The 56,618-nt window shown below is 73.1% G+C and carries 46 protein-coding genes (1 of these 46 running past the window's edge); 18 read left to right on the plus strand and 28 right to left on the minus strand.

Features of this window, described 5'->3' with window-relative positions; all coding sequences use genetic code 11:
* Window positions 1-359 precede the first annotated feature (359 nt).
* Genes ACFWFZ_RS24215 through ACFWFZ_RS24235 form a run of 5 tightly spaced genes read right to left on the minus strand, consistent with a single transcriptional unit; the run spans window position 360 to window position 7,921 of the window.
* Window positions 360-1,520: an acyl-CoA dehydrogenase family protein gene (locus tag ACFWFZ_RS24215; RefSeq protein ID WP_387124925.1), complete on the minus strand. Its 1,161-nt coding sequence runs from the start codon at window positions 1,518-1,520 to the stop codon at window positions 360-362.
* The gene (locus ACFWFZ_RS24220; RefSeq protein WP_387124926.1) at window positions 1,517-3,427 is read right to left on the minus strand and encodes a biotin carboxylase N-terminal domain-containing protein; all 1,911 of its coding nucleotides are present in this window, start codon (window positions 3,425-3,427) and stop codon (window positions 1,517-1,519) included. Before ACFWFZ_RS24220 ends, ACFWFZ_RS24215 begins: the two co-directional genes overlap by 4 nt.
* An 8-nt stretch (window positions 3,428-3,435) precedes the next feature.
* On the minus strand, window positions 3,436-5,034 hold the full coding sequence (locus tag ACFWFZ_RS24225) for an acyl-CoA carboxylase subunit beta (protein ID WP_387124927.1): 1,599 nt from the start codon (window positions 5,032-5,034) through the stop codon (window positions 3,436-3,438).
* A complete protein-coding gene (locus tag ACFWFZ_RS24230) occupies window positions 5,031-7,058 on the minus strand; it encodes an acyclic terpene utilization AtuA family protein (RefSeq protein ID WP_387124928.1) in 2,028 nt (675 codons plus the stop codon). Before ACFWFZ_RS24230 ends, ACFWFZ_RS24225 begins: the two co-directional genes overlap by 4 nt.
* The gene (locus tag ACFWFZ_RS24235) at window positions 7,055-7,921 is read right to left on the minus strand and encodes a TIGR03084 family metal-binding protein (protein WP_387124929.1); all 867 of its coding nucleotides are present in this window, start codon (window positions 7,919-7,921) and stop codon (window positions 7,055-7,057) included. Before ACFWFZ_RS24235 ends, ACFWFZ_RS24230 begins: the two co-directional genes overlap by 4 nt.
* A 319-nt stretch (window positions 7,922-8,240) precedes the next feature.
* Here ACFWFZ_RS24235 and ACFWFZ_RS24240 point away from each other — a divergent pair, with 319 nt between their 5' ends.
* Entirely contained in the window at window positions 8,241-9,863 is a 1,623-nt protein-coding gene (locus ACFWFZ_RS24240) for a CocE/NonD family hydrolase (protein WP_387124930.1), read from the plus strand.
* Window positions 9,864-10,202: 339 nt separating this feature from the next.
* Here the strand turns inward: ACFWFZ_RS24240 and ACFWFZ_RS24245 are convergent, their stop codons facing one another.
* Genes ACFWFZ_RS24245 through ACFWFZ_RS24255 form a run of 3 tightly spaced genes read right to left on the minus strand, consistent with a single transcriptional unit; the run spans window position 10,203 to window position 14,395 of the window.
* Entirely contained in the window at window positions 10,203-10,559 is a 357-nt protein-coding gene (locus tag ACFWFZ_RS24245) for a DUF1801 domain-containing protein (protein WP_387124931.1), read from the minus strand.
* Window positions 10,559-11,494, minus strand: a complete 936-nt coding sequence (locus ACFWFZ_RS24250) for a DMT family transporter (protein WP_387124932.1) — start codon at window positions 11,492-11,494, stop codon at window positions 10,559-10,561. Before ACFWFZ_RS24250 ends, ACFWFZ_RS24245 begins: the two co-directional genes overlap by 1 nt.
* Before the next feature lie 57 nt (window positions 11,495-11,551).
* The gene (locus ACFWFZ_RS24255; RefSeq protein ID WP_387124934.1) at window positions 11,552-14,395 is read right to left on the minus strand and encodes an FAD-binding and (Fe-S)-binding domain-containing protein; all 2,844 of its coding nucleotides are present in this window, start codon (window positions 14,393-14,395) and stop codon (window positions 11,552-11,554) included.
* A 96-nt stretch (window positions 14,396-14,491) separates the two neighbouring features.
* Between ACFWFZ_RS24255 and serC the strand changes: the two genes are divergently transcribed.
* Both serC and ACFWFZ_RS24265 read left to right on the plus strand, forming a co-directional pair.
* A complete protein-coding gene (gene serC, locus ACFWFZ_RS24260) occupies window positions 14,492-15,610 on the plus strand; it encodes a phosphoserine transaminase (RefSeq protein WP_387124935.1) in 1,119 nt (372 codons plus the stop codon).
* 220 nt (window positions 15,611-15,830) lie between these two features.
* A complete protein-coding gene (locus tag ACFWFZ_RS24265) occupies window positions 15,831-18,959 on the plus strand; it encodes a sacsin N-terminal ATP-binding-like domain-containing protein (protein ID WP_387124936.1) in 3,129 nt (1,042 codons plus the stop codon).
* Between the two features lie 25 nt (window positions 18,960-18,984).
* Here ACFWFZ_RS24265 and ACFWFZ_RS24270 read toward each other — a convergent pair whose 3' ends face one another.
* Window positions 18,985-19,815 carry an SGNH/GDSL hydrolase family protein gene (locus tag ACFWFZ_RS24270; protein WP_387124937.1) on the minus strand — a complete coding sequence of 277 codons (831 nt, stop codon included), beginning with the start codon at window positions 19,813-19,815 and terminating at the stop codon, window positions 18,985-18,987.
* A complete protein-coding gene (locus ACFWFZ_RS24275; RefSeq protein WP_387124940.1) occupies window positions 19,799-20,377 on the minus strand; it encodes a PadR family transcriptional regulator in 579 nt (192 codons plus the stop codon). The genes ACFWFZ_RS24270 and ACFWFZ_RS24275 overlap by 17 nt, the downstream gene beginning before the upstream one ends.
* A 96-nt stretch (window positions 20,378-20,473) precedes the next feature.
* On the opposite strand from ACFWFZ_RS24275, the gene ACFWFZ_RS24280 reads away from it, so the two are divergent.
* The gene (locus ACFWFZ_RS24280; protein WP_387125104.1) at window positions 20,474-20,890 is read left to right on the plus strand and encodes a nuclear transport factor 2 family protein; all 417 of its coding nucleotides are present in this window, start codon (window positions 20,474-20,476) and stop codon (window positions 20,888-20,890) included.
* Between the two features lie 54 nt (window positions 20,891-20,944).
* On the opposite strand, the gene ACFWFZ_RS24285 is transcribed toward ACFWFZ_RS24280, so the two are convergent.
* Complete coding sequence (locus ACFWFZ_RS24285; protein WP_387124941.1) at window positions 20,945-23,407, minus strand: HAD-IC family P-type ATPase; 2,463 nt, start codon at window positions 23,405-23,407, stop codon at window positions 20,945-20,947.
* A 247-nt stretch (window positions 23,408-23,654) separates the two neighbouring features.
* The gene (locus ACFWFZ_RS24290; RefSeq protein ID WP_387124942.1) at window positions 23,655-23,942 is read right to left on the minus strand and encodes a DUF2530 domain-containing protein; all 288 of its coding nucleotides are present in this window, start codon (window positions 23,940-23,942) and stop codon (window positions 23,655-23,657) included.
* A gap of 183 nt (window positions 23,943-24,125) precedes the next feature.
* Here ACFWFZ_RS24290 and ACFWFZ_RS24295 point away from each other — a divergent pair, with 183 nt between their 5' ends.
* Window positions 24,126-25,586: an NCS2 family permease gene (locus tag ACFWFZ_RS24295; RefSeq protein WP_387124943.1), complete on the plus strand. Its 1,461-nt coding sequence runs from the start codon at window positions 24,126-24,128 to the stop codon at window positions 25,584-25,586.
* Window positions 25,587-25,599: 13 nt separating this feature from the next.
* Here the strand turns inward: ACFWFZ_RS24295 and ACFWFZ_RS24300 are convergent, their stop codons facing one another.
* Window positions 25,600-25,782 carry a ribbon-helix-helix protein, CopG family gene (locus ACFWFZ_RS24300; RefSeq protein WP_387124944.1) on the minus strand — a complete coding sequence of 61 codons (183 nt, stop codon included), beginning with the start codon at window positions 25,780-25,782 and terminating at the stop codon, window positions 25,600-25,602.
* A gap of 142 nt (window positions 25,783-25,924) precedes the next feature.
* On the opposite strand from ACFWFZ_RS24300, the gene ACFWFZ_RS24305 reads away from it, so the two are divergent.
* From ACFWFZ_RS24305 to thpR, 3 genes are all read left to right on the plus strand, one after another.
* On the plus strand, window positions 25,925-26,362 hold the full coding sequence (locus tag ACFWFZ_RS24305; protein WP_030010566.1) for a MarR family winged helix-turn-helix transcriptional regulator: 438 nt from the start codon (window positions 25,925-25,927) through the stop codon (window positions 26,360-26,362).
* 25 nt (window positions 26,363-26,387) lie between these two features.
* Window positions 26,388-27,755 carry an MFS transporter gene (locus ACFWFZ_RS24310; RefSeq protein WP_387124945.1) on the plus strand — a complete coding sequence of 456 codons (1,368 nt, stop codon included), beginning with the start codon at window positions 26,388-26,390 and terminating at the stop codon, window positions 27,753-27,755.
* A 156-nt stretch (window positions 27,756-27,911) separates the two neighbouring features.
* On the plus strand, window positions 27,912-28,466 hold the full coding sequence (gene thpR, locus ACFWFZ_RS24315) for an RNA 2',3'-cyclic phosphodiesterase (RefSeq protein WP_387124946.1): 555 nt from the start codon (window positions 27,912-27,914) through the stop codon (window positions 28,464-28,466).
* Between the two features lie 131 nt (window positions 28,467-28,597).
* Here thpR and ACFWFZ_RS24320 read toward each other — a convergent pair whose 3' ends face one another.
* The 4 genes from ACFWFZ_RS24320 to ACFWFZ_RS24335 all read right to left on the minus strand — a co-directional run bounded on the left by ACFWFZ_RS24320 (window position 28,598) and on the right by ACFWFZ_RS24335 (window position 33,328).
* On the minus strand, window positions 28,598-30,121 hold the full coding sequence (locus ACFWFZ_RS24320; protein ID WP_387124948.1) for a peptidoglycan DD-metalloendopeptidase family protein: 1,524 nt from the start codon (window positions 30,119-30,121) through the stop codon (window positions 28,598-28,600).
* Window positions 30,122-30,214: 93 nt separating this feature from the next.
* Window positions 30,215-31,648, minus strand: a complete 1,434-nt coding sequence (locus ACFWFZ_RS24325; RefSeq protein ID WP_387124949.1) for an FG-GAP-like repeat-containing protein — start codon at window positions 31,646-31,648, stop codon at window positions 30,215-30,217.
* A 190-nt stretch (window positions 31,649-31,838) separates the two neighbouring features.
* Window positions 31,839-32,012 (minus strand): hypothetical protein, encoded by a 174-nt coding sequence (locus tag ACFWFZ_RS24330; RefSeq protein WP_387124950.1) that lies wholly within the window; start codon window positions 32,010-32,012, stop codon window positions 31,839-31,841.
* Window positions 32,013-32,335: 323 nt separating this feature from the next.
* Complete coding sequence (locus ACFWFZ_RS24335) at window positions 32,336-33,328, minus strand: helix-turn-helix domain-containing protein (protein WP_387124951.1); 993 nt, start codon at window positions 33,326-33,328, stop codon at window positions 32,336-32,338.
* 138 nt (window positions 33,329-33,466) lie between these two features.
* Here ACFWFZ_RS24335 and ACFWFZ_RS24340 point away from each other — a divergent pair, with 138 nt between their 5' ends.
* Both ACFWFZ_RS24340 and ACFWFZ_RS24345 read left to right on the plus strand, forming a co-directional pair.
* Complete coding sequence (locus ACFWFZ_RS24340; protein WP_387124953.1) at window positions 33,467-33,772, plus strand: hypothetical protein; 306 nt, start codon at window positions 33,467-33,469, stop codon at window positions 33,770-33,772.
* A 238-nt stretch (window positions 33,773-34,010) separates the two neighbouring features.
* Window positions 34,011-34,154 carry a hypothetical protein gene (locus ACFWFZ_RS24345; RefSeq protein WP_387124955.1) on the plus strand — a complete coding sequence of 48 codons (144 nt, stop codon included), beginning with the start codon at window positions 34,011-34,013 and terminating at the stop codon, window positions 34,152-34,154.
* A 231-nt stretch (window positions 34,155-34,385) separates the two neighbouring features.
* Here ACFWFZ_RS24345 and ACFWFZ_RS24350 read toward each other — a convergent pair whose 3' ends face one another.
* Window positions 34,386-35,375 carry an aldo/keto reductase gene (locus ACFWFZ_RS24350; protein WP_387124956.1) on the minus strand — a complete coding sequence of 330 codons (990 nt, stop codon included), beginning with the start codon at window positions 35,373-35,375 and terminating at the stop codon, window positions 34,386-34,388.
* A gap of 59 nt (window positions 35,376-35,434) precedes the next feature.
* Window positions 35,435-36,127 (minus strand): GDSL-type esterase/lipase family protein, encoded by a 693-nt coding sequence (locus ACFWFZ_RS24355; RefSeq protein WP_387124957.1) that lies wholly within the window; start codon window positions 36,125-36,127, stop codon window positions 35,435-35,437.
* Between the two features lie 76 nt (window positions 36,128-36,203).
* On the opposite strand from ACFWFZ_RS24355, the gene ACFWFZ_RS24360 reads away from it, so the two are divergent.
* On the plus strand, window positions 36,204-37,223 hold the full coding sequence (locus ACFWFZ_RS24360; RefSeq protein ID WP_387124958.1) for a WD40 repeat domain-containing protein: 1,020 nt from the start codon (window positions 36,204-36,206) through the stop codon (window positions 37,221-37,223).
* 70 nt (window positions 37,224-37,293) lie between these two features.
* On the opposite strand, the gene ACFWFZ_RS24365 is transcribed toward ACFWFZ_RS24360, so the two are convergent.
* Window positions 37,294-38,217 carry a DUF3027 domain-containing protein gene (locus tag ACFWFZ_RS24365; protein WP_387124959.1) on the minus strand — a complete coding sequence of 308 codons (924 nt, stop codon included), beginning with the start codon at window positions 38,215-38,217 and terminating at the stop codon, window positions 37,294-37,296.
* A 328-nt stretch (window positions 38,218-38,545) separates the two neighbouring features.
* On the opposite strand from ACFWFZ_RS24365, the gene ACFWFZ_RS24370 reads away from it, so the two are divergent.
* From ACFWFZ_RS24370 to ACFWFZ_RS24385, 4 genes are all read left to right on the plus strand, one after another.
* On the plus strand, window positions 38,546-39,922 hold the full coding sequence (locus tag ACFWFZ_RS24370) for an MFS transporter (RefSeq protein WP_387124960.1): 1,377 nt from the start codon (window positions 38,546-38,548) through the stop codon (window positions 39,920-39,922).
* Between the two features lie 258 nt (window positions 39,923-40,180).
* On the plus strand, window positions 40,181-40,669 hold the full coding sequence (locus ACFWFZ_RS24375; protein ID WP_387124961.1) for a DUF2771 domain-containing protein: 489 nt from the start codon (window positions 40,181-40,183) through the stop codon (window positions 40,667-40,669).
* Window positions 40,670-40,682: 13 nt separating this feature from the next.
* On the plus strand, window positions 40,683-41,426 hold the full coding sequence (locus tag ACFWFZ_RS24380; RefSeq protein WP_387124962.1) for a futalosine hydrolase: 744 nt from the start codon (window positions 40,683-40,685) through the stop codon (window positions 41,424-41,426).
* Window positions 41,401-42,264 carry a 1,4-dihydroxy-6-naphthoate synthase gene (locus tag ACFWFZ_RS24385; RefSeq protein ID WP_387124963.1) on the plus strand — a complete coding sequence of 288 codons (864 nt, stop codon included), beginning with the start codon at window positions 41,401-41,403 and terminating at the stop codon, window positions 42,262-42,264. Before ACFWFZ_RS24380 ends, ACFWFZ_RS24385 begins: the two co-directional genes overlap by 26 nt.
* A gap of 72 nt (window positions 42,265-42,336) precedes the next feature.
* Here the strand turns inward: ACFWFZ_RS24385 and ACFWFZ_RS24390 are convergent, their stop codons facing one another.
* A complete protein-coding gene (locus tag ACFWFZ_RS24390) occupies window positions 42,337-42,720 on the minus strand; it encodes a cold-shock protein (RefSeq protein WP_030012939.1) in 384 nt (127 codons plus the stop codon).
* Between the two features lie 178 nt (window positions 42,721-42,898).
* Here ACFWFZ_RS24390 and ACFWFZ_RS24395 point away from each other — a divergent pair, with 178 nt between their 5' ends.
* The gene (locus ACFWFZ_RS24395; protein WP_387124964.1) at window positions 42,899-43,153 is read left to right on the plus strand and encodes a hypothetical protein; all 255 of its coding nucleotides are present in this window, start codon (window positions 42,899-42,901) and stop codon (window positions 43,151-43,153) included.
* A gap of 180 nt (window positions 43,154-43,333) precedes the next feature.
* Here ACFWFZ_RS24395 and ACFWFZ_RS24400 read toward each other — a convergent pair whose 3' ends face one another.
* Both ACFWFZ_RS24400 and ACFWFZ_RS24405 read right to left on the minus strand, forming a co-directional pair.
* On the minus strand, window positions 43,334-43,960 hold the full coding sequence (locus ACFWFZ_RS24400; RefSeq protein WP_381786606.1) for an HAD family hydrolase: 627 nt from the start codon (window positions 43,958-43,960) through the stop codon (window positions 43,334-43,336).
* A gap of 140 nt (window positions 43,961-44,100) precedes the next feature.
* Entirely contained in the window at window positions 44,101-45,108 is a 1,008-nt protein-coding gene (locus tag ACFWFZ_RS24405; RefSeq protein ID WP_387124968.1) for a hypothetical protein, read from the minus strand.
* A 132-nt stretch (window positions 45,109-45,240) separates the two neighbouring features.
* Here ACFWFZ_RS24405 and ACFWFZ_RS24410 point away from each other — a divergent pair, with 132 nt between their 5' ends.
* Complete coding sequence (locus ACFWFZ_RS24410) at window positions 45,241-47,676, plus strand: helicase-associated domain-containing protein (protein WP_387124970.1); 2,436 nt, start codon at window positions 45,241-45,243, stop codon at window positions 47,674-47,676.
* Between the two features lie 139 nt (window positions 47,677-47,815).
* Window positions 47,816-48,406, plus strand: coding sequence for a DUF4291 domain-containing protein (locus ACFWFZ_RS24415; RefSeq protein WP_387124972.1), 591 nt, complete (start codon window positions 47,816-47,818; stop codon window positions 48,404-48,406).
* Between the two features lie 4 nt (window positions 48,407-48,410).
* Here the strand turns inward: ACFWFZ_RS24415 and ACFWFZ_RS24420 are convergent, their stop codons facing one another.
* The 5 genes from ACFWFZ_RS24420 to mpaP all read right to left on the minus strand — a co-directional run.
* Window positions 48,411-48,950, minus strand: coding sequence for a DoxX family protein (locus ACFWFZ_RS24420; RefSeq protein ID WP_387125106.1), 540 nt, complete (start codon window positions 48,948-48,950; stop codon window positions 48,411-48,413).
* A 1,029-nt stretch (window positions 48,951-49,979) separates the two neighbouring features.
* On the minus strand, window positions 49,980-50,558 hold the full coding sequence (locus ACFWFZ_RS24425; protein ID WP_387124973.1) for a LuxR C-terminal-related transcriptional regulator: 579 nt from the start codon (window positions 50,556-50,558) through the stop codon (window positions 49,980-49,982).
* A gap of 931 nt (window positions 50,559-51,489) precedes the next feature.
* Window positions 51,490-52,803 carry a YcaO-like family protein gene (locus ACFWFZ_RS24430; RefSeq protein ID WP_387124975.1) on the minus strand — a complete coding sequence of 438 codons (1,314 nt, stop codon included), beginning with the start codon at window positions 52,801-52,803 and terminating at the stop codon, window positions 51,490-51,492.
* The gene (gene lanKC / locus ACFWFZ_RS24435; protein WP_387124976.1) at window positions 52,800-55,385 is read right to left on the minus strand and encodes a class III lanthionine synthetase LanKC; all 2,586 of its coding nucleotides are present in this window, start codon (window positions 55,383-55,385) and stop codon (window positions 52,800-52,802) included. The genes ACFWFZ_RS24430 and lanKC overlap by 4 nt, the downstream gene beginning before the upstream one ends.
* Window positions 55,386-55,448: 63 nt before the next feature.
* On the minus strand, window positions 55,449-56,618 hold the 3' portion of the coding sequence (gene mpaP, locus ACFWFZ_RS24440; protein ID WP_387124977.1) for a daptide biosynthesis intramembrane metalloprotease. The gene runs 552 nt beyond the window's last position; 1,170 of the gene's 1,722 nt are visible here — the last part of the coding sequence; its start codon lies beyond the right edge, outside the window; its stop codon occupies window positions 55,449-55,451.

Below are 56,618 nucleotides of genomic sequence, written 5' to 3' on the forward strand. Positions count from 1 at the left end.
TTGGTCTCGCGCGGGTGCTTGGCGGGGTCGGGGGGTGGGGTGGTGCCCCGCACGAGGATCTCCTCGGCTCGGCGCGCGCGGGCACGTCCCGGCCGACCCGGCTTCGCCGAAACCCGCACACCGCCGAGCCGCCCGCAGGGCAACCCGCACCTTCCAGCCCCGCCGGCGCTTGAGGCGCGGGCCCGGGCAGCGCCCGGCAGCCGGCGCAAGCCAAAGCAACCCACCGCCGAGCCGCCCGCAGGGCAACCCGCACCTTCCAGCCCCGCCGGCGCTTGAGGCGCGGGTCCGGGCAGCGCCCGGCACCCGGCGCAAGCCGAGCAACCCACCGCCGAGCCGCCCGCAGGGAAACCCGCAGGGAGTCAGTAGGACTTGGGGAGGCCCAGCGTTTGGTGGGAGACGAAGTTGAGGATCATCTCGCGGCTGACCGGGGCGATGCGGGCCACGCGGGAGGCCGTGATGAGGGAGCCGAGGCCGTATTCGCGGGTGAGGCCGTTGCCGCCGAGGGTGTGGACGGACTGGTCGACCGCGCGGACGCACGCCTCCCCCGCCGCGTACTTCGCCATGTTCGCGGCCTCGCCCGCACCCATGTCGTCGCCCTCGTCGTACAGGTGGGCCGCCTTGGACATCATCAGGCGGGCCAGTTCCAGTTCGATGTGCGCCTGGGCCAGCGGGTGGGCGACGGCCTGGTGGGCGCCGATCGGCTCCTTCCAGACCTGGCGGGTCTTCGCGTACTCGACGGCCCGGGCGAGGGCGTAGCGGCCCATGCCGATGGCGAAGGCGGCGGTCATGATGCGTTCGGGGTTGAGGCCGGCGAAGAGCTGGAGCAGGCCGGCGTCCTCGTCGCCGACCAGCGCGGAGGACGGCAGGCGGACCTCGTCCAGGGTCAGTTCGAACTGCTTCTCCGCCGCCTGGAGTTCCATGTCGATGACCGAGCGGCCGAAGCCGGGGGTGTCGCGCGGGACGATGAACAGGCAGGGCTTCAGGCGCCCCGTCCGGGCGTCCTCGGTGCGGCCGACGATCAGCGTGGCGTCGGCGATGTCGACGCCGGAGATGAAGACCTTGCGGCCGGTGAGGATCCAGTCGTCGCCGTCGCGGCGGGCGGTGGTGGTGATGCGGTGGGAGTTGGAGCCGGCGTCGGGTTCGGTGATGCCGAAGGCCATGCTGCGGCTGCCGTCGGCGAGGCCGGGGAGCCAGGTCCGCTTCTGCTCGTCGGTACCGAAGCGGGCGATGACCGTCCCGCAGATGGCGGGCGAGACGACCATCATGAGCAGGGGGCAGCCGGCGGCGCCCAGTTCTTCGAGGACGATGGAGAGTTCGGTGATGCCGCCGCCTCCGCCGCCGTACTCCTCGGGGAGGTTGACGCCGAGGTAGCCGAGCTTCGCGGCGTCGGCCCACAGTTCGTCGGGGTGGCCGCCCTCTCGGGCGAGGCGGGCGACGTACTCGCGGCCGTAGCGCTGTCCGAGGGCGGCCACGGCGGTGCGCAGGGCCTTGTGTTCGGCGGATTCGATGGTGGAGCTCATGGCTGCGGTTCCTCCTGGACTACGGCGAGCAGGGCGCCGAATTCGACCTGTTGGCCGGTGACGGCGTGGAGCGCGGTGAGCGTGCCGGAGGCCGGAGCGAGGATGCGGTGCTCCATCTTCATGGCCTCCAGCCAGAGCAGGGGCTGCCCGGCGGTGACGGGGCTGCCGGGGGCGAGGCCCTCGGCGACGCGGACGACGGTGCCGGGCATGGGGGCGAGCAGGGAGCCCGGTTCGGTGCGGTCCTGGGGGTCGGGGAACCGGGGGACGGGGGTGAGGGTGTGGGCTCCGAGTGGGGAGTCGACGTAGATCTCGGTGTTGTTCGAATTTCGTTTCACGTGGAACATCCGGCGGATGCCGTCGACTTCGAGGGTGACGAGGTGCCGTTCGGCGGACAGGAGTCGAACGCCCGGGTGGTCGACGGGGCGGTACTGGACCTCGTACTCGGTGCCGGCGGAGGTGTAGCGGCGGGTCTGCGGCTGGGAGCGGAGGTTGCGCCAGCCGCCGAGGCGGGCGGCGAGGGGGGCGTCCGGGGCGGGGGCGGCCTCGGCGAGGGCTGCGGCGAGGGCGGCCGTACCGGCGTCCGGGGTGCTCTCCGTGAGGGCGGCGAGGTGGCGGTCGTAGAAGCCGGTGTCGAGCTGTGCGGCGGTGAACTCCGGGTGGCGCAGCGAGCCTACGAGCAGTTCGCGGTTGGTGGTGAGCCCGTGGATGCGGGCTCCGGCGAGGGCGTGGGCGAGGGCGCGTACGGCCTCGGCGCGGGTGGGGGCGTGGGCGACGACCTTGGCGAGCATGGGGTCGTAGTGGATGCCGACGGTGTCGCCGTCGGTGAAGCCGGTGTCGACGCGGACCCGGCCGGGGATGTCGAGGGTGTGCAGGACGCCGGTCTGGGGGCGCCAGTCCTGGGCGGGGTCCTCGGCGTAGAGGCGGGCCTCGACGGCGTGGCCGGTGGGTTCCGGGGGCGAAGGGGGCAGGGCAGCACCCTCGGCGACGCGCAGTTGGAGGGCGACGAGGTCGAGGCCGAAGACGGCTTCGGTGACCGGGTGTTCGACCTGGAGGCGGGTGTTCATCTCCAGGAAGTACGGGCGTCCGTCGGCGGTGACGAGGAACTCGACGGTGCCCGCGCCGCGGTAGGAGACGGCGCGGGCGGCGGCGACGGCGGCGGTGTGGAGGCGCTCGCGCAGGGTGTCGGGCAGGCCGGGTGCCGGGGCCTCCTCGATGACCTTCTGGTGGCGGCGCTGGAGGGAGCAGTCGCGGGTGCCGAGGGCCCAGACGGTGCCGTGGGCGTCGGCGAGGATCTGCACCTCGACGTGGCGGCCGCGTTCGACGTAGGGCTCGGCGAACACCTCGCCGTCGCCGAAGGCGGAGGCCGCCTCGGCGGACGCGGCGCGGAGGGATTCCTTGAGGGCGCCCAGGTCGCGGACCACGCGCATGCCGCGGCCGCCTCCGCCGGCGGCCGCCTTCAGTAGGAGGGGCAGGTCGGCGGGGGTGGCGGTGGCGGGGTCGACGGGGTCGAGGAGCGGGACACCGGCGGCGCGCATCAGTTCCTTGGCCCGGGTCTTGGAGGCCATGGCCTCGATGGCCTCGGGGGGCGGGCCGATCCAGGTCAGGCCGGAGTCCTGGACCTGGCGGGCGAAGTCGGCGTTCTCGGAGAGGAAGCCGTAGCCGGGGTGGACGGCGTCGGCTCCGGCGGCAAGGGCGGCTTTGATGACCAGGTCGCCGCGCAGGTAGGTGTCTGCGGGGGCCGCGCCCGGCAGCCGTACGGCCGCGTCGGCGGCTCGCACGTGCAGGGCGTCGGCGTCGGGGTCGGAGTGGACGGCGACGGTGGCCAGGCCCAGGTCGCGGGCCGTGCGGAAGATCCGTACGGCGATCTCGCCGCGGTTGGCGACGAGGAGGGAGGTCAGGTTCGTCATGTGCGGGCTCACATCCGGAAGACGCCGAAGCCGCCACGGGCGCCCTCGACGGGGGCGTTGTGGACGGCCGACAGGCACAGGCCGAGGACGGTACGGGTGTCGCGCGGGTCGATGACCCCGTCGTCGTACAGCCGCCCGGACAGGAACATGGGGAGGGACTCGGACTCGATCTGCGCCTCGACGAAGGCCCGCATGCCGGCGTCCTGCTCCTCGTCGTACGGGAGTCCCTTGGCGGCGGCGGACTGCCGGGACACGATGGAGAGGACTCCGGCGAGCTGCTGGGGGCCCATGACGGCGGACTTGGCGCTGGGCCAGGCGAAGAGGAAGCGGGGCTCGTAGGCGCGGCCGCACATGCCGTAGTGGCCGGCGCCGTAGCTGGCGCCGATCAGGACGGAGAGGTGGGGGACGCGCGAGTTGGAGACCGCGTTGATCATCATCGAGCCGTGTTTGACGATGCCGCCCTGCTCGTACTCCTTGCCGACCATGTAGCCGGTGGTGTTGTGGAGGAAGAGCAGCGGGATGTCACGCTGGTTGGCGAGCTGGATGAACTGCGCGGCCTTCTGGGACTCGGCGCTGAACAGCACGCCCTGGGCGTTGGCGAGGATGCCGACCGGGTATCCGTGGAGGGTGGCCCAGCCGGTGACGAGGCTGGTGCCGTAGAGCGGCTTGAACTCGTCGAAGTCGGAGGCGTCGACGATGCGGGCGATGACCTCGCGGGGGTCGAAGGGGGTCTTCAGGTCGGGCGGAACGATCCCGAGGAGCTCCTCCGGGTCGTAGAGGGGTTCCTCGGCCTTCGGCGGGTCCTGGTGGGGCTTGCGGTGGTTCAGGCGGGCCACGATGCGGCGGGCCTGGCGGATGGCGTCGTACTCGTCGAGGGCGTAGTGGTCGGCGAGTCCGGAGATGCGGGCGTGCATGTCGGCCCCGCCCAGGGACTCGTCGTCGCTCTCCTCGCCGGTGGCCATCTTGACCAGGGGCGGGCCTCCGAGGAACACCTTGGAGCGGTCTTTGATCATGACGGTGTGGTCGGACATGCCGGGGATGTACGCGCCTCCGGCGGTGGAGTTGCCGAAGACGACCGCGACGGTCGGGATGCCTTCGGCGGAGAGCCGAGTGAGGTCGCGGAAGATCGCGCCGCCCGGGATGAAGATCTCCTTCTGGGAGGGCAGGTCGGCGCCGCCGGACTCCACGAGGCTGATGACGGGCAGGCGGTTCTGCCGGGCGATCTCGTTGGCCCGCAGCGCCTTCTTCAGCGTCCAGGGGTTGCTGGCGCCGCCCCGGACGGTGGGGTCGTTGGCGGTGACCAGGCATTCGACGCCCTCGACCGTGCCGATGCCGGTGACCATGGACGCGCCGACGGGGTAGTCGCTGCCCCAGGCGGCGAGCGGGGACAGCTCAAGGAACGGGGTGTCGGGGTCGAGGAGCAGCTCGACACGCTCGCGCGCCAGGAGCTTGCCGCGCTTCTTGTGGCGGGCCGTGTACGTGTCCCCGCCGCCCTGCAGGGCTTTGGCGTGCTCGGCGTCGAGGGCGTCGAGGCGCTCCAGTGCGGCCGTACGGGCGCTGGTGTGCTCGGGGGCCTGGGAGTCGACGGTGGTGCGCAGGCGGGTCATGGGCCGGTCCCCTCCGGGGCGGGTGCGGGGCCCTGGGCGGGCTGCGGGGCGGATACGGGTGCGGGGCCCTGGGCGGGCTGCGAGACGGAGGCAGGTGCGGGGGCCGGGGCCGGCTGCGAGACGGAGGCAGGTGCGGGGGCCGGGGCCGGCTCGGTGCGGGCCGGTGGTGGCAGGAGGTCGACGGGGATGTCGAGGTGGCGGGCGCGCAGCCATTCGCCGAGGGCCTTGGCCTGGGGGTCGAAGCGGTGGCCGGACGCGACGCCGTCGCCGAGGATGCCGGTGACGGTGAAGTTCAGGGCGCGGAGGTGGGGCAGTTCGTGCCGCTGCACGGCGAGGTCGCGGGTCTCGGGGAGCAGGGCCCGGAACCGGTCGACGGTGAGGGTGTCGCGAAGCCAGTGCCAGGCGGGGGCGGACTCGGCCCAGACGCCGACGTTGGCGTCGCCGCCCTTGTCGCCGCTGCGGGCCCCGGCCAGCGCCCCGAGGGGGGCGCGGACGGTCGCCCGGGGCTCCGCCCCGGACCCGGCGGGTGCTGCGCCCCCGACCCCTTCGGGGGCTCCGCCCCCGTACCCCCGCGCCTCAAACGCCGGCGAGGCTGAAACAGAGGGCCCCGATGGCGGAACACAGGGTGCGGAAGCCGCCGCCGACGGGGCTGGATCAGCGGGCCCCGATGACGGGACGCGGGGTCCGGAAGCGGCCGTTGGGCGGGCTGAAACAGCGGGCTCCGTCGGCCGGGCTGGAGATGGCGGGGCGGGGATCGGGATGCGGGTGCCGTCCGGGAGGACTGCGGTGTGGGGGACCTCGGTCGCCGGGGCGGAGGTCGAGGCGAAGACGCCGTAGGGCTGGGCAGGGCCCGGTGGGGTGGTGACGTGGAAGCCCGGGCAACTGCCCAGGGCCAGTTCGACGGCCGTCGAGGTCAGGGCGCGGCCGACCCGGTCGGGGGACGGGTCGCGGACCACCAGGCGCAGCAGGGCGCTCGCCGTCTCCTCCGTGTCGGCGTCCTCGTGGTCGGTACGGGCCAGGGTCCAGGCGGCGTCGGCGACGCCCTCCAGGGTCTCGGCGAGCTGGGCGCGGACGAGGTCCGCCTTCGCCTCGATGTCCAGGCCGGTCAGGACGAAGACCACCTCGTTGCGCCAGCCGCCGATCCGGGTCACGCCCACCTTGAGGGTGGACGGCGGCTGCTCCCCGCGCACTCCCGAGATCCGCACGCGGTCGGGTCCGTCGTCGGTGAGTCGGACCGTGTCCAGGCGGGCGGTCACGTCCGGGCCCAGGTAGCGGACGCCCTGGGTCTCGTAGAGGAGCTGGGCGGTGACCGTGCCGACCGAGACCACCCCTCCCGTCCCCGGGTGCTTGGTGATGACCGCCGAGCCGTCCGAGGAGATCTCCGCGAGCGGGAAGCCGGGGCGGCGGACGTCGTGGGCCGTGAAGAAGGAGTAGTTGCCGCCGGTGGCCTGGGTGCCGCATTCCAGGACATGGCCCGCGACCACCGCTCCCGCCAGCCGGTCGAGGTCCTCCGGCGACCAGTCGAACCACCAGGCCGCCGGGCCGCTGACCAGCGCCGCGTCCGTGACCCGGCCGGTGACGACCACGTCCGCGCCGGCCCGCAGGCAGGCCGTGATACCGGCGCCGCCGAGGTAGGCGTTGGCCGTCAGGGCGCCGTCCTCGCGGGCCGTGAGGTCGTCGCCCTCGACGTGGGCCACCGAGACGGGTACGCCGACCTCGGCCGCCAGAGCCCGTACCGCGTCGGCGAGTCCGGCGGGGTGGAGACCGCCCGCGTTGGTGACGATCCGCACACCCCGCTCGTGCGCGAGCCCGAGCCCCTCCTCCAACTGGCGCAGGAAGGTCTTGGCGTAGCCGAGGTCCGGGTCCTTCAGGCGGTCCCGGCCCAGGATCAGCATGGTCAGCTCGGCCAGGTAGTCCCCGGTCAGCACGTCCAGCGGGCCGCCGGTGAGCATCTCGCGCAGGGCGCTGAACCGGTCGCCGTAGAAGCCGGACGCATTGCCGATGCGCAGCGGCCGACGGCTCATCGTCCGGCCTCCGCTTCCCGTCCGGCCTCCGACTCCCGTCCGGCCTCCGGCTCCCGCCCAGCGCCCGGCTCCCGCCCGGCGCCCGCCGGTCCGGCGAAGGCCTGGGCGATGTCCAGCCAGCGGTCCGCGTCGGGGCCGGTCGCGGTCAGGGCGAGGTCGGCCCGGTGGGCCCGCTGGGTCACCAGCAGGCAGAAGTCGAGGGCCGGGCCGGTGATCCGCTGCGGGGCCTGCGGCGGCCCGTACGCCCACACCCCCGCGCCGTCGGGCGCGGTCAGCTCCACTCGGAACTCCCCCTCGGGCGCGGGCAGTCCGCGTACGGCGTAGGCGTAGTCGCGGGCCCGTACGCCGATCCGCGCCACGTGCCGCAGCCGCGCGGTGGGAGTGCGGCGCACGCCGAGCGCGTCGGCCACGTCCTGGCCGTGCGCCCAGGTCTCCATCAGGCGGGCGCTGGCCATCGAGGCGGCCTTCATCGGCGGCCCGTACCAGGGGAAACGGGTGTCGGGCGGGGCCTCGGTGAGGGCCTGGGCGAGTGCGCCGCGCGTGTCGCGCCAGCGGGTGAGCAGCTCGGCGGGCGGCAGCGCCGCGCCCTCCCGCGCGCCGTCGTCGACGAAGGAGTCGGGGGCTTTCAGCGCCTCCTCGACCATGTGGCCGAAGCCGGCGGCGTCGGTGAGGGAGAGCAGCGAGGCCCGGTCGGTCCAGTGCAGGTGGGCGATCTGGTGGGCGATGGTCCAGCCGGGTGCGGGCGTGGGCCGGGCCCAGTCCGGGCCGGGCAACCGCTCGACGAGGGCGTCGAGTTCCCGCCCCTCCTCGCGCAGATCGGTGAACACGGCGACGGCGTCGTCGACGGCGGACGGATCGGGCACGGTGCGCTCCCCTTCTCGGCGTGAGGGGAAGACTGGCAGCACCCAGGAAAACAATCAAGCACGCTTGCATGATTTTCTCGAACGGGGAACACCTTCCCGCCACCCACACCAAACCACCGCAATCCACGGGTAGTTGATCCACACCCGCACCGGCCGCAGGTCTCGCGGCACGAACACGCCGGGGACCACGGAGGGGGATTCAGGCCGTAAGCCGGAAACCCGCGATACGTCACCGGATGTCCCGTCGATACTGAACGCTCCGCTCCGGGCCCGGGCGGGCGCCCACGTTCGTGTCACTCGACCAAGAGGATGAACTGACGTGACCCCAGCCGCCCAACCTCCCTTCTCCCTCTATCCCGAACTCGACGCGACCGCCCTCGGCGCCTTCGTCTCCGCGCTGGAGAGCGGCGACGTCACCGGCCTGCCGCCCGCCCGCGCAGCCGAGGTCGCCGAGGCGCGCACCCTCACCGTCTTCACCCGCGGCAAGGTCACCGGCGCCGACGGCGACCTCCTCGACGCGGCGCTCTGGCGGCACACCGGAGCCCAGCCGCGCCCGGTGATCGTCATGCCGTCGCCCTGGACCAGCCTGGGCTGGCTCGCGTACGCCGTCCAGGCCACCCTCTTCGCGGCCCGCGGCTACAACGTCCTCGCCTACTCCACGCGCGGCTTCGCCGGCTCCGAGGGGCAGGTCGACGTGGCCGGCCCGCTCGACGTCGCCGACGGCAGCCGCGCCCTGGACCACCTGATCGAGCGCAGCACCGGGCCCGTGACGAAGATCGGCTTCCTCGGGGACTCGTACGGCTCCGGCATCAGCCAGCTCGTCGCCGCGCACGACACCCGCGTCGACGCCGTCGTCGCGCTCAGCACCTGGGGCGACCTCGGGGAGGCCTTCCACGAGAACTCCACCCGCCACGTCGCGGCCGTGAAGGCCCTGCTCAAGGCGGCCGCGAAGGCCCGCCTGAGCCCGCAGACGCAGAGCGTCTTCGACAACGTCCTCACCGGCAGCGACGTCCGGGGCACCCTGCGCTGGGCCGAGGTCCGCTCGCCGTTCACCCACATCAAGGAGCTGAACCGCCGCCAGGTGCCCGTCTTCTTCTCGCACGCCTGGCACGAGACGCTCTTCCCCGCGAACCAGACGCTGCGGATGTTCAACGAACTGACCGGGCCCAAACGCCTCGCCCTCTCCATAGGCGACCACTCGGGCCCCGAGATGTCAGGCGTCCTCGGCCTGCCCAACCGGATCTGGACGGACGCCCACCGCTGGTTCGACCACTACCTCAAGGGCATCGACAACGGCATCGACGACGAGGGCCAGTTCATCGGCGAGGTCATGTGGAGCAGAACCCTCGAACCGCGCCCCACCTGGCCCTCCGTCACCGAACAGCTGCAACGGTTCTACCTCGCCGACGGCGGCGAACTCGGCCCGGACGCGGAGGCCGGCTGGACGGCGACCGTGCTGTGCGGAATGGACACCCCGGCGACCGTCGCCGACAAGGTCGTCGAGTCCGGGTACGCGGAGATGGCCGGCCGCCCGAAGGTCTACCTCACGCAGGACATCGACCGCACCGTCGCCGCCGTCTGGACCGCCGACCCGGCCGCGGAGACCGTCCGGCTGCGCGGCACGCCCAGGCTCCGCGTGACCTACCGGGCGGCGAACCCCGGTTCCACCTTCGTCGCGTACCTCCTCGACACGGCCCCGGACGGCACGGCGCACCTCGTCACCCACGCCCCGTACAGCGACCTGGAGTCCCCGCCGGACAGCCTGATCAGCGCGGACATCGAGCTTCAGGCCACGGCGTACGACGTACAGCGCGGCCACCGCCTGATGCTGGTGATCGACGCCCGCGACCCCTTCTACGCCGATGCCAACCTGCCCCGCGCGACGCTGGACTTCACCTCCCCGGAGGCCACCCCGTCGTACCTGGAACTCCCCCTCGGCTGATGCCGTACGCCCGCCCAGCCGGTCCCCCGCGGCCGTCCGGGCGGGCGCACGCTCCCCAGATGACGCACGCCGAACCGCTCCGGTTGCGGGTTGCGGGGACGGGTTCACGGGGCGGGGGGCGGCGGGGCGGCAGAGGACTGGGGGTTCGGGAGCCACTCGGGCGGGATCGGAGATGGTTTGGGGTTTCCCGTCAGTCCCATCGTCCCTGACCACCGCATACGCGGATCCCGCTCCCCCACAGCACCCGACGCAGGGGGTGGGCGGGCAGCCACCGGCTCGGGAAGGTGGGGCCGCGGGGGTGAAGGTGAAAGCCCCGCACGCGTTGGTACCCGTACCCCCTCAGCACACCCCGCCCGGGCCTGCCTGGGCCGTCGCGTGGAGGAGGTCGCGCAGGAGGTCGAAGTCGACCTTGGCGGGGTTGCGGAAGCGCAGGCAGGCCTTGCCCATGTCGTGGCCCGCCAGGCGGTCCGCGAAGGCGTCCCGGACGTCCGTGCGCATCAGGTAGAAGGAGATGTACTGCTTCTGGTCCGCCCAGGCGATCTCCGCTTCGGTCCCGCCCGGGCGGACGTAGACCGGCATCCCGTACGCGATGCCCTCCTCGAAGCCCGGCAGTTCCGTCACGCACAGCTCGCGCAGGCGGGCGAGGGCGGTGCGGCGGGCTTCGGGGGCGGCTTCCAGGTAGGCGGTGACGTCCATCAGGCGGGCTGCTTTCCGATCTGGGAGCGGACCGCGCCCATGCTGGCCGCGATCACGAGGGCGATGGCCGCGGCGTCCAGCGCCGACAGGGCCTGGTTCAGGACGAGGAAGCCCGCCGTGGCGGCGATGGCCGGCTCCAGGCTCATCAGGATCGCGAAGGTCGGGGCCGGCATCCGCCGCAGGGCGAGCAGTTCGAGGGTGTAGGGCAGCACGGAGGACAGTACGGCCACGCCGACGCCCAGCGCGAGGGTGCTCGGCACCAGCAGGTCCGAGCCGGCCTCGATGACACCCAGCGGCAGCGAGAGGACGGCGGCCGCGGCCATCGCCAGGGCCAGGCCGTCGGCCTGCGGGAAGCGGCGGCCGGTGCGCGCGCTGAACACGATGTACGCCGCCCACATCGCGCCCGCCCCGAGCGCGTAGGCCGCGCCCAGCGGGTCGAGGGAGCCGAAGCCGAGGCCGCCCCCGCCGTGGCCGGACAGCAGGACCACGCCGCCGAGGGCGAGCCCGGCCCACAGGAGGTTCACCAGGCGGCGGGAGACGACGACGGACAGGGCGAGCGGCCCGAGCACCTCCAGGGTGACCGCCGGGCCGAGCGGGATCCGGTCGATGGCCTGGTAGAAGAGGCCGTTCATGCCGGCCATGGCCACGCCGAACGCGACGACCGTGCCCCAGTCGGAGCGGGTGTACCCGCGCACCTTCGGCCGGCACAGGAGCAGCAGCACGATCGCGGCGGCCGCGAGGCGCAGGGTCACCACGCCGGCCGCACCCGCCCTGGGCATGATCATGACCGCGAGGGCGGCGCCGAACTGCACCGAGATGCCGGCCGAGATCACCAGTGCGACCGGCCCCAAGCGGGACCGGGCTCCCTCGGCGGAGGGTGCGGTGGCGAGTGCGGAGGCAGGGGCGGCCGTCGGGGACGCGGTAGGTGCGGGCATGCATCCAGACTAAGCCCCGGTAAGGAGTGTCGATGCCCCTCTTGCCTTACATATTCGCTACGGCTGCGTGTCGTCCGCCAACCCGTCCGCGAGGAGTTCCACGAGGTGACGGGCCCGGACGCCGCCCAGCTGGGCGATCTGGGTCCGGCAGGAGAACCCGTCGGCCTGGACCACCGCGCCGGGCGGGGCCGCGCGCAGGGACGGCAGGAGCTGTTCCTCGGCGCAGGCGACCGACACCTCGTGGTGGCCGGGCTCGAAGCCGAAGTTCCCGGCGAGGCCGCAGCAGCCTCCGGCCGGTTCCCCCACGAGTCCCGCGCGTTCGCGCAGTCGGCGGTCCGCGGCGTCGCCGAGGACGGCGTGCTGGTGGCAGTGGGTCTGGCCGACCAGGGCGCGGTCGAGGCGGGGCGGCCGCCAGGCCGGGGCGTACTCCTCCAGGGTCTCGGCGACGGTACGCACGGCAGCCGCCAGGCGGGCCGCGCGGGGGTCGTCGGGGAGCAGGGCGGGCAGGTCGGCGCGCAGGGCCGCGGCGCAGCTCGGTTCGAGGACGGTGACGGGGCCGGGGACCTCACCGAGGGTGTCCAGGGTCCGGCGCAGGACCTTGCGGGCGCGGTCGAGGCGGCCGGTGGAGAGGTAGGTCAGACCGCAGCAGACCCGGCCGCGGGTACGGGGGACGGACACGTCCAGGCCGGCCGCCCGGAGCACGCGGAGCGCGGCGTGGCCGACCTCGGGGGTGAGGTACTCCGTGAAGGTGTCGGGCCAGAGGGTGACGACGGGACCGGCAGGGACGGTCCCGCCGTCCCCGGCCACCGCCCCGGCCACCGCGCCTCCCCTGCCCGCCGGCCCACCGCCGGCCGGGGCCGGCCCCCTACCCGCCGGGCGCCCGCCCGGCCCCCGCGTGAACGGCCGCTTCGCGAGTTCCGGCAGGGACCGTTCCCGGGCCAGCCCCGGCAGGGGGACCGGCAGGAGGCGGGCGGCCGTGTTGACGGCGCCCGCCGCCCGCAGGCGGGCGATCAGGCGCAGCCATCCCGGCAGGCCGCCCAGCGTGTAGTGGGCGAGCGGCCGGATCCGCCCGGCCCAGTGGTGGTGCAGGAACTCCGACTTGTACGAGGCCATGTCCACGCCGACCGGGCAGTCGCTGAGGCAGCCCTTGCACCCCAGGCACAGGTCGAGCGCCTCGGCGACCTCCGTGGAGCGCCAGCCGTCGGTGACGACCTCCCCGGCGAGCATCTCGTGCAGCAGGCGGGCCCGGCCGCGCGTGGAGTGCTGTTCCTCGCCGGTGGCCCGGTAGGAGGGGCACATCACGCCCGAGCCGCCCGACGCGCCCGGCCCGCCCGTACGGCACTTCGCCACGCCGACGCACCGTGCGACCTCGCCGGCGAAGGGGGTGGCCGGGAGGACCGCGAAGCGGAGGTTCTCGTCCAGCCGGGCCGGCCGGACCAGCATGCCCGGGTTCATACCGCCCGCCGGGTCCCACACGTCCTTGTACGCCCCGAAGAGCCGGATCACGTCCTCGCCGTACATCCTCTGCAGGAGTTCTGCGCGCGCCTGCCCGTCGCCGTGTTCGCCCGACAGGGATCCGCCGTGGGCGACGACCAGCTCGGCGAGTTCCTCCGAGAAGGTGCGGTAGCGGGCAACGCCGGCGGCCGAGGCCAGGTCGAAGTCGATGCGTACGTGCACGCAGCCCTCGCCGAAGTGCCCGTACGGGGTGCCGTGCAGGCCGTGGGCGGCCAGCAGGGCCCGGAAGTCCCGCAGGTAGGCGCCCAGCCGGGCCGGCGGGACCGCGCAGTCCTCCCAGCCCGGCCAGGCCATCCGCCCGTCGGGGGTCCTGGTCGCGGTGCCCGCGGCGTCCTCGCGGATCCGCCACAGCGCCCGCTGCCGCACCGGGTCTGTGACGACCAGCGCGTCCGGCGCGTCGGCGCCCCGTACGACGGCCCGCGCGCCCCCCTCGTCGGGCATCTCCACGAACAGCCAGGCCCGGCCACGCGGCAGCCCCGAGGCCCCGCCGCCCCTGCCCGCCGCGCCGCCGAGCAGGTCCTCGGCCATGCCCTCGACCGTCAGCGGCCGGTACGCGAGCAGCCCGGCGGCCGCGTCCGCCGCCGCGCTCTCGTCGGCGTACCCGAGGACGGCCAGGGCGGGCGCGGGCGGCAGTTCCACGAGACGGACTTCGGCCTCGGTCACCACCCCGAGGGTTCCTTCGCTGCCGCAGAAGGCGCGCGCGAGCCGCACCCCGCGTTCGGGCAGGAGGGCGTCGAGTCCGCCGTAGCCGGAGATCCGCCGGGAGAAGCCGGGCGGCATGCCGGTGCGCAGCAGCCCGAGGTGCCCGGTGACCAGGTCCCGCAGTCCTGCGGGGGCGCCGTCCCAGCCCGTGCCGATGCGGTGCGCGCTGCCCCCGTACGCCGTCACGGCGAGCTCGGTGACGTTGTCGGCGGTGGTCCCCCAGGCCACGGAGTGGGCGCCGCACGCGTTGTTGCCGATCATGCCGCCGAGGGTGCAGCGGGAGTGGGTGGAGGGGTCGGGGCCGAAGGTGAGTCCGTACGGGCGTACGACGTCCCGGAGGCGGTCGAGGACCAGGCCGGGCTGGACGACGGCGGTGCGGGCGGCCGGGTCCACGGACAGCAGGGCGTTCATGTGCCGGGTGAGGTCGAGGACGACGCCCACGCCGGTGGCCTGCCCGGCGACGGAGGTGCCGCCGCCCCGGGGGACGACGGGAACGCCTGCCTCGGCGCACACGCGCAGTGCGGCGGCCACGTCGTCGGCGTCGCGCGGGGCGACGACGCCGAGGGGGACGCGGCGGTAGTTGGAGGCGTCCATGGTCACGAGTGCGCGTGCCGCGGCGCCGAAATCCACCTCCCCGCGCAGCTCCGCCCGCAATGTCCGCTCGACTTCACCGGGTGTCGTCACGTCGCCCAGCCTGCCACCGTCCTGCGGGCGTCGCGCCGCGTCTCATCCGGTGGACGCGCTTCCGGAGCGTGGACCCGGACCCGATACGCTCCGCTCGTGGCTGAGATCCAGATTCCCGCTGACATCAAGCCCGCCGACGGACGCTTCGGCGCGGGCCCCTCCAAGGTGCGGATCGAGGCGCTGGACGCCCTCGCCGCCACCGGTACCTCCCTGCTCGGAACCTCACACCGCCAGGCCCCGGTCAAGAACCTGGTCGGATCGGTGCGCCAGGGCCTCCGGGACCTCTTCTCCCTCCCCGAGGGCTACGAGGTGATCCTGGGCAACGGCGGCTCCACCGCCTTCTGGGACATCGCGACCGCCGGTCTGATCGAGCGGAAGTCCCAGCACCTGACCTTCGGCGAGTTCTCCTCGAAGTTCGCCAAGGCCGCGAAGCTCGCGCCGTGGCTGGACGAGCCGTCCGTGATCTCCTCCGACCCGGGCACGCACCCCGAGCCGGTGGCCGAGGCGGGCGTGGACGTGTACGCGTACACCCACAACGAGACCTCGACGGGTGTCGCGGCGCCGGTCAAGCGGGTCACGGGCGCCGACGCCGGGTCCCTCGTTCTGGTGGATGCGACCTCGGGCGCCGGCGGCCTGCCGGTGGACATCACCGAGACGGACGTCTACTACTTCGCGCCGCAGAAGTCCTTCGCCTCCGACGGCGGGCTGTGGCTGGCGGCGTTCTCCCCGGCGGCCCTGGAGCGCGCGGCCCGCGTGCACGCGTCGGGCCGGCACATCCCGGAGTTCTTCTCGCTGCCGACGGCGATCGACAACTCGCTGAAGAACCAGACGTACAACACCCCGGCGCTGTCCACCCTCTTCCTGCTGGACCAGCAGCTGGAGTGGATGAACAGCCAGGGCGGTCTGGAGTTCACCACGGGCCGTACGGCGGCCAGCGCGCGCCACCTGTACGGCTGGGCGGAGGCGTCCAAGTACGCGACGCCGTTCGTCGTGGACGCCGACAAGCGCTCCGCCGTCATCGGCACGATCGACTTCTCGGACGACATCGACGCGGCGGCCGTCGCGAAGGTGCTGCGTGCCAACGGGATCGTGGACACCGAGCCGTACCGCAAGCTCGGCCGCAACCAGCTGCGCGTCGCGATGTTCCCGGCGATCGACCCGGCGGACGTGCAGGCGCTGACGGCCTGCATCGACTACGTGATCGAGAAGCTCTAGCCGTCCTCCGTCCGACCCTTTCCGAAGCCCCCGGCGACTCGTCGTCACCGGGGGCTTCGGCCTTCGCGCGCGGGACTTCGGGCCGCAAGGCCGTTTCCGACGGGCCTGCGGGCGGCCCGCCCGGACCGACGTCGTCGTCTTCGCGCACCTCACGGGCAGGGCCTGGCCCGGCACGCGATACCTTCAGGAGTTCCGTTGGGCGATTCTTGGAGGCAGCGGCGTGAGCGTGCGAGTGACGGCGGCCCAGAGCGGCGTGGACCCCTTCGGCACGGCCCGGCTGCGGCGCGGCGTGCTCGATGCCTGGGGTGCCGGCCCGGCCCGGTTCCGCGAGGACGCCAACGCCGAGGAGGACCTCGCCCTCGGCGGCTACCGGGACCGGCTCGTCGTCGAGCTGGCCCAGAACGCCGCCGACGCCGCGGCCCGCGCCAAGGTGCCAGGCCGGCTGCGGCTCACCCTCCACGAGGGCGAGGGCGGCCACGCGCTGCTGGCCGTCGCCAACACCGGTGCCCCGCTGGACGCGACGGGCGTGGAGTCTTTGAGCACCCTGCGGGCCTCCGCCAAGCGGGAGCCCGCCTCGGAGAGCGTCGGCCGGTTCGGGGTCGGCTTCGCGGCCGTCCTCGCCGTCTGCGACGAGCCCGCGGTGCTCGGCCGCCACGGCGGTGTCCGATGGTCCCTCGCCGAGGCCCGCGAACTGGCCCGCGAGGCCGCCGTCGGCAGCCCCGGCCTCGGCGACGAACTGCGCCGCCGCGACGGTCACGTGCCGCTGCTCCGGCTCCCCCTGCCCGCCGAGGGCACCGCCCCCGAGGGCTACGACACCGTCGTGGTCCTCCCGCTGCGCGACGCCGCCGCCGAGGACCTCGTGCAGCGGCTGCTCGCCGGCATCGACGACGCCCTCCTGCTGACCCTGCCCGGGCTGTGCGAGGTCGTCGTGGAGACCCCCGCCGGCTCGCGCACGCTGGGCCGCCGCGACGAGGGCGCGTACACCGTCGTCGAGGACACCGCCGACTCCGCCACCCACACCACCCGCTGGCGCACCGTCCGCCACGGCGGTGCCATCGAGCGGGCGCTGCTCGCCGACCGGCCCGTCGAGGAACGGCTGCGGCCCTCCTGGACGGTGTCGTGGGCGGTGCCCGTCGACTCCGACGGCGCCCCGCTGCGCCCGACCACCGCGCCCGTGGTGCACGCCCCGACGCCCACCGACGAGCCGCTGGGCATCCCGGCGCTGCTCATCGCGACCCTGCCGCTGGACACCAGCCGCCGCCACCCGGCGCCGGGACCGCTGACCGACTTCCTCGTGGAGCGCGCGGCCGACGCGTACGCCGAACTCCTCGGCTCCTGGGACCCGGTGAGCACCGGGCTCGTGGACCTGGTCCCCGGCCCGCTCGGCAGGGGCGAGCTGGACGGGGCGCTGCGCGCCGCCGTGCTGCAGCGGCTGCCCCGTACGGCGTTCCTCGCACCGGCCGCGCCGCCCGAGCACGCGGAGGAACGGGGCGCCCTGCGCCCCTTCGAGGCCGAGGTGGTGGAGGGCGCGGGCGCGGAGACCGTACGCGTCCTGGCCGAGGTCCTGCCGACCCTGCTGCCCGCGGGCCTGGAGCGCCGCGCCGAGCTGCGCACCCTGGGCGTGGGCCGGCTCCCGCTGGGCGATGCCATCGAGCGGATCGCGGGCATCGAGCGGACGCCCGAGTGGTGGTACCGGCTCTACGACAGCCTCGCCGGGGTGGACCCCGACCGGCTGTCCGGGCTGCCCGTGCCGCTCGCCGACGGCCGTACGGCGATCGGGCCGCGCCACGTCCTGCTCCCGTACGCGGATACGCCCGCGGACCTGGCCCGGCTGGGACTGAAGGTCGCCCACCCGGAGGCGGCGCACCCGCTGCTGGAGAAGCTCGGCTCCCTCCCGGCGACGGCGCGCGCCGTCCTGACGACCCCGCAGGTGCGGGCGGCGGTGGCCGCTTCCCTGGACGCGGGGGAGATCTGGGACGAGGACGCCGACACCTTGGACGCGGACGAACTGGCCGAGGTGGTGCTGGGGCTGGTCCGCGACGCGGAGCTGGCGCCGGGGGACGAGCCGTGGCTGGGGGCGCTGGCCCTGCCCGACGAGGACGGGGAGCTGACCCCGGCGGGCGAACTGCTGCTGCCGGGCTCGCCGCTGGCCTCCGTCATCCGCGAGGACGAGGTCCCGTACGTGGACGGCGAGCTGGCCGAGCGGTGGGGTGAGGGACCGCTGACGGCGTGCGGGGTACTGGCGGCGTTCCAGCTGGTGCGCGCCACCGACGTGGTCCTGGACCCGGACGAACTGGAGCCCCGCGAGGGCGACTTCGCCGAGCCGGACGACGCGGGGCTGCTGGACGCGGTGGACGTGTGGTGCGAGGACGTACTGGACCAGCTGCCGGACCTCCCCGTGCCGCCGGTGGCGACCGAGCTGGTCGCCGTCCGCGACCTGGACCTCGTCGACGACGACTGCTGGCCGCAGGCCCTCGCCATGCTGGCGCAGCCGCCGCTGCGGGACGCGCTGACCCAGCCCGTGCGGATCCTGCTGCCCGACGGCACCACACAGTCGGTGCGCCCGTACACGGCGTGGTGGCTGCGCGACCACCCGGTGCTGGACGGCCGCCGCCCGGCGGGCCTGCGTGCGGCGGGCGGCGACCCGCTGCTGGAGGGCCTGTACACCTCGGCGGACGCGACCGGTTTTGAGGACGAGCAGGTGCTGCGGGCGCTGGGGGTGCGGACCTCTGTGGCGGCCCTGCTGGACGAGCCCGGGGGCGCGGCCGAGCTGTTGGGCCGGCTCGCCGACCCGGAGCGTGAGGTGACGGACCGGCAGCTGCACGGCCTGTACGGCGCTTTGGCCGATCTGGACCCCGAGCAGGTGACCCTGCCGGACGAGCTGCGGGCGGTGGTGGACGGCGAGGTGCTCGTGGTGGACGCGGCGGACGCGGTGATCGCGGACGCCCCGGACCTGCTGCCGCTGGCGGCGGGCCTGCCGCTGCTGCCGGTGTCCCCGTCGCGGGCGGCCGATCTGGCGGACCTGCTCCAGGTGCGCCGGCTGTCGGACACGGTCCCGGCGGAGGTGACCACGCCGGGTGAGGAGCACGAGGTCCCGGAGTCGGTGCGGGTCCTGCTGGGTCCGGCGACCCCGGCAACGTACGTCGAGCACGAGGAGCTGGTCGCGGGCGGCACCGAGCTGGACTGGCGGCGCACGCCCGACGGCACCCTCCACGCGTCCACCCTGGAGGGCGTGGCGGCGGGCCTGGCCTGGTCGGCGGGCCAGTGGCCGCGCCGCTTCGAGGTGGCGGCCCTGCTGGAGGACCCGTCCCGCACGGCGGAACTGGCCCGGGACCGCTGGTTCGACTGAGGCGCGGCCCGGACGCGGGGGCGGATCAGCCCTTCCCGGCGGCACCGGCGGCCAGGGGGAGCAGGTCGGGGCGTTTGGCGGTGCGGCCGTCTCCGGAGGAGCGGCCGCGCAGGCGGCGGCCCAGCCAGGGACCGAGGAACGCGGCGGCCCAGCGCAGTTCGGCCGCGACGGCCGAGCGGCGCAGCGCGTCCGGCGGGGGCAGCGGCTGCGTCCAGGTGTCGTCGCTGCCGGGGAGGCCGACGGCGTGGGCGAGGGCGGCGGCGATGCGTTCGTGGCCGAGGGAGCTGGCGTGCAGGCGGTCCTCGGTCCACATCCGCGGGTCCGCCACGGCCTCCGGCAGGGCGGTCTCGGCGACGTACACCCCGTGCCGGGCGGCCGCGGCGCGGACGAGTTCGTTGAGTTCGACCAGGCGGGGGGCGAGGGGCCGGGCGAGGGGCGCGATCCTGCCGATGTCGGGGAAGGTCACGGTCGCCACGTGCGCCCCGGCGGCCGTGAGCGCGGCGAACATCTCCTCCAGGTGCCCGGCGACCTCGGCCGCCGCGAAGCGGGGCCGCAGCACGTCGTTGACCCCTGCGACGACGGTGGCGATGTCGGGGCGCAGGGCCAGGGCGGGCCCGAGCTGTTCGGCGCGGACCTGGCCGGCGAGCCGTCCCCGGACGGCGAGGTTGGCGTAGAGCAGGCCGGGGCGGGCGGCTTCCAGGTGTCCGGCGAAGCGGTCGGCGAAGCCGCGCAGGCCCGCGGTGTCGTCGCCGTCGCCGAGGCCTTCGGTCTGGCTGTCGCCCAGGGCGACGTAGCGCCGGTACTGGCTCCCGTCCTCGGTCCGGTCCCCGGTCCGGTCCTCAGCGTTCGTCGGCACGGGCGGTCAGCCCCTCTCGCTCTCGCAGGACCGCCGCGCTGCGGCGGCACCAGTCGCGGTGGCCCTGCTCGAAGGCGATGCCGCGCAGGCAGGTCAGGTACCCGCCGATCGCGTCGCCGCGGAGCAGGAACTCCTCCTCGTCGAGGTCGCCGCGCATCTTACGCAGCACCCTGCCGAGGAGGTCGATCTTGGCGTCGGCGGCGGCTGCCCGCTCTTCGAGCTGTGCGATCACGGGCGCGGCGGCGATCCGGTCGGCGGTCTGGACCTTGACGAGGAGGTCGTCGCGGATGACGGAGGGCTTGACGGCCGCCGCCGCGAACGCCTCCAGTTCGGCGCGGCCGGCGTCGGTGACCTGGAAGAGCCGCTTGTTGGGGCGCGCCTCCTGGACCACCTGGCGGCCTTCGACCAGGCCGTCCTTCTCCAGCTTGGCCAGCTCGGTGTAGAGCTGCTGGGGGGAGGCGTGCCAGAAGTTCGCGACGCCGATGTCGAACGACTTCGCCAGCTCGTAGCCGCTGAACTCGCCGTCCAGCAGCGCCGCCAGTACGGCATGTCGCAAGGCCATCGCGGCCGCCCCTTCCCTTTTCCTCGATCTCCCCCGCATGATACTCAAGAAAGCGACTAGTCAATTCCTTGAGTATAAGGAGGGGCCGTGGAGTCCGTGACGGAGACCGCCGAACGCTTCCGTGCCGCCGTGGAGAAGCGTGATCTGACGGCGCTGGAGGACCTGTTCACCGAGGAGGTCAGGCTGTACAGCCCGGTGAAGTTCCGCCCCTTCGAGGGCAGGCTGATGGTGCTGGGGCTCTTCGGGGTCCTGCTGCGCGTCTTCGAGGACCTGCGCTACGTCGGCCACTTCGACGGCGCGACGGAGAGCGGCGCGGACGGCACCGAGGCCCCCGCGTCGGTCCTGCCCTTCCGGGCCACGGTGGACGGCAGGGAGATCCACGGCATCGACATGCTGCACTTCGACGACTCGGGCCGGATCAAGGAGTTCACCGTGATGGTCCGCCCCCAGTCCGCGGTCCACACCCTGGGCCAGGCCGTCCTGACCGGCCTGCAGGCGGACGGCCTGGCGTAGGGCGCGGGCGCCCGGCCACTCAGGCGGCCGGGCCGGTCAGGCCGGTCAGGCCGGTCAGGCCGGGAACTTGTGGTCGACCCAGCGGAAGGTGAGCTCGATGAGGGTCGCGGCGGCCGCCGCGACCGCCACCGCGGTCCACGGCATCGTGGTTCCGACCAGCTTGAGCTGGAAGAAGTCCTGGAGCCACGGCACGACCAGGACGATCAGGAACGCCCCGCCCATCGCGCCCACCAGGGCCACGCGCCACCACGTGTACGGGCGGGCGATGATCGCCAGGACCCACATCGAGGTCAGGAACAGCGTCAGCGTCGCCGCGCTGGTCTCCGCGGGCAGGGCGTCCGCGCCCGTGTAGTGGTGGCGGGCGATCAGGTAGGTGGCGAAGGTGGCCGTCGCCGCGATCACGCCGCCGGGGATCGCGTACCGCATCACCCGCCTCACGAAGTGCGCCTTCGCGCGCTCCTTGTTCGGGGCCAGCGCCAGGAAGAACGCCGGGATGCCGATGGTGAGGGTGGACAGCAGCGTCAGGTGGCGCGGCAGGAACGGGTACTCGACCTGCGAGCACACCACCAGGATGGCCAGCAGCACCGAGTAGACCGTCTTCGTGAGGAAGAGGGTGGCCACGCGCGTGATGTTGCCGATGACCCGGCGGCCCTCGGCGACCACCGACGGCAGGGTGGAGAAGCTGTTGTTGAGCAGGACGATCTGCGCGACGGCACGGGTGGCCTCCGAGCCCGAGCCCATCGAGACGCCGATGTCGGCGTCCTTGAGGGCGAGCACGTCGTTGACGCCGTCGCCGGTCATGGCGACGGTGTGGCCCCGGGACTGCAGGGCGCCGACCATGTCCCGCTTCTGCTGCGGGGTCACGCGCCCGAAGACGGAGTTGCCGTCCAGGACCTCGGCCATCTCGGTCTGCTCGGCGGGCAGCTTGCGGGCGTCCACGGTGTTCTGCGCGCCGGGCAGGCCCAGCTTGTCGGCGACGGCGCCGACGGAGACCGCGTTGTCGCCCGAGATGACCTTCGCCTTGACGTTCTGGTCCTCGAAGTAGCGCAGCGTGTCGGCGGCGTCGGGGCGCAGCCGCTGCTCCAGGACGACCAGGGCGGTCGGCCTGACCCCGGTGGCGACGGCCTCGTCGTCCAGCTCGCGGGCGGAGCGGGCGAGCAGCAGGACCCGCAGGCCCTGTTCGTTGAGGTCGTTGATCTCGTCGAGGGCGGGGTCCCCGGCGGGCAGCAGCACGTCGGGGGCGCCGAGCAGCCAGGTGTTGTTCTCGCCGTCGCCCTCGCTGAAGCTGGCGCCGCTGTACTTGCGGGCGGAGGAGAAGGGCAGGGATTCGGTGCACCGCCACTCGGCGCTGTCGGGGTAGGCGTCGATGATCGCCTGGAGGCTGGCGTTGGGACGCGGGTCGGACTCGCCGAGCGCGCCGAGCACCTTCTCCACGTACGCCGGCTCCGCGCCGCCGAGCGGGCGGAGCTCGGTGACGTCCATACCGCCCTCGGTGAGCGTGCCCGTCTTGTCGAGGCAGACCACGTCGACGCGGGCGAGGCCCTCGATGGCGGGCAGCTCCTGTACGAGGCACTGCTTGCGGCCGAGGCGGATGACGCCGATCGCGAAGGCCACGGAGGTGAGGAGGACGAGCCCCTCGGGGATCATCGGCACGATGCCGCCGACGGTCCGGGCGATGGCGTCGTTGAGGTTGTTCTCCTTGACGACGAGCTGGCTGACGATCAGGCCGATGGAGGTCGGGATCATCATCCACGTGACGTACTTGAGGATGGTGGAGATGCCGGAGCGCAGCTCGGAGTGGACGAGCGTGAAGCGGGAGGCCTCTTCGGCCAGCTGGGCGGCGTAGGCCTCGCGGCCGACCTTGGTGGCGGTGAACGCGCCGCCGCCGGCGACGACGAAGGAGCCGGACATGACCTGGTCGCCGGGCTTCTTCAGGACGGGGTCGGCCTCGCCGGTGAGCAGGGACTCGTCGATCTCCAGGCCGTCCGCCTCGCCGACGGACCCGTCGACGACGACCTTGTCGCCGGGGCCGAGTTCGATGACGTCGCCGAGGACGATCTCGGAGGTGGAGATCTCCGCGGTACGGCCGTCGCGGCGCACGCTGGGTTTGGCCTCGCCGATGACGGCGAGGCCGTCGAGGGTCTTCTTGGCGCGCAGTTCCTGGATGATGCCGATGCCGGTGTTCGCGATGATCACGAAGCCGAAGAGGCTGTCCTGGATCGGCGCGACGCAGAGCATGACCACCCACAGGACGCCGATGATCGCGTTGAAGCGGGTGAAGACGTTGCCGCGGACGATGTCGGTGGTGGAGCGAGAGGAGCGCACGGGTACGTCGTTGACGTCTCCGCGGGCCACGCGTTCGGCGACCTCGGCGGTGGTCAGCCCGCCCGGCTTGAACCGGGGCGCCGGTGGCCGTACGGGGTGCACGGGGTCGAGTTCCGCCCCGGCGTCGATGGCCGTCCCGGGCCCGCCGCCCGGCTCCCGCCCGTCCTGGTCGATCCTCGCCCGCTCCGTCATGTTCCGACGGTAAGCGGGGTTCGAACGCTTCACCCGCCGAAAAGTCCGAAGATACGACCTGGGGATGACCCGAATCCTCCCCTGGTCGCGGCCGACCCCGCGCGGCCCCGTACGGATGCCCGCAGGCCCGCCCCGAACCGCAGCCGCCCCGGCGGGAGCTGGTGCTGTGGCCGTCAAGGTTCACCAGGTCACAGCACCGGTGCTGTGACCGCAGAGGTTCACCGGGTCACAGCACCCGATACAGCCCCTAGGCGGGTCCGCCCGCCTCCTGCCGTGCCTGCGCGGCAGCAGCCGCCGCGTGGCGCCGCAGTGCCGCCTCGCGGCCGCGGACGTACCAGATGCCGATCAGGCCGAGGAAGCCTCCGGCCGCGCAGGTCCAGACCCACCACAGCTGGCCGCGGTCGGCGAACCAGCCGTAGAACGGCAGCTGGACCACGAAGAGGGCGAACCACAGGATCGTGCCACCCGTGACCGTCGCGACGACGGGGCCCTCAAGGGGCTCGGGCGCCTCGTGCTTCGCAATCCATTTCGCCATGCGGCCAGTTTAAGCGGGCCCGAGCCGGACCCCTCCGGCCGTCCCGCGCGGGCCTCCCCCCGCCCCGCCGCGGGCCTCCGCGCTGTCTACGCGCGGAGATGGACGGCTCTTCGCTGATGTGTTCATACTGAAACGGTTTGGGCGCGGCCCATTTTCTTCGTATGAACCACCAATGAGGACCGTATGAGCACCCCGGCCCCCGCCCCCGCACCCGCCGCTCCGGAGCCTTCCCCCCGGGCACCCTCCGGCGGGACGGACCGCTACTTCAAGATCTCCGAGCGCGGCTCGACCGTCGCCCGCGAGGTCCGCGGCGGTTTCGCGACCTTCTTCGCCATGGCGTACATCATCGTGCTGAACCCGATCATCCTGGGCAGCGCGAAGGACATGTACGGCCACCAGCTCGACAGCGGTCAGCTCGTGACGGCCACCGTGCTGACGGCCGCCTTCACCACGCTCCTCATGGGCGTCATCGGCAACGTCCCCATCGCGCTCGCCGCCGGCCTCGGCGTGAACACCGTCGTGGCCCTCCAGCTCGCCCCGCGCATGAGCTGGCCCGACGCGATGGGCATGGTGGTCCTGGCCGGCTTCGTCGTCATGCTGCTGGTCGCCACCGGACTGCGCGAGCGCGTCATGAACGCCGTCCCGCTGGGCCTGCGCAAGGGCATCGCCATCGGTATCGGCCTGTTCATCATGCTGATCGGCCTCGTCGACTCCGGCTTCGTCTCCCGCATCCCGGACGCCGCGCACACCACGGTCCCGCTCCAGCTCGGCGGCAACGGCCACCTCGACGGCTGGCCCGTCCTGATCTTCGTGATCGGCACGCTGCTCACCCTCGCCCTGCTGATCCGCAAGGTCCCCGGCGCGATCCTGATCTCCATCGTCGCCATGACCCTCGTCGCGGTCGTCGTCCAGCTCGTCGCCGAGCTGCCCGACTCCGGCTGGGGCCTGACCGTCCCGGCCTGGCCCGGCAACCCGGTGGCGGCTCCCGACTTCGGGCTCGTCGGGCAGGTCAGCCTCTTCGGCGGCTTCGCGAAGGTCGGGGTGCTCACCGGCATCCTCTTCGTCTTCACCGTGCTGCTGTCCTGCTTCTTCGACGCCATGGGCACGATCCTGGGCGTCGGCGACGAGGCCAAGCTGATCGACAGGACGTCCGGCGAGTTCCCCGGCATCAACCGGGTCCTGTTCGTCGACGGCCTCGCCGTCGCCTCGGGCGGCGCCACCTCCTCCTCGGCCACCACCTGCTTCGTGGAGTCCACGGCCGGTGTCGGCGAGGGTGCCCGTACGGGCCTGGCGAACGTCGTGACCGGCGCGCTCTTCGCCGTGGCGCTGTTCTTCACCCCGCTGGCCACCATGGTCCCGTCGCAGGCCGCCACGCCCGCGCTGGTCGCGGTCGGCTTCCTGATCCTGGCGGGATCGGTCAAGGACATCGACTGGAGCGACTTCACCATCGCCGTCCCGGCCTTCCTGGCCATGGTGATGATGCCCTTCACCTACTCGATCACCAACGGCATCGGCATCGGCTTCATCGCCTTCAGCGTGCTGCGTCTGGCGACCGGCAGGGGCCGCGAGGTCCCGACCGCCATGTACGTCGTGTCGGCGGTGTTCGTCTTCTACTACGCGATGCCCGCGCTCGGCCTCGGCTAGCGGGTGTCCGGGCTCACGTCAGCCCGTAGAACTTCTCCGTCTCGTCGACGGCCGCCGTGAAGCGCTCGTCGAAGTCATCGCGAATGAGCGTCCGGACCACGTAGTCCTGGACGCTCATTCCGCGTTTGGCCGCATGGATCCGGAGCCTGTCGAGGAGCTCCCCGTCTATGCGCACGCTCAGCACATGTGTCCCCATGGCGAAAGAGTCGGGGCACAGACCGTGTACGCGTGTCACTTTCACCCGCCGACTCACCCGTACGAGTGACCTGACACACACCAGGTGCATGGCCGGGAAAACCCGGTGTTCTTTAGCGAGAGTAATGAGTTATTCTAAATACATGCATGACCTCTCCCATGGCGACGATGCTGCCGCCGTGAACGATCTCCGCTCCGCCGTCATGCGGCTGGGGCGGCGCCTGAAGCACCAGCGCGTCGACGAGTCGCTGAGCCCGACCGAGATGTCGGTCCTCGGCACCCTCGCCCGCTGCGGCCAGGCCACACCCGGCGAGCTGGCACGGCGGGAGCACGTCCAGCCGCCGTCCATGACGCGCATCGTCGCGTTGCTGGAAGCCAAGGGACTGGTCACGCTGGAACCGCACCCCGACGACCGCCGCCAGAAGGTGGTCCGCCAGACGGAGGAGGCCGAAGCGATGCTCGAAGAGAGCCGCCGCAAGCGCAACGCCTTCCTGGCCGGGCTCGCGGCAGAGCTGACCGAGGACGAATGGGCCAAGCTGCGCGCGGCCGCACCTGTCCTGGAGAAGCTCGCGCACCTGTAGGAACGACGCCAGGAGGCGAACGCTTTTGAGTACGGGAAACGGAGCAGACTCCGCACCCGGCCACATATCCACCCCCACTACCGCCGCGCGACCCGCGGCAAGCGCGGCACCCGCGAGCGGGAACTCGATGTTCAGCTCGCTGAGGATCCGGAACTACCGGCTCTTCGCCACCGGTCAGGTCGTCTCCAACACGGGCACCTGGATGCAGCGCATCGCCCAGGACTGGCTGGTCCTCTCACTGACCGGCTCCGCCTCCGCCGTCGGCATCACCATCGCCCTGCAGTTCCTGCCGATGCTGGTGTTCGGCCTCTACGGAGGCGTACTCGCCGACCGGCTGCCCAAGCGGCCCCTCCTCCTCGCCACCCAGAGCGCGATGGGCCTGACCGGTGTCGCGCTCGCCGCCCTCACCCTCGCCGGCCACGTCCAGGTCTGGCACGTCTACGTCGCGGCACTCGTCCTCGGCCTGATCACCGTCGTGGACAACCCGGCCCGCCAGACCTTCGTCCCCGAAATGGTCGGCAAGGCCCAGGTCGCCAACGCCGTCAGCCTCAACTCGGCCAACTTCCAGTCCGCGCGGCTGGTCGGCCCGGCCATCGCAGGCGTGCTGATCACCGCCGTCGGCTCCGGCTGGGCCTTCCTGCTCAACGGCCTCTCCTTCGCCGCGCCCATCGCCGGCCTGCTGATGATGCGGACGAAGGAGCTGCACCCGGTCGAGCCCCGGCCCCGCGCCAAGGGCCAGCTGCGCGAAGGCCTGCGCTACGTCGCTGGCCGGCCCGAACTGGTCTGGCCGATCGTGCTCGTCGGCTTCATCGGCACCTTCGGATTCAACTTCCCCATCTGGCTGTCGGCGTTCGTGAGTGACGTCTTCCACGGCGACGCGGGCACCTACGGACTCTTCAACACCCTGATCGCGGCCGGCTCCCTCGCGGGCGCCCTGCTCGCGGCCCGCCGCGGACACTCCCGGCTGCGGCTGCTCGTGGCCGCGGCCGCACTGTTCTCCGTACTGCTGCTCGTGACGGCCTTCGCACCCGGCTTCTGGCTGTTCGCCGCGCTGCTCGTGCCCATCGGCGTCTTCGGCCTGACGGTCAACGTCACCGCAAACTCCAGCGTGCAGATGGCCACCGACCCCGAGATGCGGGGCCGGGTCATGGCCCTCTTCATGATGGTCTTCACCGGCGGCACCCCGCTGGGCGCCCCGCTGCTGGGCTGGATCACGGACACCTACGGCGCGCGCATCGGCATGGCCTCGGGCGCCCTGATCTCCCTGGCCGCGTCCGTGGCGATAGCGGTGGTCCTGGCCCGCGTCGGAAACCTCCGGCTGCGGGTCGACCGCCACGGGGTGGCCTTCGTCCCGGCCGTTTCACGCCGCCGCGAACTGGTGACGGTGGCCTGACCCGTCGCCTCCGGCGGGGCCCGGACCGGCGCCTCAACCACCGGCGAGGCTGTTCTCGGACCGCGCCGTCCCGATTCAGCCTCGCCGGTATTTGAGGCGCGGGGGTCCGGGGGCGGAGTCCCCGCAGCGGCGGCGCGCACGGCATAGGCTCCCCGCATGAGACTGTTCGCCGCCGTTCTGCCGCCGGACGCGGCCGTCGCCGAGCTCGCCGCCGCCGTGCACGCAGTGCGCGACGACCGGCTGACCTGGACCGCGGAAGCGGGCTGGCACTTCACGCTCGCCTTCATGGGCGAGGTGTCCGACGACGTGCTCCCCGAGCTGCACTCCCGCCTGGAGCGGGCCGCCCACCGTACGGCGCCCTTCGCGCTGCGCCTGCACGGCTGCGGCCACTTCGGCGACCGCGCCCTGTGGGCCGGCGCCGCCGGGGGGCTCGACGCCCTGCGCCTGCTCGCCGACCGGGCCGACGCGGCCGCGCGGCGGGCCGGGGTCCCCATGGAGCAGCACCGCCGGTACACCCCGCACCTCACCCTCGCCCGCAGCCGCCATGCCACCACCCCGCTGCGCCCGTACCTGGACGCCCTCGCCGACTTCGAGGGCACGGCCTGGCAGGTGGACACGCTCAGCCTGGTCCGCAGCAACCTGCCCGAGAGCGGGGTGCCGGGCGAACAGCCCCGCTACGAGACCGTGCGGGCCTGGCCGCTGGCCGGCTGAACCGCGTACACGCGCAGCCCGCGCGCGAACGCCGTGAGGCGGCCCGTCCTGCAGGGACGGGCCGCCTCACATGTCCTCAGCTCACCTGGTCGCCATCACGTGGCCGCCATCAGGTGGTGGCCTTCAGGTGGTTACCAGCCGCCGGTGCCGATCTCCTTGCGGGCGCCGAGGCCGCCGGCACCGGTGCCCGGGTAGAGGAACAGCTTGCCGGTGGAGTTCTGGACGGCGATCAGGTCGTCCGAGAGCTGCGAGTTCAGCAGGTCGCCGCCGATCAGGTCGGACATGCCGTTCCAGCCGCCGGAGCCGATCAGGATGCGCGGGCTCAGGTAACCCTTGTCACCGGGGTACATGAACAGCTTGCCGGTGGACTTCTCGACCGCGACCAGGTCCTGGCGGCCGCTGTTGTTCAGGTCCATGCCGGTGAGGTTGGACATCCCGTTCCAGCCGCCCGAGCCGATCTCCTTGCGGGAGGCGAGCTGGCCGGTGGACGTGCCCGGGTAGAGGTAGAGCTTGCCGGTGGCCTTGTCGACGGCCGCCAGGTCGGCGATCTTGTCGCCGTTGAGGTTGAGGGCCGTGAGGTTGGACATGCCGTTCCAGCCGCCCGTACCGATCAGGACGCGGCTGCCGCCCGAGGCGATCGTCGCGTTGTCGGCGCCCTTGTAGAGCCACAGCTTGCCGGTGGACTCCTCGACCGCCGCGATGTCGTCCTTGCCGTCGCCGTTGAAGTCGCCGCCCGTCAGGTTGGACATGCCGTTCCAGCCGCCCGAGCCGATCAGGACACGGTTGCCGCCGGAGGCGATGGTGCCGTTGGAAGCGCCCTTGTAGAGCCACAGCTTGCCGGTGGACGCCTCCACCGCTGCGACGTCGACCACGTTGTCGCCGTTGAGGTCGGCCGAGGCCAGGTCGACCATGCCGGTGGAGCCGGCACCCCCGCCACCGGGGCCCTCGGGCTTCGGCTCCGGGGTCTTGGTGACGCAGTTCTTGCTGGTCAGCGACTTGGACCAGCTCTGGGAGCCGCTGAAGACGCTGCCGTTGAAGACCGTGCGCTGGTCGACCAGGTCGTGGCGCTGCTCGTAGTGGAGGTGGGCGCCGGACGAGTTGCCGGTGCTGCCGACGATGCCGATCTGCTGGCCGGCCTTGACCGTCGCCCCGCTGGAGACGTTGAAGCCGTTGAGGTGGGCGTAGACGGTGGACCAGCCGCCGCCGTGGTTGATGACCACGTACTTGCCGTAGCTGGAGCCGCCGAGGTCCCTCACCTTGGACACGACGCCGTCGGCGCTCGCCACGACGGGGGAGTTGACCGTCGAGCCGCCCTGCGTCCAGTCGATCGCGTTGGCGGTGGGGCTGTGGTGGGGGCGGGAGGCGCCCTGCCAGGTCTCGCCGCACTTGAACGGCATCTGGAAGTCGGGGCGGTCGTCGCCGGAGGTGGCCGCCATGGCCGTCATCATCTGAGGGCCCTCGGGCAGGCCGAGGTCGGCCGCCGTCAGCTCGGTCATGTCGCCGTGCGGGTCCTGCGGACCGCCGTCGGCGTTCGCACCGCCGGCCGAGAGGGCCACGGCGGCGACGGTGGCGCAGACGAGGCCGGTGGCGATGCGGACCCGGCGGGACATGAGGCGGGAGAGGGCGTGGGCGGAGGTGGTGGTCTCGACAGACATGGGAGTGCTTCCAAACCGGCACGAGGGTGCCAAAAAGGGTGTCAGGGGAAGGGAGTTGCGAAGGCGAGCGGTCAGATGCGTCGGGCGTCGGGGCTACCAGCCGCCGGAGCCGATCTCCTTGCGCGCCCCCAGGCCCGTGCCGGTGCCCGGGTAGAGGTAGAGCTTTCCGGTGGCCTTCTCGACGCCGACGAGGTCGTCGTTCGCGTTCGAGGTGAAGTCGCCGCCGATCAGGTCGTTCATGCCGTTCCAGCCGCCGGAGCCGATCTCCGTACGGGAGTTCAGGCCGGCGCCGTTGCTGGTGTAGAGGTAGAGCTTGCCGCTGGCCCGGTCGGCGCCGACGACGTCGGTCCTGCCGTCGTTGTCGATGTCCATGCCGACCAGGTCGTGCAGGCTGCTCCAGCCGCCGCTGCCGATCATGAGGCGGCTGCTGCCTCCGCCGACCGATCCGGCGCCGTTGCCCTTGTAGAGCCACAGCTTGCCCGTGGACTCCTCCACGGCCGCGAGGTCGGCCTTGCCGTCGCCGTTGAAGTCACCGCCCATCAGCTCGGCCATGCCGTTCCAGCCGCCCGAGCCGATCTCCTTGCGGGAGGAGAGGCCGCTGCCGGTGCCCGGGTAGAGGTACAGCTTTCCGCTGGCCTCCTCGACCGCGACGATGTCGTCCTTGCCGTCGCCGGTGTAGTCGCCGCCGGCCAGGTCGGCCATGCCGTTCCAGCCGCCGCTGCCTATCTCCACGCGGTTGCCGCCGGAGGCGATGGTGCCGTTGGAGGCGCCCTTGTAGAGCCACAGCTTGCCGGTGGACGCCTCCACGCCGACCACGTCGTCGACGGCGTCGCCGTTGATGTTGACCGCGACGAGGTCGGTCATGCCCGGTGCGGGCGGCGGCGGGGTGGTCGTGTCGTCGGCGATGTTCTTGTAGCGGACGGGCTCGTAGGGGCCGTATCCCGGGTAGTACGGGTAGTCGTAGACGCGGTGGTGGACACCGCTGGGGGTGAAGTCGAAGCCCCAGTACTTCGTGCGCTCGGAGTTGGCCCACCTCTCGAAGAGGACGATGTGGCCGGAGGAGCCCGCGTCGTCGTCCAGGAGGGCGTCGCCCGCCTTCAGTTCCGACTTGGTGATCGACTCGGTCACGCCGCGGGAGGCGAAGGTGTTGGTGGCCGGCTGGAAGTCCAGGTCCCAGGCCATCGAGACGAAGCCCGAGCAGTCCGTGCGGTATCCGCCGCGCCGGCCGCCGCTGTCGTAGTCCAGGCCGATGCCGACCCAGCTCTTGGCCCGGGCGATGGCCCCGCTGCGGGTGAGCTTCGTGGGGGCGGTCGCGGCGAAGGCCGTCGCCCGGGTGTCCCCGTCGACCGCGCCCTCGGGGCCCTGGCCGGGGCTGCCGTAGTCGGGGTTCGCGGGGGATTCGGCGGTGACGGCTGCCGGGGCGGCCATCGCGGCGGAGTCGACGGCGACGACGGTGCCGGCGGCGACGGCGCCGGCGATCAGTGCGGCGACGGCCGCGTGTCGGGTTCTGGGCAGGTGTCGGGACATGGCTGTGCTCCGGTTCTGGCGGGTCAGGAGGTCCGGGGGCCGGGAGCGGCGCTCGACCGGCGGCAGTGCGACGTACGACGTGCGAGGTGTGGCGGACGGACAGCTGTCCTGCAGGTACAGCGGTCCTGTGAGGTGGTGCGGGGGGACGGTGGTGCGGGGGCGGCGCGGGGCGTCAGGGCCGCCGAGGGCGCTACGGCCGCCCGGTCACCGCGGTCAGTGCTGCGCCGGCGGTGCCCGTCGGCCCGGCCGTTCCGGTCGCCGGGGCCGGGTGGGCCGGGGCGTGGGCGGAGGCCATCGGGGCGACGGAGGTGATGCCGAGGGTGAGGGCGACGACCGCGGTGGCCCGGAGGATTCCCGTACGCATGGGGTGTTGCTCCTTTTCGATACGAAGAGGCTGGCTGGCTGGATCCCGTCGCCCTCGGACGTCCCGCGGTGGCGTCCGTTCAGGGGTTTCAGGGACTTCGGTGCTTGTCTGCGGGGGCTGCCCCGCTGACAAGCAATAGATTCGCCGCTGCCCGGGCCGGGCGGAAGAGAGATCGGCTGGACCGAAAAGGCCATGGCCGGACCTGGCCACGGTTGGCCTGATCCGGCCCCTCCGTCCGGCAGCCCGCTCCCCCGCACACGTGAAAGCCGCCCGGCGGGACCACTGTCGTGATCCCGCCGGGCGGCTTTCAGCTGCAACACCGTTCAGGGGCGCGTGGGCAGCCAGCCCTCCTGGACGGCGCGGACGCCGGCCTCGAAGCGGCTGCGCGCCCCGAGCCGTTCCATCAGCTCGTTGGCGATGCGCCGGGCCGTGCGCGAGGAGACCCCCAGCCGCTTGGCTATCGCCTCGTCCGTGTGCCCCTCCGCCAACAGCCTTACAGCGGCCGCCTGTTGCGCGGTCAGACCGTCCGGCCCCAGGACCGCCACCTCCGCCAGCGGCTGCGCCGCCGCCCACGTCGACTCGAAGAGCGCACAGAGGGCGACCAGCATGCCGTGACCGGTCAGCACGACCGCGCCCGCCGCCGAGTCGTCGCTCACCGGGATCAGCGCCGTCCTGCGGTCCACGATGAGCATCCGCGTCGGCAGCGACGCCACCGTACGGACCTGGCCGCCGAGCTCCGTGAGCCAGTTGGCGTGCTCCACGGAGGGCCGGCTGTTGCGCACGCTGTCCAGGTAGAGGGTCCGCATACGCACACCGCGTTCGAGCAGCGCCCTGTTCAGAGGGCGGGATGCGGCCAGCGCCGACTCGCTCAGCGTCGCGTCCGGCGAGAAGGCCAGCAGTTCCTCCTTCGTCTCCCGGGTCAGCGCGACCAGCCGGTCGCGGACCGCGTCGAGGCCGATGAGCTGCTCCACGCCCGGATGTCTGGCGGCCGGCCGCAGCTCCGAGTACTCCGAGATCAGCCTGGCCGCGGCGGCCCGGGACGCCTCCAGCCGCTGCTGCTGCGCGGCGAGTTCCGCCTGCCCCCGGGCCATCAGGATCTCCATCCCGATGTCCGGTGAGACGGCGCGCAGCCGCCCGCTGTCGTCGGCCGACGGCTGGACCAGGGCCAGCTCGCTCAGCAGGTCCAGCGCCTCGCGTACGTCGCCCTCGCCGATCCCCACGGCGTCGGCGAGCGCGGTCACGCCCGACCCGGGCTCCATGAGCATGGCCCGGTAGACGCCCTCGGCTCTCACATCGAGGCCCAATTCGGTCAACATGTGTATCCCCCCACCCCGTTGGCACTTCGATCGGGATGATCATCTCAAAGAAGCGCCGTCGGGCCAGATGTGTCCACGGCCACAACCGGCCAGCCGGAAGGGTGTCCGGCACGGGTCCGCAGGGGAGACGGTGGAGACATGTACCTGGTCCATGCCCGTCTGCGGACGGTCCCTCCGGCGCACGTGCCCGACGACCTGCGTGAGACGGCCCGCGCGGGGCTGCGCCCGCGGGACCGGGTGGAGCACCTGGCCGTGCACCCGCAGTCCGCGGAGCACTTCACGCTGGGCTTCTTCCTGCTCTCGGACTCCCTGGAGGAGGCGGAGCGGCACGCCGAGTCCGTCTGCCGCCGCCTGCTCGGCGCGCGGGCGCTGCCCCCCGCGCGCCTCCTGGACGTCGGCGTTCCGCTGATGCCCCTGTCGGTGCCGGAGCTCCGGGGCGGCTGACCGCCGCGCTCCACCGCGCACGGCGGTGCTCCGCGCACGGCCGGAAGGGGTCTTCGACCGGGTTCCTGTCCTCATCCGTCCACGGACGGTTTGGGCCAGCCGATACCTCTTCTCCCCCTGCTGAGCTGCGGCTTAGCTATGTCTCACCGGAAAGGGACAGCGCCACCGCGGGGTGCGGGACCGACCGGGAAGCCACCGTCACCACGCCTCACGGCACCCCGAAGGGACACCGGACACCATGAACACCACGCGCATCGCCAAGGCCGCCGCGGTCGTCGCCCTCGCCCTCGTCCTCGGTACGCCGGCTGTCGCCTCCGCCGCCCCGCTCACCGCCGCCAAGCCCCCGGTCGCCGCCCAGAACGGTGACATGAGCTGGCAGTGACCGCTCGGCCACGGCCGGCAGCGCGCCCACCACGGCACAGCCCCTGCGTCCACGATGCGGGGGCTGCCGCGTTAGGCTCGACGGGTGGATCCCAAGACCAGAAACCGTGTGATGGCCGGTGTGCTCGTGCTGATGTTCGTCGTCGTCGCCGTGGCGGCCGCCGTCGGCCAGTAGCCCCGACGACGGCCACGACCACCACGACCGCCACCGGCGGCGACGACGACCGGACGGCTACCAGGCGAAGGCCTCCGGCGAGGGCCCGGGACCGGGGAAGATCTCCTCCAGCCCGGCCAGCACCTCCTCGCTCAGCTCCAGCTCCACGGCGCGCAGCGCCGAGGCGAGCTGCTCCTGGGTACGCGGCCCCACGATCGGGCCGGTGACCCCGGGACGCGTCAGCAGCCAGGCCAGCCCGACCTCGCCCGGCTCCAGGCCGTGCTTGTCGAGCAGGTCCTCGTACGCCTGCACCTGCGCCCGTACCGTGCTGTTGGCCAGTGCCTCCGCGGACCGCCCGGAGGCCCGTCGGCCACCTGCGGCCTCCTTCCTGATCACCCCGCCCAGCAGCCCGCCGTGCAGCGGGGACCAGGGGATGACGCCGAGCCCGTACTCCTCGGCTGCCGGGATGACCTCCATCTCGGCGCGCCGCTCCGCGAGGTTGTAGAGGCACTGCTCGCTGACCAGCCCGAGCCGCCCGGTGCGCGCCGCGACCTCGTTGGCCTGGGCGATCTTGTAGCCGGGGAAGTTCGAGGAGCCGACGTAGAGGATCTTGCCCTGCTGGACGAGGACCTCCACGGCCTGCCAGATCTCCTCGAAGGGGGTCCGGCGGTCCACGTGGTGGAACTGGTAGACGTCGATGTAGTCGGTCTGGAGCCGCTTGAGGCTGGCGTCGACGGCCCGACGGATGTTCAGCGCCGACAGGCGGTCGTAGTTGGGCCAGGTCTCGCCCTCGCGGGACATCGAGGCGTAGACCTTGGTGGCGAGGACGGTCTTCTCGCGGCGCCGGCCGCCCTGGGCGAACCAGGTCCCGATGATCTCCTCGGTGCGGCCCTTGTTCTCACCCCACCCGTACACATTTGCGGTGTCGAGGAAGTTGACGCCCGCATCGAGGGCGGAGTCCATGATCGAGTGGCTTTCGGGCTCCGTGGTCTGCGGACCGAAGTTCATGGTGCCGAGTACAAGTCGGCTGACCTTGAGGCCGGTGCGTCCGAGCTGTGTGTACTTCATGGGGCCCTAGCCAACTGCTTCGAGTGCACTCGAAGCAAGCCCCTCTGGTGCAGGGCGTGTTACGGGTGCTGCGCCGCGCGGTAGGGCCCGCCGAGGCCCCAGGCCTGGTGGAGGACCGCGGCGAATTCGCCCGCCAGGCGGTGCTCGCCGGAGGCGTTCGGGTGGGTGCCGTCGTAGGTGTCCCGGTGGATGTCGTACGCGGCCGGGCGCGCGGCCAGCAGGATCGGCGAGGCGTCCGTGGTGAGGTCGGCCACCGCCTTCGCGAGGAGGTCGTTGAAGCGGTCCACCTCGGCGGCGAAGGGGGCGTCCTCCTCGGCCCGGCTGTTCGGGATGACGGGCAGCAGCACCATGCGGATGCCGGGGCGCGCCTGGCGGGCGCCCGCTATGAAGCGGCGGACGTTGGCGGCGGTCTGCTCGGCGTCGGTGTAGAAGCCGAGGTCGATCAGGCCGAGGGAGACCAGGAGCACGTCCGGGCGGTGCGCGGCCACGGTCTCGCCCATGACGGGGGCCATGTGCTGCCAGCCCTCGCCCCAGCCGGCCAGGTGGCGGCGGGCGTGCTCGGGAAAGCCCGGGTCGGCGTACTGGTGGCTGACGGGGGCGTCGGCGCCTGTGTCGTAGACCTCGCAGCGCGGGCCGACGATCCGGTAGGGGCCGCCGAAGGTCGAGTCGAGGTGCTGCCACATCCGATAGCGCCAGGTGTAGTCGCCGACGCGTCCGATGGTCATGGAGTCGCCGACGAACATGAAACGCATCCGGTCATCATCGCGGATCGCGTGACAGAAGGATCTGTGACGCCGGACACGCGGCACGTGCTGGCAGGCTGGGAGGATGCGCCCGTCCCTGCCGTCCGCCGCCGCCCTCGCGGCCGCCGCGACCGCCCTCGCCGCCGCCACCGCCCTCGCCGTGCTGCCCGGCACGGCGTATGCGGCACAGTCCCCCGGGACGTCCTCGTTCACCATCTCCGATCCGCGGATCAAGGAGTCGAGCGGGCTGGCGGCCAGCCGTATCCATCCGGGCGTCTACTGGACGCACAACGACAGCGACGACGGCCCGTACGTCTACGCGGTGGACTCGGCCACCGGCAGCACCGTGGCCCGGGTGACGCTGACGGGCATCGGCAGGCCGCGCGACGTCGAGGCGATCTCGCTGGGCCCGGACGGACAGCTCTACGTCGGTGACATCGGCGACAACCGGGGCGGCACCTGGGACCACGTGTGGATCTACCGCTTCCAGGAGCCGCGGCAGCTGGGTGATGTCACCGTCAAGGCAGCGCAGTTCACGGTGCGGTACGAGGACGGGCCGCGCAACGCCGAGTCCCTGATGGTGCATCCGGTGACGGGCCGGGTCTACATCGCGAGCAAGGACGAGAGCAGGGGCGGCCTGTACGAGGGCCCCGCGCAGCTGTCGGCGGGCGCGGACAACGTCTTCCGGCGGGTCGCCGACGTCCCGTGGGTGACGGACGGGGCGTTCTCCCCGGACGGGAGCCGGCTGACCCTGCGCGGCTACTTCACCGCCCGGACGTACCCGTGGAAGGACGGCCGGCCGGTGGGCGAGGGCGAGCGGGTGGACGCCCCGTGGCAGGGGCAGGCGGAGTCGGTGACGTACGCCGCGGACGGCTCCACGCTGATGTTCGGCTCGGAGGGCGCGAGCAGCCGGGTGGTCGCGGTCCCTGCGGCCGCGGCCCCCTCGCCCGGCGGTTCGGCCTCGCCGCAGCCCGGGTCACCGCCGGACGCGGCGACCTCGCAGGAGCCGACGGGCAGCTTCGGCAAGGGCGCCCTGGTCCTGGCGGGCGGTCTGGCCCTGGTCTTCGCTGCGAAGCGGCTCTTCCGCCGCCGCGCGCGGGACTGACGGCACGGCACTGCCGGCACGGGCCCGCCCGCGCCGGCAGTCCCCGGGCCGACAGGCGGGGCCGTACGGGTTAGGAGTGGCCGAGGTCCAGGTCCGAGGCCTGGGCGTCGGCGGCCGGGACCGAGCCGGTGTCCGCGGCCGGTCGCAGGACGAACTCGTCCGAGGCCATCGAGTCGAGGACCGGCGGCGGCGGCCGCAGCGGCGCCGGCACGACCGCGGCCTCGGAGTGGCCGCCGCAGCCGTAGGACAGCGACACCAGGCGGCCGTCGGCCGGGCTGAACTCGTTCGCGCAGACACCGAAGGCCTGCCCCAGCGAGCCGCCGACGGCGACGAGGAAGCCGCAGGAGACGCAGGACGCGGGCGCCGCCTGCGCCATCGGGGTCTTCGCGCCGAAGGACTCGTCCCAGCGGTCGGCCGCGCTGTGCAGCCCGTACCGGGAGAGCACGCGCGCCCGGCGCATGCCGAGCTCCTCGGCGACGGACGAGATGGAGCCGCGGGCGGGAACCGTCACCCGGTCGGTGACGTCGGCGTCCTCGGCCTCGACCAGTTCGGCCATCTCGGTGGAGACGACGGAGTTCGGCGGCGGGGCGTCCTCGCCCGACCAGCCCGGCTCCAGCCGCAGGTCGTCGGCCTCGGTGGGCAGCAGATCGCCCGGTCCCATGTCGCCGGGGCGCAGCCGCTCGCTCCACGGCACCCACTCGGGGGCCAGCAGGGCGTCGTCGCCGGGAAGCAGCACCGTTTCGTCGAGGGTGACGTTCTTGGCGCGGGAGGCGCGGGCCACGGTGACGGCCCAGCGCCAGCCGCGGTATCCCGGTTCCTTGGACTCGAAGAAGTGGGTGACGACGCGGTCGCCCTCCGCCACGACGGAGACGTGTGCGCCCACCACGCCGGGGAAGGCTGCCTCCTCGGCGGCCGCGCGGGCGAGTTCCACCGCCTCGACGCACAGGCGGTCGGGGGTACGCGGGGTACGGCTTCGCGTCGTCGCAGCACTCACTGGTCTCGTTCTCTCCTACGCCGTCTCACGTGTGCGCCGTCCGTACTGTCGTCCACAACGACCCGGTGGTGCTGTCCGTACGAGGCGCGGGCGGAGCGGACCAGAGGGCCGCGTCGACGTCCGCACCCGATCGGACTCCGGGCGCACCTCACTGCGATCCATTCTGCGGGATCACGAAGAGGCGCGCGGCCAGGAGCAACCGCCGGTGGCGCGCTACGCACGCTACCTCCTCTTAAGCCCTGGGCACACATGCAAGGTCCGATTCGCGGACAAGCCGCCGGTTGTGCGACGCGCCGGGGGGCGCCCCGCGGGGGCCGGGTGGGGCACTATGTCGAGTGTGGCACCCGTACGGTCGTCCGACGACGGCTCGGGACCGGCCAGGCGGGCCGGCCGGGCTGTCGGGCGTGCCCTGCACCTTCCGATCACCGGTCCGGCCAAGGGGATCCGGCGGGCCACGCACGCGCACGGGGCGGGCGAATCAGGTCTGGGCAAGCTGATCGAGCTGCACGCGATCAACGGCGCCGGCGACATGATGATCACGGTGGCGTTGGCGTCGACGGTGTTCTTCTCGGTGCCCACGGACGAGGCACGGGGCCGGGTGGCCCTGTACCTGGCGATCACGATGGCGCCGTTCACGGTGCTGGCCCCGGTGATCGGTCCGCTGCTGGACCGGCTGCCGCACGGGCGGCGGGCCTCGATGGCGGCGGCGATGCTGGCGAGGGCGGTGCTGGCGCTGCTGATGTCGGCCGTGGTGGCCACGGGGGGTCTCCAGCTGTATCCGGAGGCGCTGGGAGTGCTGGTGGCGTCCAAGTCGTACGGGGTCGTGCGCAGTGCGGTGGTGCCCCGGCTGCTCCCGCCGAAATTCTCACTCGTCAAGGCGAACTCCCGGGTCACGCTGGCCGGTCTGCTGGCCACGGGCGCGGCGGCGCCGGTGGCCGCCGGGCTGAACTCCATCGGGCCGCAGTGGCCGCTGTACGGGGCGTGCGTCATCTTCCTGGGCGGCGCCTTCGCGGCGTTCACGCTGCCGCACAAGGTGGACGAGGCGAAGGGCGAGCGCCGCGCCCGGCTGTCGACGCACGAGGCGCACTCGAAGCGGCCGGGGCTGCGGACGGTGAGCCGCAGCGTGCTGTGCGGGCTGCTGGCGAACGCGGCGATGCGCGGGCTGTCCGGGTTCCTGATCTTCTTCCTGGCGTTCCTGCTGCGAGAGCATCCCCTGGCGGGGCAGAGCGCGGCGGTGTCGCTGGGCATCGTGGGCGTGTCGGCGGGCGTGGGCAACGCCTGCGGTACGGCGGTGGGCGCGTGGCTGCGGGCGCGCGCGCCGGAGATGATCGTCGCGTCGGTGCTGTGCGTGACGCTGGGCGTGGCGGTCCTGGCGGCCGTCTTCTACAGCGGGGTGTTCGTGGCCGTGCTGGCGGCGACGGCGGGCTTCTGCCAGGCACTGGCGAAGCTGTCGCTGGACGCGATGATCCAGCGGGACGTGCCGGAGGCCGTACGGACCTCCGCGTTCGCCCGTTCGGAGACGCTGCTCCAGGTGGCGTGGGTGCTGGGCGGGGCGATCGGCATCGTCCTGCCGCTGAACGGCGTACTGGGCATGTCGGTGGCGGCGGCGATCGTCGCGCTGGGCGCGACGATGGCCGTCCGCGGCGCCCTGTCGTCCCCCCGCCACCAGCCACAGCAACGCCCGTCCCGCCCCAGGGTCGCCTGACCCCCCGGACTCCCACCGAATCCGGCCCCGCCGGCCCATCCAGCCCCGCCGGCGTTTGAGGCGCGGGGCCCGGGGCGGAGCCCCGATCTTTCAGCCCCGCCGGCGTTTGAGGCGCGGGGGCCCGGGGGCAGCGCCCCCGCAACAACGCCGCGCCCGCGCGCAAACAGCCACCCCCGGCGGGAGCCGAACGGCGGCGCGCCGCAGGCCGGCGGTACCCCGTGCAGCGGCGCAGCCCAAGGGCCCGATAGCCTTCGGCTCATGACCGCACCGCTTTTCTCGGGTAGGGCCCGCCGCAGCGTCGCGGCCCTCGGAGCCGTGTCCGCCGGCCTCCTCCTCCTCTCCGCCTGCGACAAGCCGACCCCGCTCGCGACCGTGACGGTCGGCAGCTCGTCGGTGTCCGCCGAGGCCTCTTGCCACAACGACGGCAAGGAGCTCTCCATGGACGAGGTCCAGGAGTGCCTCACGAACCTCAAGAACCCCAAGACCATCGAGTACGGCCGCGGCGAAACGCTGCGCCTCGGCGTCGAGCCGGAGATCGTCGAGGACGGCAAGCGCTGGTCGGCGGTTCTCGACGGCCAGCCGATCACCGAGCCCTCGTCGAGCACGTACCGCAGCTTCCCGAACGCCGACGTCTTCGCGACGGGCGGCCAGGGCGAGGCGCCGACCTCGAAGAAGCTGGCCTTCCTGCAGATCGCCGAGGACGGCAAGCCGCTCGCCGTCTGGTCCTTCAACCTCAAGCTCAAGTAACCGGACGACACCGGTGCGCGCGCTCGTCGTGACGGCGGTGGGGGCGGAGTCGGAATCCGTCCTCACCGGCCTGACCCCTCATCCGGACAGTCCCGGTCCTGAGCCGCGCACGCTCCCCGGCGGATACCTCATCACCCGCCGGGACCTTCCGGGCATCGCCTTCGACGTGCTCGTCGGCGGCGTCGGTCCGGCGGCGGCCGCCGCGGGCACCGCCACGGCTCTGGCCCTCGCCGGAGCCGAATACGGACTGGTCGTCAGCGCCGGCATCGGCGGCGGGTTCGCGCCCGCCGCCCCGGTCGGCTCCCTCGTGGTCGCGGACGCGATCGTCGCAGCCGACCTGGGGGCGCAGACCCCCGACGGGTTCGTCGACGTGTCGGCGCTGGGCTTCGGACGCAGCGTGCACCTGCCGCCCGCCGAGCTGGCCGCCCGGGCCGCGGAGGCGACCGGGGCGCTGCTGGCGCCCGTACTGACCGTCTCCACCGTGACCGGGACCGCCGACGGGGCGGCCGCTCTCGCGGCCCGGCACCCGATGGCCGGGGCCGAGGCCATGGAGGGCTTCGGGGTCGCGGAGGCCGCCGCCGCGCACGGGCTGCCCGTCCTGGAGATCCGCGCCGTGTCCAACGCCGTGGGGCCGCGCGACCGCGCCGCCTGGCGGATCGGGGACGCGCTGGCAGCGCTCGCCGAGGGCTTCCGCGTGCTGGGGCCCGTACTCGCGAACTGGGGAGAACGCCATGAGCAACACCGTGGTCGACGGTGAACCGCTGAAGATCGCCTATTCGCCCTGCCCGAACGACACGTTCGTCTTCGACGCGTGGGCGCACGGACGGGTGCCCGGCGCGCCTGCCCTGGACGTCACCTTCGCGGACATCGACCTCACCAACGGCATGGCCGAGCGCGGCGAGCTGGACGTGCTGAAGGTGTCCTACGCGGTGCTGCCGTGGGTGCTGGAGGAGTACGCGCTGCTGCCGTGCGGCGGGGCCCTCGGGCGCGGCTGCGGACCGCTGGTGCTGACGGCGGAGCCGGGCCTGGACCTGGCGGGGAAGACGGTCGCGGTGCCGAGCGAACGCTCCACCGCCTACCTGCTGTTCCGGCTGTGGGCGGCCGACGTGCTGCCGGAGGGCGTCGGCAAGGTGGTCGTGCTGCCGTTCCACGAGATCATGCCGGCGGTCCGGGACGGCCGGGTGGACGCCGGACTGGTCATCCACGAGGCCCGGTTCACCTACCAGGACTACGGCCTGCACTGCCTCGCCGACATGGGCGAGCACTGGGAGTCCACGACCGGTCTGCCGATCCCGCTCGGCGCGATCATCGCGAAGCGGTCGCTGGGTGCGCAGCGCCTGCGCGAGCTGGCCGAGTCGGCGCGCACCTCGGTCCGGATGGCCTGGGACGACCCGCAGGCCTCCCGCCCGTACGTCCGCGCGCACGCGCAGGAGCTGGACCCGGCCGTCGCCGACCAGCACATCGGCCTGTACGTCAACGAGTTCACGGCGGACCTGGGCGAGTCCGGCTACGCCGCGGTGCGCGGGCTGCTGACGCGAGCGGCGGCCGAGGGGCTGGTACCGGCCATCGCGCCGGGCGCGCTCGCCTTCCCGTAGGGGTGCGCGCGCCGCACACGGCCGCGCCCCGCCGCTCGTTCGAGGGGCGGGGCGCGGTCGTGTGTGCGCGGGTCAGACGTCGAGCTGGTCGGCCACCGCGCGCAGCAGGCCGGCGATCTTCGTGCCGTGCACCTTGTCGGGGTAGCGGCCGCGCTCAAGCATCGGGGTGATGTTCTCCAGCAGGGTGGTGAGGTCCTGCACGATCGAGGCGAGCTCGTCGGGCTTGCGGCGCTGGGCGGCCGCGACGGACGGCGCCGGGTCCAGGACGGTCACCGAAAGTGCCTGGTCACCGCGTTGTCCGGCGACGACGCCGAACTCGACTCGCTGACCGGGCTTGAGGGCATCGACCCCGGCAGGGAGCACCGACGAGTGGACGAAGACGTCTCCGCCGTCGTCGCGGGAGAGAAAGCCGAAGCCCTTCTCACTGTTGAACCACTTGACCTTGCCGGTAGGCACGTCCGTCCTCTGTCCTTGTGCTCGTCGGGGGTCCGAAGTTCCGCGAACGGCTCCGGACAACAGCGCAGCGGGCCATGTGTGACCCGCCACCTCAAGGCTAATGGTCGGGGGCCGGGTGACAAGACGTTCCCCGGTCCTTCGCGGTCGGCTGCTTCGGCCAGGGAACTACCCTGGTGAGGTGACTGTTACTCCTCATTCGGACGAAGCGCGGCCCGGCGACGGACTGGTCAAGGCCGGCGGCATCGTGTTCATCGCCGGGGCCGTCGCCACGCTGGCCACGATGGCTCCGCTGTTCCTCGACATCGACCCGTTCCCGTCGTACGCGTGGGCCGTGTGCATGCTGATGGGCGTCGGCTTCGCGATCTCCGCCGCGGGCGTGCTGCGCTCGGCGGCGGCGCAGCGCAAGGCGGCCCGGGCCTCCCAGGAGGCCTAGGGTCTGTATCGAGTTGCCCCGTGGAGCAAGGAGCGGCGTTCGGTGCGTGCCCTCGGCGTGCGGGACGCATGTCCTCGTAGCGGAGCTACCAGGGCATGTGGCTCGTGCGCCGAGGGTGCGTGCCGGGCGTCGCGACGCCGCGGGGCAACTCGATACAGACCCTAAGCACAGAAGCGGCGCTCAGACGGGCTGCGCGGCGACGTACCGCGCGAGCCACTCGGGCAGCGCGGTGAGGTCGGTCAGCACCACGTCCGCGCCCGCGGCGCGCAGTTCCGGCTCGGGGCAGGGGCCGGTCGGCACCGCCACGGACAGCGCGCCGGCCGTGCGGGCGCCGCGTACGTCCCCGACGTGGTCGCCGACGTAGACCTGCGCGCCGTGCTCGCGCAGCGCGCCCGCCTTGGCCTCCGCCCACAGCCAGCCGATGACCGCGTCCGGCTCGATGCCGAGGTGCGCCAGGTGCAGGCGGGCGTTGGGCTCGTGCTTGGCGGTGACGACGATCGCGCGGCCGCCCATCGCCCGGACGGCGGCCACGGCCTCGCGGGCGCCGGGCATCGCGGGCGTCGGCTCGATGGCGTGGTCCGGGTAGATCTCCCGGTAGCGGTCCGCCACGCCCGGGATCTCGGACTGCGGGAACCAGCGGGCCAGCTCCTCGTCCAGCGGGGGTCCCAGGCGGGTGACCGCCGCGTCGGCGTCGATGTACGTGCCCGTCTCGGCCGACAGCGCCCGGTAGGCGGCCCGGATGCCCGGGCGGGAGTCGATCAGGGTCATGTCGAGGTCGAAGCCGACGGTGAGGTTCATACGGCCCATTGTGCCGAGGCGGGCGGACAGCGGTGGACGGTGCGGCGAACCTCCCCGGAACCTCCCCGGAACTGCTGTTCACGGCGCAGGAGCAGCGCAGCCCCCGGCGGCTGAGCGGTGGCGGGACGCCGAGCCCGGGGCGCGTCGCGTCAGCGGCGGCGCGCCCGCCACACCAGATACAGCACGGACGCCAGCGCGGCGCCCCGCAGCAGCCACGGCCACATGCCCTGGACCGCGCCCCCGACCTGGTCGTCGGCCAGGGCCTCGCCCCACGTGCCGTTGGTGCGGCCCCACAGCCACACCGCTGCGCCCGCCAGGACCACGCCCGGCGGGCCGAAGACGGCCCACTTGCGTTCGGCGGGCCGCAGCACCCGCGAGGCGTAGGGCAGGAGCCAGCCGATGACGAGGAGCAGCCAGTGCCCGCTGACGACGCCGACGACGAGGACCGCGGCGGCCAGCAGCAGGAAGGCGTTGGGCCGCGGACGCGCCGGGGCGGCGGCCGCCTCCGGCTGCGCCCCGGCCTTCTCGGCGGCTTCCGCCTTCGCGCGCCGCCGCTCGCGCAGGAACCGTACGAGGGTCCGTGCGCGCGAGTCCGGCGGCCCGGGCGGGGCCGCGTCCTCCTCCTCGCCGTCGTCCTCCGGCCGCTCCTTGAACAGGTCCGGGATCTCGATGCCGCCCGCGAAGCCCTCGACCTGCGGGCCGTCCCCGTACGCGCCGGGGTTCATCCGCCACCAGTCGGGCTCGGCGCCGCCGGACGGGCCGAGCTCGTCCAGCCCGGCCAGGTGCGGCGGCACGTTCTCCGGCTGCGGCTCCCGCTCGGGCGCCGGGCGCGGCGGCGGGACCCCGGGCAGGCGCAGGCGGCCCGGAGCCCGCTGGGCGGGCACCGACGGGACCGGGTCGGCGGGGCCGGCGGCGGGGGCCTCGCCCTGCCGGCTGCCGAGGGTGTCCAGGACCTCCTCGGGCGTGCCGATGCGCTCCAGGATGCGGCGTACGGCCGCCGGGGTCTCCGGGTCGTACTTGGCGCGCCGACGGTCGATCTCGTCCCGCAGGCCCGCCACGAGCCGCATCCGGTCGCCGGAGGAGAGGTGCCTGCGTTGCGCCAAGTCCCCGACGGCGCTCAGATATTCGTAGACCAGGTGGTCGCTTTCGATCCCCACGCCCAGGCTCCTCCCTTACCGCCTCTCCCGAAGGTAGCGCGTGCACCCGTGGAGCCGCCCCGGGCGCAGCGGATACCGTTGGCCGGATGGGGACCGGCCGACACGACCGGCCGACGCGACCGGGAGGCGACTGTGCCCGAGCCAAGCACTGCTGCGGGAGCTCCGGAGAGCGGGACCGGGGCCACCTCCCCGCGTTCCCTCGCCGAGGCGCTGCGCGCCCGCGACGACGCCGCGCTCTCCTCCCTCCTGCACTCCCGGCCGGACCTGCTGAACCCGGTGCCCGGTGACATCACCCAGCTCGCGACGCGCGCCGGGACCCGGGCCTCGGTGGTGCGGGCGCTGGAGCACCTGGACCGGTTCACGCTGCAGACGGCCGAGGCCCTCGCCGTGGCCCCGGACCCGTGCCCGTACCCGGTGCTGGAGGGGCTGCTGACGGGCGGCGAGGACGAGCGGGCCCGCGCGGCGCTCCCCCGGGCCCTGGCCACCCTGCGCGACCAGGCCCTGGTGTGGGGCGACGAGGACCGGCTGCGCCTGGTGCGCACCGCCCGCGAGCTGCTCGCCCCGTCCGCGCAGCGCCCTTCGCCGACGGGGCTCGGACCGACCGTCGCCGAGGCCACCGCCGGGATGTCGCCGACCCGGGTGCAGGAGATCGTGGCGGCCGCCGGGCTGCCCGCCACGCACGATCCGGTGTCCGCGGTCACCGCGCTGACCGCGCTGTTCACCGACCCGGAGCGGATGTCGGCGCTGCTGGACGAGGCCCCGGCCGAGGCGCACCAGGTGCTGGGCCGGCTGGTGTGGGGGCCGCCGTACGGGGAGGTGACCCCGAACCCCGCGCCGCCGGTGCGCTGGCTGCGCGACCGGGGGCTGCTGCTGCCCGCGACCGCGCGGACCGTGGTCCTGCCCCGGGAGGTGGCGCTGCACCTGCGCGGCGGGCTCGCGCACCGGGACACCTCGCCGGTGGCTCCGCCGGTGCCCGCGCACCGCGAGCACCGTCCACAGCTTGTGGACGCGAACGCCGCCGGGCAGGCGCTGGCCGCGCTGGCCACCGTCGAGGAACTGGTGAAGTCCTGGGAGCACACCGGTCCGCCGGTGCTGCGGGCGGGCGGGCTGTCCGTACGGGACCTGAAGCGGGCGGCGGCCGCCCTGGACGCCACCGAGGCGTCGGCGGCGTTCTGGATCGAACTCGCCTACGCGGCCGGGCTGCTGGCCGGCGACGGGGAGGCGGACGAGCGGTACGCGCCCACCCCGGCCTTCGACGACTGGCGCGAACTGCCGCCCGCCGAACGGTGGTCGGTGCTGGCGGCCGCCTGGCTGCCGGCCACCCGTACGGCCGGCCTGGTCGGCGAGCAGGACGCGAAGGGGCGCACGCTGTCGGCGCTCGGCCCCGATCTGGACCGTTCCGCGGCGGCCGAGGTGCGCCGGCGCGTCCTGGAACTCCTGGCGGACCTGCCGGAGGGCGGCTCGCCCGACACGGACGCGGTGCTGGCACGGCTCGCGTGGGAGCGGCCCGTGCGCACGGCGGGCGACCTGCGGGCGCGGCTCGCGGGCTGGGCGCTGACCGAGGCGGAGGTCCTCGGCGTGACCGGCCGGGGCGCGCTGTCCGGGCCGGGCCGGGCCCTGCTGGAGGGCCGGGATCCGGCGCCGCTGCTGGCGCCGCTGCTGCCGGAGCCGGTGGACCACGTGCTGCTGCAGGCCGACCTGACGGCGGTGGCGCCGGGACCGCTGCGCCGCCCGCTCGGGGACACCCTGGCCGTGCTCGCGGACGTGGAGTCCAAGGGCGGGGCGACGGTGTACCGGTTCACGCCGGGCTCGGTGCGGCGGGCGTTGGACGCCGGTCACGCCGCCGCCGATCTGCACGCCTTCCTCAAGGAGCACAGCCGTACGCCGGTTCCGCAGCCGCTGGCGTACCTGATCGACGACGTGGCGCGGCGGCACGGGCACCTGCGGGTCGGCGCGGCCTCCTCGTACGTGCGCTGCGACGACGACGCCCTGCTGGGCGAGATCCTGGCGGACAAGCGCTCCGCGGGGCTGGGTCTGCGCCGGCTGGCGCCGACGGTGCTGGCCGCGCGGGCCGAACCGACCGCGCTGCTGGAGGGGCTGCGGGCGATGGGGTACGCGCCGGCCGCGGAGTCCGGTACCGGTGACGTGCTGGTGGCGCGGGCCGACGCCCACCGCACGCCGGCCCGCTCGGCTCCCGTACCGGTGCCGGACGGCCCGCCGGTGCCGGACGCGACGCTGCTGGGGGCGGCCGTACGGGCGATCCGCGCGGGCGACCTGGCGGCGACGGCGGTCCGCAAGGAGCCGGGGCCGGCGGCCGGCGTGCCGGGCGAGCTGCCGCGCACGAGCGCGGCGGAGACCCTGGCGACGGTGCAGGCGGCGGCGCTGACCGGATCGGCGGTGTGGATCGGTTACGTGAACGCGGACGGCGCGGCGAGCCAGCGGGTCATCGCACCGGTACGGGTCGAGGGCGGCTTCGTCACGGGCTACGACCACACGGCGGACGAGGTCCGCACCTACGCCCTGCACCGTGTCACGGGCGTGGCGGAACTGGCGGACGACCACCTCTGACCCCTTCCAGCCCCGCCGCACCCTCCAGCCCCGCCGGCGTTTGGGGCGCGGGGGTCCGGGGGCAGCGCCCCCGCAACGGCGCGGCACCCGCAGGGAAAACGGCTGGCGGCGTGGCCCCGGCGCCGGACACCCTGAGGCCATGCACGCCGTACCGCACCGCCAGATCCGCGCCGCGCACACCGACACCACGATCACCGTCTACCAGGCCTACGCCCCCCGCCTCGGCCTCCCCGCGGCCCGCGACGGCCGCTTCCCGCCCGCCTGGAAGCGCGAGCGGATGACGTGGATCAAGCCGTCGTTCCTGTGGATGATGTACCGCTGCGGATGGGCCGCCAAGGCCGACCAGGAGACGGTGCTGGCGGTCGAGATCACCCGCGACGGCTTCGACCGGGCACTGCGCGAGGCCTGCCTGTCGCACTACGAGCCGGGCGTGCACGCCGACCGGGCGGCCTGGCGGGAGTCTCTGCGCGGGGCGCCCGCCCGCGTGCAGTGGGACCCGGAGCGGGACCTGCACCTGAACGCGCTGCCGTACCGCTCGCTTCAGCTGGGCCTGTCGGGTCCGGCCTCGCGGGCGTACGCCGACGAGTGGACGGTCTCCATCCGCGATGTGACCCCGCTGGCCCGGGAGGTCCACGGCCTGCTCCGGTCGGGCGAGGACGACGCGGCGCGCGCCCTGCTGCCGGTGGAGACGCCTTACCCGTCGGGGCCGGCGGCGCACCTGGGGGCGTGAACCGTCAGTCCCGCAGGAGCAGGACGACGAAGCCGACGACGGCGCCCGCCAGCAGTGCGAGCACGCGGTAGCGGGGCCGTGGTGCGCGCAGCACCGGCAGGTAGTGGTCGACGGCGTAGCGGCCGGGCCCGGTGAGCGTGAGGGCGATGATCGCGGCGAACAGCACGACTTCGAGTTCGATGCCCTTGGGCGGGAAGTAGGCACCAAAGCCCCGGACGTCGAGGATGTTGACGAAGACGCCCGTCAGGACCGCGCCGGCGAGCGGGGTGAGCAGGCCGAGGGCGAGTCCGAGGCCGCCGAGGGTCTCGGAGAGTCCGGCGATGACGGCCATGGCGTCCCCGGCGGGGTAGCCGGCCATCGTGAAGCCCTTGCCGGTCGCGGTGAGGCCCGGGCCGCCGAACCAGCCGAAGAGCTTCATCGTGCCGTGGCCGGCCATGGACAGGCCGACGACGAGCCGGAGCAGCAGCAGGCCGGTGTCGTGGGTGACGGTGGTGGCAAGGGCCGAGGAGGTGCTGAAGAGCGTGCGGTCCCAGCTCGTTTGCATCATGAGGGTCCGTTCCGAGGTCGCCTGGCAGCGACCGCCACCGTATGACGCCCGCTCCCGACGACCCGCCCGCAACATCCGCGGCCGCCCCATCGGCCCCTTCCGTCTACCCGTTCGGCCGCAGAACACCCGCTCGACACCCCCCGGGTGGGGTGGACAACGGGGTGGTGGACCGCGTCGAGCCGGTCGGCATGGCCGACGTCGCCACACGCTCGATCACCGCGGCCGTGCTGAGGCCGACCACGCAGTCCGAAGATGCCGCCTGCTGCCGCCCCGCTCCATGACCCCGGCCCGATGTGCCCGGGCCGGCCGGCGACCTGCGAGTGCCAAGGGAAATGCCACGCCCCTGGTGCACATTGAAGGTGCACTGGATCGCTCAACTTCGTCCTCTCGCAGCGGCCCGGATCTCCACCTCTTCCCGATGACCCCGCCACGTGGAGTGCGCTGCGATCCTGGAGCCTGCCGAAAAGGGATCCCTACCTGCGGTTTCGTGCATGCGCGGTCCCAGCCTCGGGCTGAGGGTCCGCCTTCGAATTGATCTTGCCCAGCGCAGGATTGATGCGCGTGTGACCGCCGCTTCGCAGGGAGGTGGCGGCATGCCGGTGGGCGCGGACGGTGGTGGAGTCGGAAGTCGTGTGTGCTGACCCGCATTCACCCGTTGTCCGCGACTTCTTTCCGCTTTTCTTCAATGCCTGCAGCGCGCCAGCAGCCACCACCGGACCGGGCAGCTGCGGGTAAATCCTCGGCAAGCCCCGACTTCGCGGCATTACATTGCGACACCCGCGGAATGAGGCCTGCGCAGGGTGGCCGGTTGCGGGTTCGTGACCGGTTGGCCAAATAATGCCCATTATTCCCGCATTGAAATTCGGGACTGCAATGCCCCCCCATGCGGGATCAGAGAATCCTGACGGTGAAACACATTCTGGGATCCTCGGACATGCAGAAACCTGAGGAGGCTTGCGCAGAGGATGCGGACACCCCGGCACACCGGGTCCCGCCCCGGGGTGCCGGGGCGGGACCCGGGGGCGTTCAGGCCGCGATGCCGACCGAGGGTGCGTGCGAGTACCACAGGGCCGCCACCTGCGAGCGGTCACGGCATCGCAGTTTGCGCAGCACATTGGAGACGTGGAACTTGACCGTGCTGCGCTCGATGATCAGCTGCTCGGCGATCTCCGAGTTGGAGAAGCCCTCGGCCACCAGTCGGGCCACCCCCCGCTCACGATCGGTGAGCCGGCCGACCTCCTCGACGGGCGGCTCGGTCGCCCGGGGGTGACTCATGCGGCCCGAGAGCAGCGCGGGGACAAGCTCGGGAGAGACCCAGCCCCGCCCGCTCAGCACCTCGCGGACCGCGGCCACGTACCCGCGGTCGGGATCATCACGGCCGATGATGCCGGCCACCTGGGTGTGGGCCGACGACGGCCAGAAGGCGTCGCCCTGGCCCGACACCAGGACGATGAGCCGGGTTCCCCGTTGGGCGAGCGACGGCTCGGCGTTCAGCACGCCGGCCTCCACCACGACGATATCCGCCGGAGTGGACGAGTCGGCGACGGCTCCACCGTCTCCGTACCCGGAGACAACCCATCCAGGACCGACCAGCACCTCAGTCATCCGTCGTAGCAGCGCAGGAGAATCGATGACAAGAAGTATTCGTTCCATGTTTCCCCGTAATTCTGACACAGAGGACGTCAGGAAACCTGGGCGAGTCAAGCCCAGTTGGCGCCCCCCGTCCCCGAAAGCCCTTGAGCAGTGACGAGGAAACTAGCACACAAAGGTTCGGCAAAGAAGGCGAGGAGGGAGCGGCGCCGAGTACCAGAGGAAGAATTGAGGAAGCCCGCCTCAAACGCCCCAGTTAAGCGTATTTGATCACCACGGGGGAGTCTGGAGCGGCCCTGGAGCAGGGCGGCTGCGCTCGCCGGGAGCCTGCGTGCTTCGACGCACGCCTGACAGTCATCGGGATCCGGCACTCCTTCCCAGAGGGTGGCGCGCTCCGTCGTCGGCCATGATCGGCCGTGTGTCGGGGGGCTGTCGACGGTGCCGCCCTGGACCGGGCGGTGGGCGTCTACCCGGCCGACCGGCACCTCGCCGCCACCGAGCCCGCCCAGACACCACCGCCCTGCGGGTCCGGGCGGCCGCGCGTGATCGCTGGCGACGGCAGAGCACTCAAGGGATCGACCCGTCCGTCCTCGGCATCACCAACGATGCGGACTCCTAGGGTCTGTATCGAGTTGCCCCGTGGAGCAAGGAGCGGCGTTCGGTGCGTGCCCTCGGCGTGCGGGACGAATGTCCTCGTAGCGGAGCTACTAGGGCATGTGGCTCGTGCGCCGAGGGTGCGTGCCGGGCGTCGCGACGCCGCGGGGCAACTCGATACAGACCCTAAGGGACTTGAACCCGCCCTGGCTTTCGAGGCTGTCGTCTTCCCGAGTGCGGCCGTGGAGCCGCTGGTCAGGCAGAGGGCCGGTACGCGTGGGCGAGTTCGAGCGGAGCCGGCTGGGGGATGCGGTCGCCCCGCTGTCCGAACCGGCGCCGTCGCAGGAGCGTGTCACGGCAAGGGGTGCGGCCTGCCCGAGAATGCGGAGACGGGACCCGCGCGACGGCCGGTGCGGGCCTCGGCGGTCCGCAGCCGACCTGTGTGCCAGCTGAAATCGTGGCTCTCGACCAGCCGCAGCGGCTGGTACCCGACCGGTATGACCTTGACCGCCGCCCACCCCATCTCGCGCAGCCCGGCGGGGAGCCGGTGGGTGAGATCGATCGCGAGCGGATCCGCGCCGTCGGCGACCAGGCTCCGTACGACCGTGTCGGTCGGCACCTCGACCGCGGTCCGGTGCGAGGTGTACTGGACGAAGCCGTCGACCCACTCGCGGACTTGCTCGTATCCCTCCGGGGACGCCAGATGGCGCAGACGGTCGTCGTCGTCGTCGATTCGCGCCGGCGCCCTGCCGAAGCCGTGCTCGTCCCAGGAGTTGAGGATCACCGAGCGGACCTGGAGGGCTTCCTGCAGCGCCCCGAGCATGCTCCACCAAGGATCGTCCGAGGCGTTGCACCCCACTGTCGCCAGCGGACCGGCCCCGGCGCCCGTCTCGTCGATGACCGCGGCGACGGTGCAGACGACGCCCGGCACCGCGGTGGGCAGGTCCGCCAGGACCGGCACGAGTCCCGCCTGCTCGGTCTTCTGCCACAGCGCCGCGAGGTTGCGGCGCTTGATGTTGCGCTTCCCTCCGAGCCCGGCGGCGGCATCGCCTGCGGTGAGCGGGAACGGTGTCACTCGCGCGAGCCGAAGCCGCTCCTCCCATGCGATGAGAAAGGCATCGCGCTCGATGACTTCCATCAGGCCGGCGCGCAGCGCCATGGTGTAGCCGTGGCCGGACGCCGCTCCGGATGGTGTCGGGTCGAAATGCCGCGCCTCGGGCGAGGCGTTCGGATAGTCCACGAGCGGCGCGGGTACCAGGATCTCGGCCCCGTCCCGCAGCCTCCGGGCCGGGTACCAGGTCAGCACCTCGTCGGCAGCGCGCGGGTCGCCCAGCGCCGTGTCCGGGCCGTGGAACGCCAGCACCTGCCCGCCGGCTTCGCGCGCTGTGGCGCGTACGGTGCCGGGCGGGGCCGTCGCCGAGGGGAAGAGCGCGTAGCGCTCCACGGCTTCGCCCACGCCGCGCGTCAGCGCGTCGGAGCGCGAGTGTCCGTACGCCCCGACGACGCACGGGTCCAGGGCGCGGCCGACGGGCTCCTGGGGGGCGGCGGCGGGGGTGATCCGTACCAGGGCACGCCACAGCAGATCGGTGGGCGGGGCGGGGGGCTGGACCTCGCACCGTTCGGCGAGCCCCTGCGTACGGTCCAAAGTGCCGAGGAAGTCGATCACGAAGCGGCTCCTGTACGCGGCGCGAGGCCGCTCCTGCGGAAGAACGGAAGCGACGGCCCGTCGTCCGTGAGCGCGGAGTCCAGCGCGAGCAGCACCCCCGCGCCTCCCGTGGCGAGATCGGTCGAGACGCGCATGGCCTCGTGGCCCAGGAAGGCGGGCCGGTCGTCGAGGCGCACGGTCTGCAGGGCGAAGCCGTCCACATGGAGGCGTAGGCTCTCCTCCTCTGCCCCGTTCTTCTGCGCGCCGGTGCCGTCGATCATGTGACGCAGGGCCACAAGCGTGCCCGCGCGGCCGTGGAACAGGCCTGTCTGGGCCACGAATCTGCGCCGGGCCGATCCCAGGATCGCGTCACGCGCGCGGATGAGCTCGGCTTCCGGACGGTGCGTGACGAGATCGTGCAGCACCATTCCCGTGCCCGCACTGCCCACGGCCAGCAACGGAGCTCGCCCCGGAGCCGATTCGGGCAGGTGGTCGCCCTCCCAGCCGAGGTGGGTCAGCTCCTGCCGCAGCGCGGTGTGCGCGTGCTCCAGGAAGGACGGGGCGCCGGTTGCCTCGTACAGTCGCAGCAGGAACAGGGCGCGGCCCGCCGGCCCCCGCAGCAGCCCGAAACGTGTCCTGCCGTCCGGGCTCCCGGCGGGCCCGGCAGTGATCCGCTCGGCCAGTCGGACGGCCTCGTCCAGCAGGGCGCCCTCGCCGGTGCTCCGGGCGAAGTGGAGCAGGGTGAGCCCCACTCCGGAGGCTCCGCTGAGCAAGGTGTCGTCAGCGCTGCCGGATTCTGCGCCGAGGTCTGCCACGACCTGGGAGACGAGCGCGCGGGCGGTCTCGGCACGCCCGAGCCGGTCCAGGGCCAAGGCGATTCCGCTCAGTCCGGTGCAGAAGCCCGGCGAAGGGCGGTCGAGGGCGTGGGTGGCCGCGACCAGCCAGTCGGTGAGGTGTGCGGGGACCGACGCGCCGGCCTCGGCCAGGGACCACAGGACCCCGGCGGCGCCGTAGGCGAAGGCCGCCCCGCCCTCGGACGTGGCGAACTGCTCCGGGTCCCCGGGGAAGAGCCGGTCCTGGCGGTCCGGTGTAGCGGTGGCCAGGATCCCGTCGATGATCTCTGTGCGCAGCGCGGGCCAGTTCTCACGGGGATCCGGCCGCAGGTCCGCGGTGGGTCGGGGGCACGTCGTGTCGGCCTCGATGCCCAGATCGCGCCGGACGGTGTCGGCGAAGTCCGCGGGTACCGGGAAGTGAGCGAGGACCGCGTCGATGAGGTCCTCCGTCTTCTCCGGGCCCCAGAGCAGCAGGGTCGGCAGCGGGATGAACACGGCCAGGCGCAGGCATCCCAGGGCGTAGCGGTCGATGGCGGGGCCCCGGTACGCGGCCGGTGCGGTGAACCCCGGCGCTCCCATGGTCTGCCGGGCCGGGGAGTCCACGGAGTCGGCCGTCTCGAAGTCGATGAAGACAACCGTGTCGTCCGGGCGGACGAGGATGTTGGACGGGTGCAGATCGCGGAAGACGACGCCTCGGGCGTGCAGGGACGCGATGCCTTCTTCGACCAGGCCCAGAATCCTCAGGGCCCACTCCGTGTACGCGGTGAAGGCCTCGGGGGACCGGTTGTCGCCTGCCAGGGGGTTGCGGCGGACCATCGCCTTGGCGAGGGGCTCGCCTTCGGCGTATTCCCTGACCAGGAAGTAGTGTTCGCGCCCCTTGCGGAAGTCGATGAGGCGGGGAATGCAGTCCAGGCCGGCCAGTCGCTCCAGCGCCCAGTGTTCCCGTTGCTGGCGGCCGACCGCGTCCTCGCCGTCGACGAGACCGGCGAAGGGGCGGGCTTCGCGGAGCAGGACGTCCGCGCCGTCCCGGGTGTCGGTGCCCCGGTAGACGCCTCCTCCGTTGGAGAAGTGCACGGCGGAGGTGACGCGGTAGGGGAAGTCCTCAAGGGTGCCGGAGTTGCGTGCCGCGGCCGATTCGGCCAGGCAGTCGGGAAGGGGCGCCCAGGCCGGCGGGCGGAAGCCCGGGCCGCGGTGGTCGGGTACCAGCCTGCCCTCGGGATCCTCCACGCAGTGCACGAGTTCGCCGGTGTCCGCCCGTACGGTGCGCAGGAGGAAGCCGCCGTAGCGCACGTAGAGCGGGCCGGACCGGTATCTCAGGTCGCTGAGGATGTAGGGGCCTTCGCGGCCGCCCAGCAGGTCGTCCAGCTCGCTGAGGATGAGGGCCAGACGGGCCTCGTCGAGCGGGTAGATGGTGACGAACTTGCCGCTGGCGCTGCGGTCGCCGTACTTGCTGTTGCGCGATTCGAGTACGGCGCGGCTGCGCAGGAACTTGAAGGTGATGCCGCCCGCGAGGCAGTACTTCCAGACGGTGGCCAGGATGTCCTCGGCGTTGTCGGGGGTCGCCGACACATGGATCTTCCAGCCCTGCCCGGGTATCGCGGAGTCGGGCGGCGAGATGCCGATCCACTCGGTGCCGCCACTCCGGGTCCAGCCGGGGGGCGGTTCCTCATGGGCGAGAGGGAAGTCGTCCTCGTCGGTGTGGGCCGTGGCCGGCAGATCGAAGAACGGGCTGCCGGGAGGGCAATAGTGAAGATGTCTGCCTACGTCCATAACCTTTACCTGTCTCCCCTGCCGACTGCCTGGCCCGGCCGTCGTGATGCCAACTTCTGGATGTCAACGCCCGTATGGAGCTACGTATTTGAGGTACAGCCACTCCCACGCGGGCCGGGTGCCCGCGTCGACGTACGCCAGTCCGGCGCGCTCGGCCGGTGCCTTGTCCGTACGCAGCGCGAAGCCCGACACCTCCATCGGGAAGTGCTCGCCCTCACGGAAGGGGACGAAGGCGGACAGTGGTGCCGTTTGCCGTGCGCCACGGTCCACCGCGACGACCCCGGTGCCGACATCGGTGCCGATGACCAGGCCGCGCCGCTCCAGGCGGACCTCGGAGCCCCGTGCGACCGCGTCGGTGTCGGCTGTGTCGGCCAGCACCAGCCGGACCTGGCCGCCTTCCTGAACGAATCCCCCGACCACGGTGTACGGCAGTCGGACGAACAGCAGGGCGGCGGCCGCGGCGGCGACGGCCAGCACGGAGACGAGGGCGATCCGCGGAAGGCCTGCCCCGGCCCGCCGCGCCTCGCGCAGCAGCCGCTCGCCGCCGTTCCAGGCGTGGTACATCAGGTAGCTGATGGCCGCGGCCATCACGGCGGCGCCGGCGAGGCCCAGGCTCTGGACGATGTCCGACCAGAGGCCGATCGCGACGGCGACGAGGTAGAGGGGGAAGATCATGCAGGCGAAACCGAAGGGCACGGCCCAGGTGAGCCCCGGCAGTTCACGCCTGTACCGGCCGCCGAACAGGATCCGGGCCAGGAACCGCCGCGCGTCGGTCATGGACCGGTCGCGCAGGTGTGGGATGTCGAGATGGCTCATCAGCGCGAGATAGCCGTCGAGCTTCACCAGCGGTACGAAGTTGAGTACGCCCGTGAGGTAGGTGGAGACCCCGAAGACCAGCATGCCGTCGTGCAGCAGCGAAGGGCCGTTGACCGCGGACAGCACGAGCGCGCTCAGGGAGACCGTTCCGGCGACCACTGTCTGTGTGACGATGCCCGCCAGTGCGACCCGGGTGCGCTGTTCCTTGTGCGGCAGGCGCCAGCCGTCGGACACGTCGCAGAAGAAGGCGGGCGACATGTAGAAGAGCATCACGCCCATCCGGCTGGGGCGTCCGCCGTAGTGGGTCAGGACCGCCCCGTGGCCCATCTCGTGGAGCGCGGTCGTGAGGATCGTCGCGGTCATCACACCGAGCAGGACGGCGAACGGCAAGGGCTGTCCGAGCGCCTGCGTCAGCGC

It is taken from the genome of Streptomyces sp. NPDC060232, assembly GCF_042726555.1.
Classification (GTDB): domain Bacteria; phylum Actinomycetota; class Actinomycetes; order Streptomycetales; family Streptomycetaceae; genus Streptomyces.

What these genes read in the sequence shown, in the direction of transcription:
- ACFWFZ_RS24215 (WP_387124925.1), bottom strand. Translation starts at nt 1,520, where the DNA reads ATGAGCTCCACCATCGAATCCGCCGAACACAAGGCCCTGCGCACCGCC.
- ACFWFZ_RS24220 (WP_387124926.1), bottom strand. Translation starts at nt 3,427, where the DNA reads ATGACGAACCTGACCTCCCTCCTCGTCGCCAACCGCGGCGAGATCGCC.
- ACFWFZ_RS24225 (WP_387124927.1), bottom strand. Translation starts at nt 5,034, where the DNA reads ATGACCCGCCTGCGCACCACCGTCGACTCCCAGGCCCCCGAGCACACC.
- ACFWFZ_RS24230 (WP_387124928.1), bottom strand. Translation starts at nt 7,058, where the DNA reads ATGAGCCGTCGGCCGCTGCGCATCGGCAATGCGTCCGGCTTCTACGGC.
- ACFWFZ_RS24245 (WP_387124931.1), bottom strand. Translation starts at nt 10,559, where the DNA reads ATGGACGTCACCGCCTACCTGGAAGCCGCCCCCGAAGCCCGCCGCACC.
- ACFWFZ_RS24250 (WP_387124932.1), bottom strand. Translation starts at nt 11,494, where the DNA reads ATGCCCGCACCTACCGCGTCCCCGACGGCCGCCCCTGCCTCCGCACTC.
- ACFWFZ_RS24275 (WP_387124940.1), bottom strand. Translation starts at nt 20,377, where the DNA reads ATGGCCTTGCGACATGCCGTACTGGCGGCGCTGCTGGACGGCGAGTTC.
- ACFWFZ_RS24285 (WP_387124941.1), bottom strand. Translation starts at nt 23,407, where the DNA reads ATGACGGAGCGGGCGAGGATCGACCAGGACGGGCGGGAGCCGGGCGGC.
- ACFWFZ_RS24290 (WP_387124942.1), bottom strand. Translation starts at nt 23,942, where the DNA reads ATGGCGAAATGGATTGCGAAGCACGAGGCGCCCGAGCCCCTTGAGGGC.
- ACFWFZ_RS24295 (WP_387124943.1), top strand. Translation starts at nt 24,126, where the DNA reads ATGAGCACCCCGGCCCCCGCCCCCGCACCCGCCGCTCCGGAGCCTTCC.
- ACFWFZ_RS24300 (WP_387124944.1), bottom strand. Translation starts at nt 25,782, where the DNA reads ATGGGGACACATGTGCTGAGCGTGCGCATAGACGGGGAGCTCCTCGAC.
- ACFWFZ_RS24305 (WP_030010566.1), top strand. Translation starts at nt 25,925, where the DNA reads ATGCATGACCTCTCCCATGGCGACGATGCTGCCGCCGTGAACGATCTC.
- thpR (WP_387124946.1), top strand. Translation starts at nt 27,912, where the DNA reads ATGAGACTGTTCGCCGCCGTTCTGCCGCCGGACGCGGCCGTCGCCGAG.
- ACFWFZ_RS24320 (WP_387124948.1), bottom strand. Translation starts at nt 30,121, where the DNA reads ATGTCTGTCGAGACCACCACCTCCGCCCACGCCCTCTCCCGCCTCATG.
- ACFWFZ_RS24325 (WP_387124949.1), bottom strand. Translation starts at nt 31,648, where the DNA reads ATGTCCCGACACCTGCCCAGAACCCGACACGCGGCCGTCGCCGCACTG.
- ACFWFZ_RS24330 (WP_387124950.1), bottom strand. Translation starts at nt 32,012, where the DNA reads ATGCGTACGGGAATCCTCCGGGCCACCGCGGTCGTCGCCCTCACCCTC.
- ACFWFZ_RS24335 (WP_387124951.1), bottom strand. Translation starts at nt 33,328, where the DNA reads ATGTTGACCGAATTGGGCCTCGATGTGAGAGCCGAGGGCGTCTACCGG.
- ACFWFZ_RS24340 (WP_387124953.1), top strand. Translation starts at nt 33,467, where the DNA reads ATGTACCTGGTCCATGCCCGTCTGCGGACGGTCCCTCCGGCGCACGTG.
- ACFWFZ_RS24345 (WP_387124955.1), top strand. Translation starts at nt 34,011, where the DNA reads ATGAACACCACGCGCATCGCCAAGGCCGCCGCGGTCGTCGCCCTCGCC.
- ACFWFZ_RS24350 (WP_387124956.1), bottom strand. Translation starts at nt 35,375, where the DNA reads ATGAAGTACACACAGCTCGGACGCACCGGCCTCAAGGTCAGCCGACTT.
- ACFWFZ_RS24355 (WP_387124957.1), bottom strand. Translation starts at nt 36,127, where the DNA reads ATGCGTTTCATGTTCGTCGGCGACTCCATGACCATCGGACGCGTCGGC.
- ACFWFZ_RS24360 (WP_387124958.1), top strand. Translation starts at nt 36,204, where the DNA reads ATGCGCCCGTCCCTGCCGTCCGCCGCCGCCCTCGCGGCCGCCGCGACC.
- ACFWFZ_RS24370 (WP_387124960.1), top strand. Translation starts at nt 38,546, where the DNA reads ATGTCGAGTGTGGCACCCGTACGGTCGTCCGACGACGGCTCGGGACCG.
- ACFWFZ_RS24375 (WP_387124961.1), top strand. Translation starts at nt 40,181, where the DNA reads ATGACCGCACCGCTTTTCTCGGGTAGGGCCCGCCGCAGCGTCGCGGCC.
- ACFWFZ_RS24385 (WP_387124963.1), top strand. Translation starts at nt 41,401, where the DNA reads ATGAGCAACACCGTGGTCGACGGTGAACCGCTGAAGATCGCCTATTCG.
- ACFWFZ_RS24400 (WP_381786606.1), bottom strand. Translation starts at nt 43,960, where the DNA reads ATGGGCCGTATGAACCTCACCGTCGGCTTCGACCTCGACATGACCCTG.
- ACFWFZ_RS24415 (WP_387124972.1), top strand. Translation starts at nt 47,816, where the DNA reads ATGCACGCCGTACCGCACCGCCAGATCCGCGCCGCGCACACCGACACC.
- ACFWFZ_RS24420 (WP_387125106.1), bottom strand. Translation starts at nt 48,950, where the DNA reads ATGCAAACGAGCTGGGACCGCACGCTCTTCAGCACCTCCTCGGCCCTT.
- ACFWFZ_RS24425 (WP_387124973.1), bottom strand. Translation starts at nt 50,558, where the DNA reads ATGACTGAGGTGCTGGTCGGTCCTGGATGGGTTGTCTCCGGGTACGGA.
- lanKC (WP_387124976.1), bottom strand. Translation starts at nt 55,385, where the DNA reads ATGGACGTAGGCAGACATCTTCACTATTGCCCTCCCGGCAGCCCGTTC.